Here is a 50,899-nt window from a genome sequence, read left to right as displayed (position 1 = left end):
ACCTGTCCGAAGGATCCATGGCGAAGCTCTACGAGACCAGCGATACTGACCCCGTCGCCGCCATCGAGAGCAGCGACACGTAGGCACCGAGGACCACCTCAAGCCCACCACCCCACGGGGCTCTGTCAGGTCGTCGAGCGACGGGCGACATCGTGGATCGCGGCGATCTGGCGCTCAGCGAGGCGCTGCGGGAGGTTCCGGACGTACTGGCTGATCCGGCGACGTGGAAGGACGACGACAGAACCGTCCGCCGGCTGGCCCTTGACCTTGAAGCCCTTCCGTGCCCCGATCACCGCGATCACGCCCAGCGCGGTCACGGGGAAGCCGACGTGCTCGGTGAGCAGGCGTCCTGCCCGCGTGGCCTCGTGCCGGCTGTTGCGGACGTACGGCACCCGCTGGCCGTTGACCATGAACGTGTCGCCGCCGACCCAGATGCTCGCGTTCGGGTGGTTCTTGGCGTTCACGGTGAGGACACCGCCAGGGCCGATCAGCAGGTGGTCGATGTCGGAGCCTCGATCGCCGACCCTGATCGCGTGCAGGACGCGCCACTCCGGACCGAGCTTGGCCAGCTGCGCCGCGACTGCCTGCTCCCCGTCGGCTCCGATCCACCAGGCGCGCTCATCGGTCTTCACGTCGAAGGCCCGCGCGAGGAAGTGCCGGAACCTGCCCTGCGCCTCGCGCGCGGGTCTGGGCCCCGCACGCGGCCAGTCGCCGCGAGGCCCTGCTCCGCCAGCTCAGGGCGCGTCTCGCCGCTGCCCGATGAGCGATGACCCGCTGATCTCTGCCCACACCTCGTCCAGGGACAGGCCCACGACCTCGGCGACCGCCGCGACGGTCGAGCAGGCCGGCGTCGACGAGACGCCCTTCGGACGCGGGCCGTTCGGCCAGCCTCGGAGCCCTGGGTGCTGGCGGACACCGACGACGGGGCGGAGATCCTGACCCTGCCGACGACACCCGACGCATGACCGCTCGCCCCGACGCGCCCAGGGCTTGCCCAGCGTCGGACGCGACCGGAAGGACACCCCGTGGACGGTCGCGCGGGACCGACGGGCTCAGGCCTCGCGCCTGGCCAGCTCCTGGACCGCGACCTTCCAGGCCTCGACGACGGCCGAGGTGCCGGCCCGGGGCCGCAGGATCCCGGCCAGGTGGGAGCCGGTGAGCAGGTCGATGGTGAACTGCACGAGCATCGGGGCACGGGGGTGGTCGTCGCCGGCCAGGCGGGTGACGCTGCGGTGCACGGTGCCGTAGATGCGCTCCTGGAGCGGGAGCAGCGCCTGGCGCAGGTCGGGGTCGGTGCGGGCGGCGACCCACAGCTCGAGCGCGACGGCGAAGGGCGGCTGCCGCAGCTCGTCCCAGACGAGGTCGACCATCTCGCCCCAGCTGGCGGCCGCCGAGCCGGCGTCGGGGCCGGGGGCGGTCAGCACCCGCAGCCGGCGCTCGACGACGTCCTCGACGACGCCGGCCATCAGCGAGCCGCGGGTCGGGAAGTGGTGCAGCAGGGTGCCGCGGGCGACGCCCGCGCGCTGCTGGACCTCCCCGACGGTGGTCGCGCCGTAGCCGCGCTCCAGCAGGCTCGCGTAGGCGGCTTCGAGCAGCTTGGCCCGGGTCGCCGCGGAGCGCTCCTGCTGGGTGCGGCGGACGGTCGACATGGCGGCGACCCTACCGTCGCGCAGCCGCGGCACGCCGCGCCTCGGACTTGCCTGGACCGGGCCGGGACTGCATCCTTGACGCAAAACAGTCCGATCAGACGGAAAGTTGGTCCCGGTGCCGCCCTCCTCGCGTTCCCAACGCCTCCTCAGCAGCGCCCGCACCCTGGCGCCGGTCCTCGCGCAGACCGCGCGGATCACCCTCGAGGACCTCGCGTCGCGGGTCCGGCCCGGCGCCGCACAGCCCGGCCCCGAGGCCACCGTGGACGTCCCGGCGCCCGACGGCATCGAGGCGTACGCACGGCAGGTGCACGCGGTGCGCACCGTCGCGGCGCCCCCGGCGGACGTCGTCGCCCTGGTGACCGACCTGGACCGGGCCCACGAGTGGCTGACCCTGCACCTGTCCTGGCGCGGCGAGCGGCCGGCTCGGATGGCCGTGGGCGAGGAGTTCGTCCAGCAGATCTCGCTGATGGACATCCCCGCCCAGGCCCGCTGGCGCGTCGAGCGCGCCGACGAGAGCGGCTTCGAGCTGCGCGGCACCGGGCCGATGGGGATCACGGTGGGACTGTGGTGCTCGGTCGTGGCGACCGGCGCGGGTGCCGCCGTACGCCTGGACGGCGCCCTGGACGGGCCGCCGGTGCGCGGCCCGGTCGGCCTGACCGCGGTGCGCAGCGTCGAGACCGCGCTGGCCGACTCCCTCGACGTCCTGGCCGGGCTCCTCGACGGCGGCACGGGCCGCGCCCGGTTCGCCGACGAGCCGGTGCTCCACGAGCGCACCGGGACCCTGCTCGATCCCGCCACCCCGGTCGTCATCGGCGTGGGCCAGGTCGTGCAGCGGAGCCCGCGGCTCGACCGTCCCACCGAGCCGGCCGTGCTGGCCGAGCAGGCGCTGCGGGCGGCCGCCGCGGACGCCGCGGGCGCCGGAGCGGTCGCGGACCTGCTCGCCCGCGCCGACCTCGTCTACGCCGTGCCGACCGCCTCGTGGACCTACGCCGACCAGGCCGGCCTGGTGGCCGAGCTCGTCGGAGCCGCGGAGGCCGGGACCGTGCAGACCTCGCCCTACGGCGGGGACGGCGCCCAGCTCGCCCTCAACGACGCCGCGCAGCAGGTCGTCGACAAGGCCGCCCACCTCGTCCTGATCAGCGGCGCCGAGGCCGGGGCGACAGTGGCCGCCCTCCAGGCGCAGGGGCGCGAGCCGGAGTGGACCCGACAGTCGCCCGAGGCCGCACCCGACCGGGTGATCGGCGTGGACCGGCCGGCGAACAACGAGGCCGAGACCAGCGTGGGCCTGGGCGCCCCCATCTACGTCTACGCGCTGCTCGAGTCCGCGCTGCGCGGTGAGTCCGGGGCCAGCGCCGAGGACCACCAGGCCCAGATCGCCGACCTGTGGTCGCGGCACAGCGCCATCGCCTCCGGCAACCCCTACGCGTGGGACCCGACCGAGCGCAGCGCTGCCGAGATCGGCGTCCCCGGCCCCACGAACCGGGCGGTGTCCGACCCGTACACCAAGCTGATGTGCGCCAACCTCCAGGTCGACCTCGCGGCGGGTGTGATCGTGGCCAGCGTCGCCGCCGCACACGCCCTCGGCGTTCCCCAGGACCGCTGGGTCTTCCTGCACGCCGGCGCCTCGGCCACCGACGAGTGGTTCGTCTCCGAGCGCGCCGACCTGACCCGCTCCCCCGCGATCGAGGCCGCCGGCGCCGCTGCGCTGTCCCATGCCGGCATCGGCGTGCAGGACCTGGGTCCGGTCGACCTCTACTCCTGCTTCCCCGCCGCGGTCCAGCTCGGCGCCCGGGCGCTCGGGCTGCCCTGGCAGGACCCGGCCCGACCGCTCAGCGTGACCGGTGGCCTCACCTCCGCCGGCGGCCCCGGCAACAACTACGGCCTGCACGCCGTCTCCACCCTGGTCCCGCTGCTGCGCGCCGCGCCCGAGCAGTACGGCCTGTCCAGCTCACTGGGCTGGTACGCGACCAAGCACGCGCTGGGCGTCTACTCCGCGACCCCGCCCGCGCAGCCGTTCGCACACCTCAGGCCCGCCTTCGAACGGCCCGCCCCACGCCCGGTCCGCACGGACCTCGACGGCTCGGCCGTCGTCGAGGCGGTGACGATCTCCCACGACCGCGACGGCCGGGTCGAGGGCGCCGTGGTCGCGGCGATCACGCCGGCCGGCGAGCGCGTCCTGCTGCGCCGCGAGGACCCCGCCGACGTCGCCGCCCTCACCGCGGCCGACCCGCTGCGGCGCACCGTGCGCGTCGACGGCGACCGGCTGGTGCTCGAGGGCGACCGGCAGCCGCTGCCGGCCGCGCCCGAGGCCCCGGTGCTGACCCGGCGCGACCACGACGAGGTCTGGGTGATCACGCTGAACCGGCCCCAGGCGCGCAACGCCATCGACCGGCTCACCGCCCAGCTGCTCGAGCGCGCCGTCGACGACGCCGAGGCCGACGACAGCATCCGGGCGATCGTGCTGACCGGAGCCGGCGACACCTTCTGCGCCGGCATGGACCTGGCCGGCGCCCACCGAGGCGAGGTCCCGGTCACCGACCGCCGCGGGCCGTTGGGGCTCACCGCCGAGCCGCCCACGAAGCCGACGATCGCGGCCGTGGAGGGCCCGGCGCTCGCCGGCGGGTTCGAGCTGGCGTTGTGCGCCGACCTGATCATCGCCGCCGAGGACGCCAGCTTCGGCCTGCCCGAGGTCAAGCGCGGCCTGCTCGCAGCGGCTGGCGGGTTGTGGCGCACGGCCACCCGGCTGCCGCGCGCCGTGGCCCTCGAGCTGGCGCTGATCGGCGACCCGGTGCCGGCGCGTCGCCTGGCCGAGCTGGGCCTGGTCAACACCGTAGTCCCCCAGGGCGAGACGCTGACCACGGCGCTGGAGGTCGCGCGTCGCATCGCGGCCAACGCGCCGCTCTCGGTCCGCGTCGGCAAGCACGTCGTCGAGGTCGCCCCGACCTGGAGCCCCGAGGAGGCCTTCGTCCGCCAGAGCGAGCTGGCCAGCCCGGTCCTGCTCTCCGACGACGCCCGCGAGGGGGTCGCCGCCTTCGCCGAGAAGCGCGCTCCCCGCTGGACCGGCCGCTGAGACGCCTGCCCGCGCAGGCACCTCCCCCACCCCGACGTACCCATCACCCGAACGGACAGGAACCGCCATGGACCTCTGGAACACCCCCGAACGGCAGGCGCTGCGTGAGACGGTGACCCGCTTCACCGAGCGCGAGATCGTCCCCCACCTCCCGCAGTGGGAGGACGAGGGCCAGCTGCCGCGCAGCCTCAGCAAGGCCGCCGCGGCCGCCGGCATCCTCGGCGTCGGGTTCGCCGAGGAGGTCGGCGGCGAGGGCGGCGACGCCATCGACACCGCGGTGGTCACCGAGGCGATCATCGAGGCCGGCGGCAGCGCCGGCGTCATCGCCTCGCTGTTCACGCACGGCATCGCCGTGCCGCACATCATCGACAGCGGCAACCCCGACCTGATCGACCGCTTCGTGCGGCCGACGCTGGCCGGTGAGCTGATCGGCTCGCTCGGCGTCACGGAGCCCGACGGCGGCAGCGACGTCGCGAACATCACCACCCGGGCGGTCCGCGACGGCGACCACTACGTGGTCAACGGCGCCAAGACCTTCATCACCTCCGCGGTGCGCGGCGACTTCGTCACCACCGCCGTGCGCACCGGCGAGCCCGGCTTCGGCGGCATCAGCCTGCTGGTCGTGGAGAAGGGCACGCCCGGGTTCGAGGTCGCCCGGCCGCTGCGCAAGATGGGCTGGCACTGCTCCGACACCGCCGAGCTGAGCTTCACCGACGTCCGGGTCCCGGTGGCGAACCTGGTCGGCGAGGAGAACGGCGGCTTCGTGCTGCTGATGCAGCAGTTCGTCAACGAGCGCCTCGGCCTGGCGCTGCAGGGCTACGCCACCGCCCAGCGCGCGCTCGACCTCGCCGTGCGCTACGCCAAGGAGCGCGAGACCTTCGGCAAGCCGCTGGCCAGCCGCCAGGTGATCCGGCACAAGCTCGTCGAGATGCACCGGCGCACCTCGGCCGCCCGCACCGTCACCCGCGCCGCCATCGAGAAGTCCCTGGCGCGCTCGGTCACGGACCCCGACGTCATCCTCGACGCCCTCATGGCCAAGAACACCGCGGTCGAGACCGTCGAGTGGGTCGTCAGCGAGGCCGTCCAGATCCACGGCGGCGCCGGCTACATGCGCGACTCCGAGATCGACCGCCACTACCGCGACGCCCGGATCATCGGCATCGGCGGCGGCGCCACCGAGGTCCTGACCGACCTCGCCGCCAAGCTCCTCGGCTACTGAGGCCCCGGCCGGGGCTCAGCCCGTCAGCCCGTCGCGGACAGCGTGCCCCGGTCGCCCCAGTCGTCGAGCTGGGCCGGCGAGGTCGGCCGCACGAGGGTGTGCAGGTAGCCGGGTCGGCCGCCACCCGCGAGCGTCGAGCAGTCGAAGTCGAGGGACATCAGCGGACTCACCGACGACTGCCAGCCGAGCTCGGCCGCCTGCTCCTCGAGGTCGTGGCAGTCGACGTCGTCCGCCACCACCAGGGCACCCGTGACCGAAGCCCCGTCGGTGACCTGCTCGGGCTGGTACGTCGCCGTCGTCACCGCGACGACACCAGGCACCCGGCCGAGCGCCGTGACCAGGACGGCGATCTCGTCGACGCACCGCGTGGCGGCACAGGAGCGCACCGCGGCCTCCCGCTCGGCCAGCCGGTCGTTGAGGCGGTCGACCGGTCGGTCGGAGCAGCCCGACGCCAGGGCAGGGACCGCGACCAGCGCGGCCAGCCGGATCGCCGTCCTCCCGCGGACCGTCACGGGGTGCGGGCGATCGTGTAGGTGCTGGTCGTCGTCGTCCCGTCGCTGCCCACGAACCCATCCTGGCGCAGCTGCTGCAGGGTCTCGACGAGGGAGGGGTCGGTGGAGTCGTCGACCAGGCCCGCTCCGACGGCGTAGGTGTCCAGGGCGTGGTTGCCGCCGACGCTGCCGGTCGGGTGGTCGAAGCGCACCGTCGTCCGGTTCGGCTGGTCCGGGTTGTCCTCGCCGTCGGTCAGCGGAACGAGGTCGCCGGTGTTCTCCAGCGACAGGGCCTGGATGCTGTCGGGCAGGTGCGAGACCTGGGCGGTCGGCGCGCCGGCGGTGACGACGTGCTGGACGTTGAACCGGTCGGTGAACTCCGGGTTGCCGGCCAGCTGGACGGCGGTCATGCCACCTTGGGAGTGACCGACGAGCGCGACCGGTGCGCCCGGCGGGATGCCGGCCGACTCCATCGCCTCGCGGATCCCGCGGGCGTAGGCCGTCTCCTCCCCGCCGACCAGCTGCAGGTTGGCGAGGGTGTCGCGCACAGCGGCGCCGCCGACGCCGAAGTCGTCGGTGCCGGGCAGGTTCACGATGTAGCGCACCCCGTTCTCGTCCTCGATCCGGACGATGTCGATCTCCCCGTCGGCCCCGGAGTTGGTCTTGTCGAGGTTGCGGATCAGCTCCTCGATCGAGCCGGGCGCCGCGAGCGAGCGAGCCTCCTCGCCGGCGGCCCCGCCCTCGGTGACGCTCACGTCGGTGTCCTCGAACAGGGCCGCGAGGTCACCGGCGATGTCGTTGGTCGTCGGGTGCAGCGGGTCGAGGCCCAGCTGGGCGAGCAGCGCGTCGCGGACCACCGGCGGCAGGTTGTCGAGCAGCCCGTCGACCAGGCCGCCGCCCCCGTTGAGGAGGTGCTGGACGACCTCCGGATGCTCTTCGAGGAGGGCGATCAGCTGCTCCTGGGACATCGTCGCCAGCTCGTCGCGGTTCAGGTACGCCAGCAGCGCGAGCCCCGGACTCGTGGCGAGCGTCAGGGCGCCGAGGAGCAGCACCGAGGGCCCGAGCGCGCCGATGGTGCGGCCGACCAGGTAGTCGAGGAGCTCGACCGCCTGCCGCTGCAGGTCGTCGACGCCGCGCAGGATCACGACGTTGGCCTGCATCGCGAGCGCGTCGAGCTCGAGGTCCACCGCCTCGAACGCCAGCCCACCCGGCCCGATCGTCGCCTTGAGCACCGCCGCCTCGGCGGTCGTGAAGGTGAGCGGCGACAGGACGGACGACTCGACGAGGTCGCCGTCGGCCGCGATCCCCTTGTCGTCCCACGCCCACGACCGCAGGCCGTCACCGGTGTCGTCGAAGAGGCGCGCGAGCGTCTCGATGTCCTCGTAGCGCGCCTCGATGCCGCCGGCACCGCCGGTGACCGAGACGATGCCGCCGCCGTCGTCACCCACGCTCGCGCCCCCAGACCCGCGCCAGCACCGGGCCTACGGCCCGCGCCAGGTCCCGGGGTACGACGGCCCGCGCCCGGGCGACCGGGAAGCCGGCCACCTGGTCGGGGTCGAGCGCGAACCACTGCGCCCCGAGCCGCATCCACACGACCGCGCCGGCCGCGCCGCCGATCTCCTCGGCCCGCGGCCCCGCCACGACGACACGCAGCCGGGCGGTGAGCCGCTCGCGGACCGTGTCCAGCAGGGCGTGGGCCGCGCCGGCGTCGTACGCCTCGCCGTCGGGGCCGGTCACCGCGCCGGGGAAGCGCTCGACCAGGCCGGCCAGCAGGTCCTCGCGGTGGCGGGCGGCACCGACGCCGGTCGCCGCCATCAGCTCGACCGGCAGGGTGAAGCGCTCCGGCGGCTCCGGCTCGCCGGCACGCGGTGGCGGCCCGTCGGGCAGCCGGACGAGGTGGGCCAGCAGCTCCGGCAGGGCCGCCGGGGTGGTCCAGGCGAGCTCGAAGAGCGCCCCGGACACGGTGGCGAGCGAGACCACCGTCTCGCCGCGCACGCCCACCCAGGCCCGGGCCTGCCGGGGCGCGCGGGGGCCGAGCCGGAGCCCGAGCCGCACCTCGAGCAGCACCTCGGCACCGGCCAGCACGCCCAGCGCCGTGGACATCGCGGCCCGGACGGCCGCGCGGTCCGGGTCGGCCGCCGCGACCTGCTCGCGCGCGGCCTGCTCGCCGAGGAGCACCGCGAGCTGGTCGGCCGGCGACGGCTCCGGCGAGAGCCGTGCGATCCACGCCGGCCGCTCCTCGCCCGCCGCGCCCACCCCGGACACGTCGAACGGCAGCCGGTGCCCGCCGGCCCGCGCGAGCGCCACCAGCTCAGCCAGCTCGACCCGGAACCTCCCCGGTACGACGACGCCGCGGTCCTGCGCCGCGGCCGGTCCCAGCACGACGGTCGGCATCAGACCCGGATCCCCAGCTGGTCGGGCACGTCGAGCCATGCCTTGTCCCCCGGGGGCGGTACGGCGTACTGCGCCAGCCGGACGTCCTGCGGGTCGGGCTCCTCGCCGCCGCCGGTGAGGAGGTTCCCGAGGGCGCGCACGCCGTCCTTGACGCCCTCGACGATGGCGTGCCCGGCGGCGCGGAGGCGGTCGACCGCGCCCTCGACGAGGCTCGTGACCGTCCGCTCGATCGAGGCGATCAGCGCCTTGAGGTCGTCGACCTCGTCGGCGTGGGCGCGCAGCTTGTCGGCGGCGTCCTCGTAGTCGGCGGCGATCGTGCGCAGGCTGGCGGCCCGGTCGCGGGCCTGGGCGCGCATCCGCTCCCCGCTGACCGACCACCAGTGCGCGGTCTCGGCGGACCCGCTGAGCCGGTCGGCCGTGGCGCGCAGGTCGCTCGCGCGCTCGTCCATGTCGCCGGCCAGCCGGCGGATGACCGTGGTGTCTCCGTACATGGGCACCTCCTCGCGGCGAACTGTGCCCCTGGCCGCGGGCGGGGAAACCGCTCCGCCTGCTTGGATGCAGTCATGCAGGTCCCGCTCCCCGCCGCCCGGCGGCTCACCCGTCACGTCGTGCGGCCCGTGCTCGGCACCCGCCTCTCACCGGCCCGGCAGCGACAGGTGATCGAGGCGTTGATGAGGTTCCCGGTGCTGCCGAAGGGGACCATGGTCGAGCACACCGTCCTCGGCGGCGTCCCCGCGGACCGGGTCGTGACCGCGACGAGCGACCCCGACCACGCCCTGCTCTACCTCCATGGCGGCGCCTACCTCGTCGGCTCGCCGCTCACCCACCGCGCGGCCGCGGCCCACCTCGCCCACGCCACCGGCGCGGTCGCGCACGTGCTCGACTACCGGCTCGCGCCCGAGCACCCCTACCCGGCCGCCGTCGACGACGCGCTCGCCGCCTACCGCGCGCTGCTCGACAGCGGCATCGCGCCCGAGCGGATCGTGGTGGCCGGCGACTCCGCGGGCGGCGGCCTGGCGCTCGCCCTGGCGCTGCGGGCCCGCGCGGTCGGCGTACCCCTCCCGGCGGGGCTGGGCCTGATCTCGCCGTGGGTCGACGCCCGGCTCGGTGGCCTCGCGGAGCGGGTCGACGACCCGCTGCTGACCCGGGGCTGGCTCGAGCTCGGGGCGCAGTCGTACGCCGGCGGCCATCTCGACCACCCCGAGGTCTCGCCACTCCTCGCCGATCCGGCCGACCTGGCGGGCCTGCCGCCCCTGTTCGTGCACGCGGCGAGCGACGAGCTGTTCGTCGACGACGTCGAGCGGTTCGTGGCCGCGGCGCGGGCGGCGGGCGTGCCGGTCACCTACCGGCGGCTCGAGGGGCACTGGCACGTCACGCACCTGTACGCCGGGATGGTCCGCGAGGCGACCGACGCGGTCCGCGAGCTGGGCGGGTGGCTGCGCTCGGCCCTGCCGAACGGCGCGGACGGGTCCTAGCGGCCGGTCCAGCGCGGCTCGCGCCGCTCGAAGAACGCGCCGATCCCCTCGGCGACGTCGGCGGACGCCAGCAGCCTCTCGTGCGCGGCGTGGCTGGCCGCCCAGCTGGCGGTCTCGTCGCCGTTGATCTCGTCGTGCGCGAGGGCGAGCGCGGCGCGGACCGCGAGCGGCGCGTTGCCGCTGATCGTCGCGGCCAGGCCGAGCGCGACGTCGAGCGTCGTCCCGGGCTCGACGAGGCGGTTCACGAAGCCGAGCCGCTCGGCACGCTCGGCGCCGATCGGCTCACCGGTCAGCAGCATCTCGCGCGCGACGTTGGCCGGCAGCACCCTCGGCGCACGGAAGACGCCGCCGAAGTCGGGCATCAGGCCGCGCTTGACCTCGGGGAACCCGAAGGTCGCGGTCCGGGAGGCGACCACGAGGTCGCAGCACAGCACCAGCTCGAGGCCGCCGCCGAGCGCGTAGCCCTCGACCGCGGCCACCAGCGGCTTGGGACGGCGGCGCGCCATGATCCCGGCGATGCCGCCGCGCTCGGTCGGCTCCCCCGGCCCCTCGGCGAGGTCGGCGCCCGCCGAGAAGACCGACGGGCCGCCCGTCAGCACGCCGCACCACAGGTCGTCGTCGTCCTCGAGCAGGTTGAGCGCCTCGTCGAGGCCGCGGGTCACCGCGCCGTTGATGGCGTTGCGCTTGGCGGGCCGGTCGAGCCCGATCACGAGGGTGCGCTCGACGCGGATGGTCTGGACGGCGGGGGCGGCATCGGGAGCGCGGTCACTCATGCACGACAATCTAGGGATGACGATGGAGATGTTCATCCACGACGAGATCCCGACCGACGAGGTCGAGCGTCGCGAGAAGGCCGTCTCCGACCTCGCCGACGCCGTGCGCGAGCTGGTCGACGCGACCATCCGCAGCACCGTCGCGGACGAGGAGCTGGCCGCCGTGCAGGCCGAGGTCGAGGGCTTGGCCGCGCGGCTGCGGGCGTCCCAGCTGCCCGGCGCCGCCGGCGTCCGCTACAACTCCGAGGGCCGCAGCTGGAACTGGGGCAACGCGGTGGTCGGGCGCGGCAACGCGGTCGCGCCGCCGGTCGACATCGTCCACGACGGGTTCGGCAACGCCCACGCCGAGATGACCCTGGGTGCCGCCTACGAGGGGCCGCCCGGCATGGTCCACGGCGGCGTGTCCGCGCTGATGCTCGACCAGATCATGGGCGAGACCGCGAGCGGCTTCCGGCGGCTCACGATGACCGGCACCCTCACCCTGCGCTACCGGCGGCCGCTGCCGCTCGGCCCGGTCCGGATGGAGGCTCGGATCGCCCGCGAGGAGGGCCGCAAGATCACGGTCGAGGCGCGGATCGCCGTACCCGGCCAGGACGCGGCCGTGGAGGCGACCGGCCTCTTCCTCATCCCCAGCTGGGCACCGCTCGACGAGACCGATCAGGGCTGGTCGCGCTCCGCCGAGGGCTGAGTCGGCGACAGCCCGCTCAGGCCCCCGGTCGGTCGACCCGGTCGACCAGCCGCTGCGGCGCCTGCAGGCAGAACGAGTCGGTGAGCAGCTCGCCGAGCTCGACCCAGTCGGTGTCGTCGTCGACGAGCATCCCGACCACGTTGGCGCCCCACTCGCCCTTGAAGTACGGCGCTCCGAGGTGCTGGAAGGCCATCACCTCCTCCGGCTCGGCGCGGAAGGTGATCCGGAACAGCTGGTCCTCGCCGCCGAAGACGTGCGCGACCGTGGTCGTCGTCCCGGCCACGCGCCAGCGCACCCCGACCCAGGCCTCCTCCTCGTGGCACTCCGGCAGGCGGGCGAAGATCGCGCGCAGCTCGGCGAGGTAGGCGCCGGGGACGTCGGGGCGGGTCGGGCGAGGCACGCAAGGAATGTCCCACACCCCGCCGACAGCATCACGCCCTGAGCTCGCCGACGTCCTCCGCGTCGCCCTGGAAGTAGCTGTCGAGCAGCCACTGCGCCCGCCGCCCGCCCCACCGGGCGAGCCGGTCGGGCCCGCCGGGCAGCCGCTTGAGCACCCGGTAGCGCAGCGTGTTGAGGCCGACCAGGTAGGCGTGCGCCCACGGTGGCCGCATCGGCAGGCCGAGCTCGCGCATGCTCTCGGGACCGAGGAAGACGGTCAGCATCGAGAGCAGGCGCTCGCGCTCGTAGCGGGCGCGCAGCGGCTGCAGCGGTGCCGGCCAGCCGGGGTAGCGCCGCAGCGCCTGTGCCTCGACCACGGCCTGCGCCAGCTGGGGGCCGGCCTCGGTGAGCGGCCCCTGGGCCAGCAGCACGTGGTAGTCGATCCGATGCCGCTCCCACTCGTCGTCGACGAGGAAGTCGGGGTGCACGCCCATCAGCCAGCCGACGTACTTCCACAGGTGCATGAGCGCCCGGGACTCCGAGTTCGAGACGGGGACGCCGAGCGCGCGCGAGCCGATGATGAGCACGCCGTCGAACAGCCCGAGGGTCGAGGCCTGGTCGGCCTGGTTGATCGGGAGGCCCCACTGCGCGGTGTCCCAGCTGTCCTCGAAGGCGTGGTTGACCAGCGCGTGCATGAGCCGGACGTGGACGGTGAGCCGCCAGCCCTCGCCCGGCGCCTGCCCGTCGCGCGGCGCCGCGAGCGATCCGGGGTCGGTGAGGCTGGCGCCCCACTTCTGGGTCTCGGCGAGGCGGCGCAGGGTCTGCTCCCCCGTCAGGCCCCCGGTGGCGACGAGCAGGTCGGTGGGGCCGCCGAACCGGTAGCCGCCGACCAGGGAGAGCTGGAGCAGCACGTCCTGGGCGTTCTGCCCGAGCCGCCGGAAGACCCTGGCCCCCTCCTCGACGAGGTCGCGGTCCAGCCAGTCGGGGTCCTGCTCGAGCTCGGCGAAGAAGGCGACGAGCGCCGGCGGGGCGTCGGGTACGGCGGCCAGGCCGCCCTCGAGCGCCCGGCGGAACTGGTCCATCCGGACCCGCCCCGGAGCGTCCCCTCGCAACCGGATCGCGTCCGCGAGGCGGGCGCCGAGCTCGTCGCGCTCGAACATGGCCCGCCCGATCCGCTCGAGCAGCGCCTCGTCGGTGTGGCGCACCCGGCCCACCACCTTGAGCGGGCGGCCGAGGCGCCGGTTCCGCTCCCCGCCGGCGCGGAACCGGGTCGGGTAGGGATGCTCGCGGGAGTCGTCGGCCACCGGGGCCACGTCGGTGCTCATGGCTCCATCGTGACGCGAGTCATTGCTCGCATTCAACTCGCAAATGCCCGTCCCGCGCTCGCCGACGTCGACCTGCGCCCGGACGCGCCGCGCGAGGCCCGACGCCCGGGCGGACCGCCGGAGCGCTTACCATCCTCGTCGTGCGCAAGGCCCCGCAGCAGGCCCGGTCCCGGGAGATGGTGGAGCGACTCGTGACGGCCGGTCGGAGGGTCCTCGTCGAGCGCGGGTACGACGCGTTCAGCACCAACCGGGTCGCGACCGTCGCGGGGGTGAGCCCCGGCTCGCTCTACCAGTACTTCCCCGACAAGGCCGCGATCCTCGAGGTCGTCATCGACCGGTACTGGGAGGAGGTGGCCGACCGGGTCGCCGCCTCGCTCGCCGACCGGATCGGCGAGTTCGGCCCGGGCATGGTCCGCGCGACCACCGACGCGCTGCTCACCGCGCTGGAGGCCGACCGCGAGCTGCTCCGGGTCGTCGCCGAGGAGCTGCCCGTCCAGCGCAACCGCGAGCGCCGGGCCGCGCTCGAGCGCCGGGTCCGCGAGCTGATGACGACCTACCTCGCCGCGCGGCCCGACAGCAGCCACCGGCCGAACCCGGCCGTCGCGTCCTGGGTCGTCGTGCTTGCGATCGAGAACCTCGCGATGCGCTGGGTGCTCGACCAACCGGAGGTGGTCACCCGCGACCAGCTGCTCGACGAGGTCCTCGCCCTGGTCGGCGGCTACCTGCTGGCGTGAGCGGCCCGCGCGGCGCGGACCGTCACTCGCCCTGCGCGGACCCCGGGTCCGTGCCGTTGACGCCGTCGTCGGCGCTGTCGTCGCCGACCGGCGCGTCGCCGTACACGCCGGCGTCCTTGGCCTGGGCCGCGGTCCGCAAGCTGCGGGTCAGGGCGTAGCCGATCACCGCCACGGCGACGATCAGCAGCAGGAAGATCCAGAACGCCGTCCAGCCGGCCACGATGTTGGTGTCCTGGTCGACCGGCTTGTCCTTCGCGGCGAGGACGGAGACGGCGGTGGCGACGGCGGCGTGCATGCGGCCAGTCTCTCAGGCGCCCGGAGTGACCCCGGCGAAGAGGTCGTCCTCCGGGGTCGCGGACGGGACGTGGCTCACGACGAGCTCGTAGTCCTCGGTCGGCCAGACGTCCTGCTGCAGCTCGCGCGGGATCGCGAACCAGAAGCCGTCGGGGTCGATCTGGGTGGCGTGGGCGAGCAGCGCCTGGTCGCGGACACCGAAGAAGTCGGCGCACGGGACCCGGGTGGTGATCCGGGCGTCCCAGTCGGGCTCCGGCTTCCACTCCTTGAGCCGCTCCTCCCACGGCGACTCGAGTCCGTGCTCGACCATCGCGTCGTGCAGCGCCTGCATCCGCGGGCGGTTGAACGAGTGGTGGTAGTAGAGCTTCAGCGGCTGCCAGGGCTCCCCCGCGTCGGGGAAGCGCTCCGGGTCGCCGGCCGCCTCGAACGCCGCGACGCTCACCTCGTGGCAGCGGATGTGGTCGGGGTGCGGATAGCCGCCACGCTCGTCGTACGTCGTCACGACGTGGGGCCGGAACTCGCGGATCTGCCGCACCAGCCGCTCGGCGGCCTCCTCCAGCGGCACCAGGCCGAAGCAGCCCTCGGGCAGCGGCGGCTTCGGGTCGCCGTCGGGCCAGCCGGAGTCGATGAAGCCCAGCCAGGTCTGGGTGATCCCGAGGATGTCGCGGGCCCGCTCCATCTCCTGGCGGCGCACCTCGGTGATGTTCTCGAGGATCTCGGGGCGGTCCATCTTCGGGTTGAGGATGGAGCCACGCTCACCGCCCGTGCAGGTGACGACCCGGACGTCCGCGCCGTGGGCGGCGTACATCGCCGTCGACGCGGCGCCCTTGCTCGACTCGTCGTCGGGGTGGGCGTGGACGTGCATCAACCGCAGCCCGGAGCGGTCAGGGGCAGGCGCATGCGTGGGCATGCGCACCATCGTAGGGATGCTCGGCTTTCTTCTGGCCGATGGGACTATGGATCGGTGAGCACCAGCCCCGAGCCCGTGACGCCGTCCCTGGCCCAGCGCTACGGCGCGCCGTCCCGCAGTCGCCGCGCGGCGGTCGCGACCGGCACCGTCGCCGTCGCGGTCCTCTTCCTCGGCTGGCTGCTGTGGGCGATGCTCTTCCACGCCGACCCGGCGGTGTCCTCGGAGGAGATCGGGCATGAGATCGTCGACGACCACACCGCGACCATCCGGGTCCGGGTGACCTACGGCGACGGTCCGGTCGACGCGACCTGCGTGGCCCGCGCGATCTCCCACGACAAGGCGGTCGTCGGCGAGCAGAGCTTCACCCCCGGCCGCGACGACGAGGCCGTCCAAGTGGTCACCGTGCGCACCGAGCGCCGGGCCACCACCGTCGAGTGGATCGGCTGCAAGACCTCGGGGCAGACGAGGTATCGGTAGAGTAGACGTTTCTGTATCCGGACGGGTACGCGAACGAGCAGTACAGGAGCACCCATGACGCAGACCGACCAGAGCGGCCAGAACACGATCTGGCTGACCCAGGACGCCTACGACAAGCTGCAGGCAGAGCTGGAGCACCTGCAGGGCCCGCGCCGCGCCGAGATCGTGGCCGAGATCAGTGCTGCGCGCGACGAGGGCGACCTGAAGGAGAACGGCGGCTACCACGCCGCCCGCGAGGAGCAGGGCAAGAACGAGGCCCGCATCCTCCAGCTCAAGGACATGCTCCGCCGTGCCGAGGTCGGCGAGACGCCTCCCGACGACGGCGTCGTCGAGCCGGGCATGGTCGTGACCTACAAGTTCGAGGGCGATGACGACGACGAGGCGGAGTCGTTCCTCCTCGGCGCGCGCGAGATCGACCCCGAGGGCCTGACCGTCTACTCGCCGCAGTCCCCGCTGGGGCAGGCCATCAACGGCCGCAGCAAGGGCGACACGGTGAGCTACGAGGTCAACGGCAAGCAGCAGACCGTGATCATCCTCGACGCGAAGCCCTACGCCGGCTGACCGGTCGTTCCCTCCGGACCGCCGGCCTCCTCCTCGGGAGCCGGCGGTTCGGCCATTTCGGCCATCTCGGCCAGGTGCAGGACGACGGCGTTCGCCGCCGCGGCCAGGGGTACGGCGACCAGGGCGCCCGCGATCCCCGCGACGAGCACCCCGCAGGCGATCGCCAGGATCACGCCGAGCGGGTGCAGCGAGACCCAGCGCCCGAGCAGGAAGGGCTGCAGCACGTGGCCCTCGAGCTGCTGCACGCCGATCACCACGGCGAGCATGAGCAGCGCGGTGACCGGGCCCTGGTCGACGAGCGCGACCAGGATCGCGACGCTGCCGGCGATCGTGGCACCGATCATCGGGACGAAGGAGCCCAGGAAGACCAGCACCCCGATCGCCAGCACGAACGGCACGTTGAGGATCGCGGCCCCGACGGCGATGCCGGTGGCGTCCACCAGCGCGACCACCACGGTGGCGCGGACGAACTGGACCAGGGACAGCCAGGCCACCCGGCCCGAGCTGTCGACCCGCTCACGAGCCGCGCGCGGGGCGAGCCGCACCACCCACGACCAGATCCGGTCTCCGTCGGCGAGGAAGAAGTAGGTCGCGAACAGCGCGATGAAGAAGCCTGCGACCACGTGGCCGAGTGCGGCGCCGACCTCGGTGACCTGGGTGATCACCGTGCCGTTCTTGGACCGCTCGCTGATCAGGTCCTGCGCGCTCTTGATGTAGTCGTTGATCTGCGAGTCGCTCGCGTTGAGCGGGCCGTCCTTGAGCCAGTCCCGGATCTCCTGCAGGCCCTGGACGGTCGAGTCCGCGAGGTCGGTGGCGCCCGCGGCGACCTGCTGTCCGGCGAAGCTCAGCAGCGCGCCGACGACCGCGAACCCGGCGATCACCACCAGCAGGGCGGACAGACCGCGCGGCAGGCCGGCCCGGTTCACGCCCTGCACGAACGGAGCCGCCAGCGCGCTGATGAGCAGGGCGACCGCGAGCGGCACGGTCACCACCGCGAAGTACCCGACCAGCCACAGCAGCAGGTAGCCGGCACCGGCGATCAGCAGCAGGCGCCACGCCCAGCCCGCGGCCAGGTCGAGGCCGTACGGGACCTGCGCCGGGCGCAGGTTGGACGGGCCCGTCGAGAACGAGGGCGGCTCGTGCCGTCGTTCGTCGCGCTCCTCACGCAGCAGCGCCCACTGGTGGGCGAAGCGGCGGAACAGCCGCTCCTCCCGCGTGCCCTCGTCGGGGCCGAGCGGCGGCTCGCCCTCCTCCGCCTCCTCGACCACGCTGTCCTCGGCAGCCGCGGTGGTCGGGTCCTCGGGCTCGGTCGGGCCGTCGCTGGTCACCCGGTCAGGCTAGACGACCGGCTCAGAGCGTCGAGGCGAGCGCGCGGTCGAGATCGGCGAGCTGGTCCTCGGAAGTCTCGATGCCGACGCTGAGCCGGACCAGGTCGGCCGGGACCTCGAGGTCGGTGCCCGCGACGCTGGCGTGGGTCATCCGGCCGGGGTGCTCGATCAGGGACTCGACGCCACCGAGCGACTCGCCCAGCGTGAAGACCTTCGTGGCCGCGCAGATCGCGAGCGCCTGCTCCTCGCCGCCCGTGACGCGGAAGGAGACCATGCCGCCGTACCGCTTCATCTGGCGGCCGGCCACCGCGTGCCCGGGGTGGTCGGCGAGGCCGGGGTAGATCACCTGGCGGACGGCCGGGTGCTTCGAGAGGAAGTCGGCGACCTTCTCGGCGTTGTCGCAGTGGCGCTCCATGCGCAGGGCGAGGGTCTTGAGACCACGCAGCACCAGCCACGAGTCGAACGGGCCGGCGACGCCGCCGATGGAGTTCTGGTGGAAGCCGATCCGCTCGGCGAGCGTGTCGTCGTCGACGACCAGCGCGCCACCGACGACGTCGGAGTGGCCGCCGGCGTACTTGGTCGTCGAGTGGACGACCACGTCGGCGCCGAGGGACAGCGGCTGCTGGAGGTACGACGACGCGAAGGTGTTGTCGACGACGAGCAGCGCGCCCGCGTCGTGGGCCACCGCGGCGAGCGCCTCGATGTCACCGATCGACAGCATCGGGTTGGTCGGCGTCTCCACCCAGACCATCCGGGTGACGCCGGGCCTGATCGCCGCGCGCACCGCGTCGACGTCGGTCACCGGCGCCGGGCTGTGCTCGACGCCCCACACGGTGGCGACCTTGTCGAAGAGCCGGAAGGTGCCGCCGTAGGCGTCGTTGGGCAGGACCACGTGGTCGCCCGGCTTGCACAGCGCCCGGATCAGCGTGTCCTCGGCCGCCAGGCCGGACGCGAAGGCGTAGCCGTGCGCGCCGCCCTCGAGCGCCGCCAGGGTCGACTCCAGCGCGGTGCGCGTGGGGTTGGCCGAGCGGCTGTACTCGTAGCCGCCCCGCAGCCCGCCCACGCCGTCCTGGGCGTAGGTCGAGGTCGCGTAGATGGGCGGGATCACCGCGCCGGTGGTCGGGTCGGGCGTGTAGCCGGCGTGGATGGCCCGGGTCTCGAAGCCGGCGCCGTCGAGGTGCTCGTCGATGTGGTTGTCGCTCACCGCTCGAGCCTACTCAGCGGGCGGGGCGGCGTGACCAAAGCGAGCAGTTGCTCGTTTCTCGCGTGTGACCGTCCTCACTCGACTCCTCGCCGCCGTCGTCCTGCCCTGCCTGCTCGCCGTCGGGGCGCTGACCGCTCCTCCGGCCTGGGCCACCAGTGCCACCAACGCCACCAGCGCCACCGGGTACGAAGGCGACCCCGATCCCCTGCGCGGGCTGCTCCTCCCGCCGCTGGACGCCGTGGTGGCCCTGCTCGCGCCGCTGCCGGTCCCGGCGACGCCGTACACCGGCGACGTCTGCGTCGACGGCGCCGACGCCTGCATCGACGACGTGGTGACGCGGATGGAGACCCGGCTCGCGGGACTCGCGAGCAGCTGCTCGCACAGCGCGATCTTCTCGCTGGCCTACCTGCGGGTGACCGAGAACGTCCGCGACGCCGTGCGCAGCGGCTACTTCGCGGACCGGGCGTGGTTGAACCGGGTCGACGCGGTCTTCGCCGAGATGTACTTCGACACCACCAGCAGGTGGGCTTCCGGCGACCGGGCCGGGATCCCGGCCGCGTGGCGGATCGCGCTGCAGGCCGAGGACGACCGCGCGATGAGCGGGCTGGGCAACTTCCTGCTCGCGATGAACGCCCACATCAACAGCGACTTCCCGCACGTGCTCGCGACCGTGGGCCTCACCGGGCCCGACGGCAGCCACAAGGCCGACCACAACCGCTACAACAACCGCCTCGACAGCCTCTACGCCCCGGTGTTCGCCGAGGAGGCCGCACGCTTCGACCCGACCTTCGACGACATCGACGCCGGCAGCGTCGAGGAGGCGGTCGCCGGCGTGATCATGCGCGGCTGGCGGGAGATGGTGTGGCGCAACGCGGAGGCGCTGGTGCTGGCGAGGACGCCGGCCGCGAAGCGGCTCGTGGAGAAGGAGATCGAGGTCTACTCGGCGCTCCAGGCCCAGCTGATCCGCACCTTCTTCGTCGCGAGGCCGGGCAAGCGCGACAGCTGGTGCGCGACCCACGGTGTCGGCTGATCCCTCTTGCGCGGCGGGAGACAATGGACCCATGTTCTCCCGCCGCAAGACCGAGCTGGTCGACCCCGCCGAGGCACTGCCCGGCCGCTCCACCCCGGCGTTCCCCCTCCCCGCGCAGCACGAGGTCCTCGACGCTCCCCTCGTCACCGACGACGTCCCCGACGGCCTGGAGGTCGCGATCTTCGGCCTCGGCTGCTTCTGGGGCGCCGAGGAGATCTACTGGCAGGTTCCGGGCGTGTGGTCGACCTCGGTCGGGTACGCCGGCGGGGTCAGCCCGAACCCGACGTACGAGGAGGTCTGCAGCGGTCGCACCGGCCACACCGAGGCCGTGCGGATCGCCTTCGACCCCGAGCAGGTCTCCTACGCCGACCTGGTCAAGCAGTTCTTCGTCGTCCACGACCCCACCCAGGGCATGCGCCAGGGCAACGACGTCGGCACCCAGTACCGCTCCGCGATCTACTACACGACGCCCGAGCAGGAGCAGACCGCCCGGGAGCTGACCAAGGTCTACGGCGACGAGATCGCCCGCCGTGGCTACGGCGAGATCACCACCGAGATCGAGCCCGCGGGCGCCTACTACTACGCCGAGCCGCACCATCAGCAGTATCTCCACAAGGTGCCGAACGGCTACCGCTGCCACGCCAACACCGGCATCGCCTTCCCGGAGACCGCCTGACCCGTTCGGGCCATGGTCAGGACCGGCCGGCGGTGCGATGGTCGGAGGATGGCCGAGGACCCGGTGACGAGCAACCCGGACCACTACACGGTGGTCTTCGAGAACGACCGCGTGCGGGTGCTGGAGTACCGCGACGAACCGGGCGAGCGCACCACGCCGCACGCCCACCCCGACAGCGTCATGTACACGCTGTCGTCGTTCCGCCGCCGCCTGGTCGCGGGCGACCAGCAGCGCGAGGTGGAGATGACGGCCGGGACCGTCGGGTGGCTGCCGGCCCAGGAGCACCACGGGGAGAACATCGGGGACACGCCGACCCACGTGCTGTTCGTCGAGCTCAAGGAGACCGCTGCGCGCAGCGCCGCGGACACCCTCGGCCCCGCCGCGCCGTGACGCGGCAACGGTCCGGACGGGCCATGCCTGTTGAGCAGGCGTACTCACGCCCGGCGCCCCGCGCCGCCGCGAGGCTGGTCGCATGACCAAGACGACGTACGCCTTCTACCTCCAGTCCGCCATCTCCTTCGCCGCCGCCCTGCTGTTCATGGTCGGCGGCATCTACTTCCTGCCGGTCGACGGCTGGATCCGCGCGTTCTTGTGCCTCGGCGCGCTGTTCCTCGTGAACTCCTCCTTCGCGCTCGCCAAGTGCGTTCGTGACCAGCAGGAGACGCGGGCGAACGAGATCCGGGTCGACGCCTACCGCTGAGACCGGTTGCCCCATGCCTGACAATGGGGCCATGGCTGACCTTCCCCGGAAGGCCGCGGCGCGCACCGCGCGGCTCGCGGCACTTCCCCTCGGGTACGCCGGCCGCACGGCGCTCGGTTTCGGCAAGCGCCTGGGCGGCGCGGCTCCCGAAGCGGTGATGAGCGAGATCCAGCAACGGACGGCGGAGCAGCTGTTCCGGACCCTGGGCGAGCTCAAGGGCGGCGCGATGAAGTTCGGGCAGGCGCTGAGCGTGCTCGAGTCGGCGCTGCCGGAGGAGATGGCGGCGCCGTACCGCGACCAGCTCACCCGCCTGCAGGACTCCGCTCCCCCGATGCCCACGCAGACGGTGCGCGACATCCTCGCCGAGGACCTCGGCGCGGACTGGAAGCAGCGCCTGGTCTGGCTCGACGGGGCGCCGACGGCGGCCGCGAGCATCGGCCAGGTCCACGAGGGGCGGTGGTACGACGGCCGCCGGGTCGCGGTGAAGGTGCAGTACCCCAACGCCGGCGAGGCGCTGATGGCCGACCTGCGCACGCTGGCCCGGGCGGCGCGGGCGATCGGGCCACTCATCCCGGGCGTGGACATGAAGCCGCTCGTCGAGGAGGTCCAGGCCCGGGCCCGCGAGGAGCTCGACTACGACCTCGAGGCCGAGGCGCAGCGGGAGTTCGCGAAGGCGTTCCGCGACGACCCGGACATCGTCGTACCCGACGTCGTCGCGGTCGGGCCCCGCGTCCTGGTCACCGAGTGGCTCGACTCGGCGGGCTCGCTGGCGTCCGTGATCGCCGACGGCACGCCTGCCGAGCGCGACCACTACGGGGAGATCTTCACGCGCTTCCTGTTCTCCGGGCCGGCCCGCACCGGCCTGCTGCACGCCGACCCGCACCCCGGCAACTTCCGGGTGATCCCCGGCGACGACGGCGCGCCCGGGCGGATCGGGGTGCTCGACTACGGCGCCGTGGCACGGCTCCCCCAGCGCGGCCTGCCCGAGCCGATGGGACGGCTGATCACGCTGTGCGCGGCCCGGGACGGCGACGGGCTGATCACCCAGCTGCGTGCGGAGGGCTTCCTCAAGGACCGGATCCGGATCGAGCCCGAGCTGCTCATGGACTACCTCGCGCCGTTCGTCGAGCCGACGCTGGTCGAGCGGTTCCGGTTCAGCCGGGAGTGGATGCGCGAGCAGTTCCAGCGGATCAACAACCCCAAGGACCCGGCGTACACCGTGAGCATCAAGCTCAACCTGCCGCCGTCGTACGTCCTCATCCACCGCACCTGGCTCGGCGGCCTCGGCGTGCTGAGCCAGCTCGAGGCCGAGGCGCCGTTCCGCGCGATCATGCAGGAGTTCCTGCCGGGCTTCACCCCGGCCGGTTAGGGCGCGGCGTCGGTGAGGCAGTAGGCCCGGCCGTTCGGGTCGGCGAGCACCGTCCAGTGCTGGTGCTGGGCGAGCACCCGCGAGCCGAGCTCGAGGTGTCGCTCGGTCTCCGCGGCGCGGTCGGTGGTCCCCCAGTCGAGGTGGGCGCGCACCTCGCCGGTGTCGTCGGCGCCGAGCCGCTGCAGCATCAGCCGCAACGGCTGCCCGGCCGGCGGGAACAGGAAGGTGAAGTCCTCGGTGACGCTCGAGGGTCGCTGCTCCCAACGCGTCACGGCATGCCAGAACGCCAGCTCCCGGTCGTAGGCCGCGCGTGGCACGTCGATCGCCACCTGGACCACCCGCGACGCGGATCCGTGCGCGTGCACCGTGGCCGCGGGAACCCGGGACGCGGCGTGGTCGACGAGGCAGAACACGAAGCCGGCGGGCGAGGCCATCACGACGTACCCGCGATCGGCGACGATCGTCGCGCCGGCCACCCGTGCGGCGTCCGCCGCCGCCAGCGGGTCGGTGACGTGCAGGTCGAGGTGGATCCGGTCGGCGCCGGCGTGGCGGCGTTGCACCTTGAGGTACGGGCCGCCGTCGGGCGGCAGCAGCGAGGCGAACTCGTCGTGGGCGCCACGGGGCGGCGAGACGGCGTACCCGGTCGCCTCCTGCCAGAAGCCCACGGTCTCCTGGTGGTGCTCCGGCGCGCTGTCGAGGAAGGCGGTGATCCAGAACGGGTGCATCGGCGCTCAGCCGCCCACCGGGGCGCAGTCGTGGCCACAGCCGTCGGGCGGCAGCGGGCCGTCGGCGTGGGCGGCAGGCCGGTGCAGGACCGCGGCGGTGGCGGTGACGACGACGTCCTCGCCGTCGACGGTGGCGCTCCCGTCGACGAGGAGGGTGTAGCCGTGGCGCTCCCGCGGCCAGAACACCACCGTCACCGTGGGGTTCTCGGCCAGGTTGCGCAGCGTCCCCCTGCCCGGACCGGCGATCCGCAGGCTGCCGTCGCCGGCGGCGACCGGGTCGACGGTGACGACCTTCACCTGCGGCGAGGACGTGGTCAGCAGGTAGCCGCTGTCGAAGTCGGCCAGGGCCTGGCGCAGGTCCGCGGGATCCACCGGGATGCTCATGGGCTCAGGTTATGCGTCACCAGAGCCCGAGCACACCGCCACCGATGCGCACGACGAACGCACTCACCACCGCGATGAAGAACAGCCGCACGAACCGGGAGCCGCGGGCCACTGCGGTGCGCGCCCCGAGGTACCCGCCGACCAGGTTGCAGGCGCCCATCATCAAGCCGACGTCCCACAGCACCGCACCCTGCGGCACGAAGAGCAGCAGCGCGCCGAGGTTGGTCGCGAGGTTCGCGAGCTTGGCCTTGGCCGAGGCCTGGAGGAAGTCGTAGCCCAGCAGGCCGACGAGGGCGAACACGAAGAAGCTGCCCGTGCCCGGGCCGAGGATCCCGTCGTAGAAGCCGATCACGAACCCGACCCCCATCGCGGCGACCAGATGGCGGTGGCCGGCGAAGCGGAGCGCGGTCTGCTCGCCGAGCTCGGGGCGGAGCAGGACGTAGCCGCCGACCACCACCAGCGCCACGAGCACGATCGGCTCGAACGCCTCGCGCGGGATGTGCGAGGCCAGCAGGGCGCCGGAGAAGGCGCCGGTCAGTGCGAGCGCCATCAGGGGAAGCGCGGTGCGCAGGTCCGGGCCGATCCGGCGGTAGTAGGTCAGCGAGCTGGCCGCCGTCCCGCACACCGAGGCGATCTTGTTGGTGGCGAGGACCTGGACCGGGCTCGCGCCCGGCAGACCGAGCAGGATCGCCGGGAGCTGGACCAGTCCCCCGCCGCCGACCACGGCGTCCACGAAGCCGGCCGTCAGGGCAGCCAGCGCGAGCAGTGCGATGACGGTCAGGCCGAGGTCCCCCACGCAGCGGACTCTACGAGGACCAGGCGAGGCCGACCTTCGGGCGGTCGTCGTACTCCGTTGCGACCTTCCGCGAGGTCTCGACGCACTCCGACCCGAGGTCGACCTGGACCTGGGCCGGATCGATCCGGAGGTGCAGCACCAGCTCGCCCTTGGTGGCGTTGAGCGCCACCTGGTTGTCCGGGTCGTCCACCGTCCAGCCGTCGGCCTCGAGCAGGCCGACGGCCGTGGCCGTCGCCTTCTCCTGCGTCAGCTCGCCGGAGGAGCCGAAGCGCACGAAGTCGTTCAGCACGACCCCGCCCGGCGCCAGGTCGTCACCGCAGGTGGTGAAGGAGCGAGTGCCCTCGGCGCCGGTCAGCACGAGCGCGTCCGCGAGCTCGTGCAGGACACCGGCGCGGGCGTCGTCCGCCGCGGCGACGACATCGTCGACCGCGGTTCGGCCGACCGCGGCGGGAGTCGGCGCCTCGTCGTCGCAGCCGCTCAGGGCGGCGGCAGACAGGAGGGCAAGGGGCAGTGCGAGTGCGTTCCCGAGAAGGCGCATGCTCACAGCATCCCACCGAGCTTCGAGTGCTCCCAGGTCCACGCGGCGGCATCGGCGATTCCCTCCGCGGCGGTCGCGCTGCCGGCTGCGACCAGCAGCTCGGGCAGGGTGAGGTGCGAGCCGCCGGGTGCGCCGCGGGGCGGTTGCTCGCTGACCTCGTCGTCGGCGCCGGCGACCACGTGGGCGAGGTTCGCGAGCGAGGTGCCGGTGAAGTACGACGTGTGGTTGTGGAGCAGCTCCTCGGCCCGCAGGGCGCCGTCCCCGGTCTCGAACCGGGTGCCTCCGAAGGCGGTGTCGGCCGGGTCGTGGCCCAGCGCACCGAGACCACCGCGGTCGCCGCCGCCGAGCAGGGACACCGGGTCGTGGTCCTTGCTGCCGACCCAGACGTCGGCCTCGGTGAGCTCACCGGCGGTGTCGGCCGGGACGCCAGGACTGCCGAGCAGGACGGCGTCGTCGACCGGGACACCGTCGGCCAGCGCGTGGCCCACGGCAGTGGAGCCGTAGCTGTGACCGATCGCGGTCAGGTGGGCGGGCGGGCCCTGGTCGGAGCCGCGGACGCCGTCCACGAAGTCCGAGAAGCGCTCCCCGCCCGCCTCGGCCTTGCCGGTGAGGGCGACGCCGTCGAAGTCGGCCTGCCCGAGCGGGTCGAGCGGGTTGAGCGGGTTGCCGCTCGGGGCGTCGTAGTCGGCCCAGTAGACGGTCGCGACGCTGCCTCGCTCCTCCTCGAGCGCTGCGAGGTGGAGGTCGTAGGTCTTGTCGAGGTTGCTCCCGACGCTGGAGGTGTCGGTCGTCAGGCCGGGCACGTTGACCGAGACGTGGTCGGCGGTGTCCGGGTCGCCGAAGCCGACCGCGACACCGCCGTCGCCGGAGTGCAGGTCGGGGGTGAAGGCGAGCAGCGTGGTGAGGTGGGCGCCGGTGTCGTCGGTCTGGTCCGCGTACTCGTCGAGGGCGTCGTCCACGGACCTCGCATTGTCGAGCGCCCGCTCCTGCTTCCCGGTGAGCTGTCCGTCCTCGTCCCGCTGCCGGTAGAAGTCGAGATCGCGGGCGAGCTCACCGCGGTTGGCCTCGTCGCGGTCGGCCATCGGCACCCCTGCGGTGTTGCCGACCAGCCCGGGGTGCTCGGTGGTGAGCGCCTCCTGCTCGGCGCGGCGCAGCCCGCGCCACCAGGCGGCCAGCGCGACCGGGTCGCCCCGGAGGCGGCGCAGCTGCCGCGTGAGATCGCCGGTGCGGGGCCGGGAGGGATCGGCTGCCGCCGCCTGGCCCTCCGCGACGCTGTCGAGGCCCTGGAGGGCGGCGACGACGTCGTCCTCGGCCTGATCCCGGGCGGCCTTCCAGCCCTCGATCCGGTCCCGCAACGCGGTGGCCCGGCCGTGGAGGACGTCGGCACGCGCCCGAAGCTCGGACAGCCGGCTGTCGTCGGTCGCGGCGGCCACCTCGGTGGCCAGCTCCTCGATCCGTTCGTTGACCTCGGCGCGGTCGGCGTTGATCCGGGTGAGTCGCACGAACAGCCGGCTGAGCCGGGCGGCGAACCGGTCCGCGGCGGTGACCGCCATGTCGAGCGCAGCCTCGGCGGCCTCGAGACGGGCGGCCACCTGGGTCGCAGCGTGGTCGTGCGCGACGGCGGTGTCGCCCTGCCAGGCAGGAGCGGCGACCGAGGCGGCGCGGCCCTGGACGTTCTTGACGGCGATGGCGGCCGCACGCAGGTCGGTGGCCAGGTCCTGGGCACCCGTGGGCGTCGAGGTCAGCGGGGGGCAGGGCGGCACCTGGGCGGGGACGTAGACGAGGGTCACGGCCAGCTCACCTCCCCCACGGCGGCGTCGCGCTCGGTCCACGGGAGCAGGGCACGCAGCCGCTCCGCCTGGGCCCGGTCGACGAGGACGAGGAGTCGTCGGAAGAAGACGAACTCGTCGGCGTACCCCTGGGCCTGCCGGGCGACCACCTTGAGCTCGTCGACCCACGGGTCGGCGAAGGCGGTGACCGCCGCGGCGACGGCGTCGGAGAGGTCGGAGGTCGAGACCTTGGCGAGGCGGCGCCAGGCGCCGTCGAGCTCGTCGGCAGCCTCGTCCCAGCGGTCGCGGGCGGCCTTGAGGACGGCGTACGGGACATCGAGGGTGATCGTCATGCAGGTCCGGCTGCCCGAGGTCCACGGGCGGGAAACGACGGGTTCCGGTTGTCCACAGGGACCCCGGGATCCCCGCTCAGGACGAGGTTCTCAGCCCACCCAGAACCCGCGCGAACCGAACCAGTCGCCGTAGGTCCCCGGCCCGGACCCGCCTCGACCGCCCGCGCCGCCGCGGCGCGAGCCGAGGTACGACCCGACGACCGCGGCGCCCAGGTCGCCGGCCTCGGGGGCGATCACGGACCCGTCGACGCGCCGGGCCATCGACTCGACGAACCGGGCCAGGCCGGGGTCCTCGCCGAGCCGGAAGAAGGTCGTCTGCGCGCCGATCCGGCGGGCGTTGTCGAGCTCGCGGACGGCGAGCGCGATGGTCATCGGGTGCGGCGGGTAGGAGAAGAACACCTCGCCGCTGGACTCCAGGTGGGAGGTCGGCTCGCCGTCGGTGACGATGAGCAGCACCGGCTGGGCGTTCGGGTGCTTGCGGAAGTGCCGGTTGGCCAGCAGCAGGGCGTGGTGGAGGTTGGTGCCCTTGGCCCAGCGCGCATCGAGGGCGGTGAGCTCCTCGATCCGCATGGTCTGGGCGTGCCGGCCGAAGCCGATCAGCTCCAGGGAGTCGCCGCGGAAGCGCGAGCCGATGAGGGTGTGCAGCGCCAGCGCGGTCTGCTTCATCGGCACCCAGCGCCCGTCCATCGCCATCGAGAACGACGTGTCGACGCACAGCGCCACCGCCGCCTGGGTGCGGGCCTCGGTCTCGGCGACCTCGACGTCGTCGATCGAGAGCCGGGGGCCGCCGGGGTCGGAGGTGCGGCGCAGCACGCCGTTGAGCATCGTGCGCGGGATGTCCCACGGCTCGGTGTCGCCGAACTCCCACGCCCGGGTGGCGCCGGAGAGGTCACCGGCGGCGCCGGCCTGGCGCAGGTCGCGCTGGCCCTGCCGGCCCGACATCTTCTGGGCCACGTCGCGCAGCAGCGCCTTGCCGAGCTGGCGCATCGCCTTGGGGGTCAGCCGCAGCTCGCCGTCGAAGCCGCGCTCCATCGCGCCCGACTGACGCAGCGCCTTCTCGAGCTCCTGGAGCTTGCGGGCGTCGACGGCGGCCTCGGTGCCGAGCTGGCGGGCCAGCTTGTCGAGGTCGACGTCGTCGAGGCGGGCTCCGCCGTACCCCTGGGCCAGCTGGTCGGCCAGCGCGTCGAGGTCGGCGAGGTCCTGGAGCACGCCGGTGCCGTCACCGAGGCCGAGGCCCTGGTCGCCGTCGCCGAACCGCTCCGAGCCGCCCCAGTCCTCGCCGGGGCGCAGCGACATCAGGTTCGCGTCGAGCCGGTCGAGCTGGTCCATCAGCGCCGGCGAGCCGAACGCCTGCGCGGAGAGCTGCATCAGCTCGGCGCGCTGCTCGGCGCTCATCGAGTTCAGCATCCGCTGCGCGGCGGCCGAGCGCTGGGCGAGGGCGTCGAGGAGCTCGTCGATGTCCTGCGGGTTCTCGGGGAAGTGCTGGCCGTGCTTGGCCATGAACTCCTCGAAGTCCTGCTGCGTGTCGGCTCCGGCCGCGTGCTTCTCGAGCAGCTCGTTGAGGTCGCCGAGCATCTCGTTGATCGCCTGCCGGTCCTCGTCGGTGGCGTTCTCGAGCGCCTGCTTCATGCCGGCGAAGCGCTGGTCGAGGAGCTCGCGGCCGAGCAGGTCCTTGATCTGCTCGAAGGCCTCCCGCGCCTCGCGGGACTGCCAGTCGTAGTCGCCGAGCTCGGTGACCGCTGCCGCCGGCGAGTCGGGCAGGTTCTCCAGCCGCATCTCGCGGAAGGCCCGGTCGCCGTCGTCCATCATCGCGTCGCGGGCCAGCTGCTTGCGCTCCTCGAGGACCGCCTTCTCGAGCAGCTCGCGCACCTCGTTGAGCGTGCCGTCCAGGTTGTGGCGCTGCAGCAGGTCACGGCGGCGCTCCGCCACCCGCCGGGCGAGGTCGTCGAGGCCTCGGAAAGACTCGGTTCCTGAGCTTGTCGAAGGGCCGCCTCGGCGCAGGAACTCCCGCATCGCCCGGTCCGGGCTGTAGCCGGCCATCACGTCCTGGCCGATGGCGTCGAGCGCCTCGGCGATGTCGATCGGCGGGGCGAGCGGGTCGCCGCCGTCGTACCTGCGGTAGCGACTCATCGGAGCACCCGTTGGACGTCGGCACCGGCGCGCAGCGCGCGCGGGATCTCGGCCACCTCGTCGACCACCTCGAGCAGCAGCTGCACTGTCTCCGAGGGAGCGGTGGTGTCGAGGGCGATGTCGTAGCTGATGCCAGTCGAGGTCCACACCTCGTCGAAGCCGCCGTCGGCGGTGACCGCGACCCCGTGCACCGGGACCTCGAGCCGCCGGGCCTCGCGGTAGGTGTCGTTGAGCACGCACAGCGCCACGGCGAGATGGAGCACCTGCGCGCCGTTGGTCGCGGGCCCGGCGAGCACGCCTTCCTCCGTCCAGGCGTGCGGGAGCACGACACCGTCGCCGTCGCCCTCCCAGCTGCGGAGGGTGCCGGAGGAGACCCGCACTCCGAACGGGGAGGGATCAGCCATAGACCGTCTCCACGCCGGCCTCGCCGAGCTGGACGTCCTTGCCGATCTTCCGGGCGAGGAAGAGGCCTTCGAGGGCGAGCTCGATCGCGGCGGCCCGCTCGCCGTCGGTGCGGCCGCCGCCCGCACCGTTCACGCGTTCGCAGACCTGGTCGTAGAGGTCGGACTCGCCCAGCACCGGCAGGCCGGACAGCAGGTCGCGGGCGGTGACCTGGCCGCCGGTGACGACGGTGGCGCCGTCCTCGATGGCCTCCACGAGCAGCGCGAAGTCGAGGCCGCGGAACCTCTCCCGCACCGTCTCGGCGGTCGCCGTCCGGAGCAGGTGGGTGAGGATCTCGGCCTCACGGCCCTCCTCCCCGGACTCGAACTCGATCTTGCCGCCGAGCACGTCGACCGCGGTCTCGAGGTCGACGACCCGGGCGACGGCCCGGTCCTCGCCCTGGATGGTCGCGCGGCGCAGGGCCGCGGCGGCGATGGTCTCGGCACCGGCGATCGCGAACCGGGCGGAGACGCCGGAGCGCTGGTCGACGGCGCTGGACTCGCGCAGGTTGCGGGTGAACCGGGCCAGGATCTCGACCAGGAAGTCCGGGACGTCGACCCGGTCGGGCAGGAGGTCGGCCTCCTGCCGGATCACGGCGATCTCGGCGTCGAGCGCCTTCGGGTAGTGAGTGCGGATCTCGGCGCCGAAGCGGTCCTTGAGCGGGGTGATGATCCGGCCACGGTTGGTGTAGTCCTCCGGGTTCGCGGAGGCGACCACGAACACGTCGAGCGGCAACCGCAGGACGTAGCCGCGGATCTGGATGTCGCGCTCCTCCATCACGTTGAGCATCGCGACCTGGATCCGCTCCGCGAGGTCCGGCAGCTCGTTGATCGCCACGATCCCCCGGTGGGAACGGGGGATCAGGCCGAAGTGGATGGTCTCCGGGTCGCCCAACGAGCGGCCCTCGGCCACCTTCATCGGGTCGACGTCGCCGATCAGGTCGGCGACGCTCGTGTCGGGCGTGGCCAGCTTCTCGGCGTACCGCTCCTCACGATGACGCCAGGAGATCCGCAGGTCGTCGCCGTACGTCGCCACGGCGGCCTTCGAGGTGACGGTGACCGGCTCGTAGGGGTGCTCGCCGAGCTCGGAGCCCGAGATCACCGGGGACCACTCGTCGAGGAGCCCGACCAGGGTGCGCAGCAGCCGGGTCTTGCCCTGGCCGCGCTCGCCGAGGAGGACGACGTCGTGGCCGGCGATGATCGCCCGCTCCAGCTGCGGGATGACGGTGTCCTCGAACCCGTGCAGACCGGGCCAGGGGTCCTCCCCCGCCGCAAGCCGGGCGAGCAGGTTGTCGCGCAGCTCGGCCCGCAGCGACTTGTGCTGGTGGCCGGAGGCGCGCAGGGCGCCGAGCGTGTCCAGGGCGGGCACGGGCGTGGGAACCGTGGTCGTCACGCCCACCACGCTACTGCGCCGCGCAACGTCCGCGCCGACGTGAGGGTTCTCACCTGTGCGGCGTTCCGCCGCCGGCCGGGCCCGGACCTCACTAGGTTCGCCGAATCAATCTCCACAAGAAGGATCGACCATGACTGACACCTTCGTCGACACGCCCGCCGAGCCCGGCGGCCGGCTCCAGCTGCTGGCCGCGATCCTCCTCGGCCTCGCGGCCACGATGACCGCCCTGTCGGCGTACCAGGCCGCACTCCTGGACGGCGAGGCCCTGCAGGGCTACTCGGTCTCCAACAGCCAGCTGAGCGACGCCAACTACTTCTACAACCAGGGCAACCAGACGCTGGCCTCCGACCAGCAGCTGTTCGTGCAGTACGCGACCGCGACCCAGCAGGAGGACGCGGACCTCAGCGAGTACCTCAAGACCCTGATGCGCCCGGAGCTCAGCGAGGCGATCGACTGGTGGACCTCCTCGGAGGAGGCCGTGACGCCGTTCGACGAGGACGCCGCGAACCCCTACGTCGTCAACGACTTCGCCGAGGCCGAGGCCCTCGACAAGAAGTCCAAGGCGACCTTCAAGGAGGCGTCCGCGGCCGACGACCAGGGCGACCAGTTCGAGCTGGCGGCCGTCCTCTTCGCGCTCACCTTGTTCTTCGGCGGTATCGCCACGCTGTTCGCGCGCCGCAGCGTCTCGCTCGGGCTCCTCGGCATCGCGACTCTTGCGCTCGTGACTGGCGCCGTCCAGCTGGCGATGGCCTTCGCGGCCTGATCCGGACGCCTTACGCTGCCCGGATGACCATCGTCCTGGGAGTGCTCTGCGGGGCACTCCTGGGCGTGGTCGTGCTGTTCGCCCGCGACCGGGCCCGACTGCTCGAGCGTCTCTCCGACGCCGACACCCACATCGCCCAGCTCGAGTCGGACCTGGACGCGGCGCTGCGTCCGCCCCCGCCGGCGAACACGGCCGAGCGCGCCGTACGACGGGTGATCCGGACCGCCTCGAAGGTCCGCTCCCACGGCATCACGGGCCTGATCCAGAGCACGGTCGGCGAGCTGCAGACCTGGGCGAGCGACGCCGAGCGCGCCGACATCCTCAACATGGCCGCCTCGGACGGCACGGTCACCCTGTTCTTCTCCGACATCGAGGACTCGACGCCGCTCAACGACCGGCTGGGCGACACCACCTGGGTCAAGGTGCTGGCCGCGCACGACCGGGTGCTGCGCAACCGGATCGAGAGGTACCGCGGCCAGGTCGTCAAGACCGCGGGCGACGGGTTCATGGTCGCCTTCCGCGACACCGAGGCCGCCTGCCGCGCCGCGCTCGGCATCCAGCGCGACCTGCCACGCGACCTGACCCTGCGCCGCCACGGTCCGATCCTGGTCCGCATCGGCATCCACACCGGCCAGGTCGTGGCCCGCGACGGCGACTACTTCGGCCGCAACGTCGCCATGGCCGCTCGGGTCGCCGACCTCGCCCACGGCGGCGAGATCCTCGCCAGCGACGCCGTCCGCGAAGCGCTGGACGACGACACCGCCCTCACCCTGGTCGAACGCGACACCGTCGAGCTGAAGGGCCTCACCGGCGAGCACGTGGTCTGGCAGATCCTCCCGCCGGCGAGCTGAGCGAGCAGAGCTCGTCGAGTAGGAGCGAGCGCCAGCGAGCGACGTATCGAGACGCCTCACCGAGCGTCTCGATACGCCCACGCCCTCGTTCCTCGGGCGTGGGCTACTCGACGAGCTTCGGGCTCAGACGGACAGGATCACCGAGGAGCCGTGGCCGAACAGGCCCTGGTTGGCGGTGATGCCGACCTTGGCGCCCTCGACCTGCCGGCCCTCGGCGCGGCCCTGCAGCTGCCAGGTGAGCTCGCAGACCTGAGCGATCGCCTGGGCGGGCACAGCCTCACCGAAGCAGGCCAGTCCACCCGAGGGGTTGACCGGGATCCGGCCACCGATCGTGGTGTCCCCGGCGCGGAGCAGCGCCTCGGCCTCCCCGCGCTTGCACAGCTGCAGGTCCTCGATCCAGTCCAGCTCGAGCGCGGTCGACAGGTCGTAGACCTCGGCCACGTCGACGTCGGAGGGGTCGATCCCCGCCTCCTCGTACGCCGCCTGGCCGATCGCCTCCTTGAACGTCCGCTCCGGCACCCCGGTCAGGGCCGAGGAGTCGGTGGACAGCAGCGGCATGTCGATGACCGTGTTGGGGAAGGTCGGCGTGACCGTGGAGACCGCGGCGACCGTCACCGGCGCCGCGATGCCGTGCCTCCTCGCGTACTCCGCGCTGACCAGGACGACCGCGGCGGCACCGTCGGAGGTCGCACAGATGTCGAGCAGGTGCAGCGGGTCGGAGACCATGGGCGAGGCGAGGACCTCCGCGACCGACGACTCCTTGCGGAAGCGCGCGTTGGGATTGCCCAGGCCGTGCTTGGCGTTCTTGACCTTGACCTGCGCGAAGTCCTCCGACGTGGCGCCGTACAGGTCCATCCGGCGGCGCGCGTAGAGCGCGAAGTACGCCGGGTTGGTCATCCCGAGCAGGCGGAACCGCAGCCAGTCGGGGTCGTTCCACCGCTCCCCCGCGTTGGGGGCCAAGAACCCCTTCGGGGTGGTGTCGGCGCCCACGACCAGGGCGACCTCGCTCATCCCGGCCAGGATCCGCGCCCGTGCGGTGTCGATGGCCTGGGCGCCGGTCGCGCACGCGGCGTACGACGTCGCGATCCGCGCGCCGTTCCAGCCCAGCGCCTGGGCGAACGTCGAACCGGCGACGTAGCCGGCGTACCCGTTGCGGACCGTCTCGCCACCGACCACCAGGTCGACGTCGGCCCAGGCGATGCCGGCGTCCTTGAGCGCCTCCCGGGCGGCATGCACGCCGTACTCGGTGAAGTTGCGGCCCCACTTGCCCCAGGGGTGCATGCCCGCACCCGCGATCACAACGCTCATGCGACAGGCCTCCAGCGGTAGATGGTGCGCTCCCCGGTCTCGTCGACGTTGAGGGTCTCGACGACCAGCTCGACCTCGGTGCCAACCAACAAGTCGCGCACCCCGAAGCCGTCGGCGACCTGGCCGAGCACGACGATGCCCTCGGGCAGCTCGACCGCGGCCAGCGCGAACGGCTGGAACGGGTCGGTCGGCGCGATGTACGGCGCCGGGGGCTGGTACTGGGCGTCCGTGTAGGACCACACCGTGCCGGTGCGCGAGAGCTCGACCGCGTCGTACTCGGTGCCGTCGCAGGCGGGGTTGCGGCAGTAGAAGGCGGCAGCGCCGGCGTCGCTGGACACCGGCGGGAACACCACGTTGCTGCACGCCGTGCAGCGGGAGGCGAGGAGTCGGGGCTCGTCGCCGGTGGTGAACCAGCCCTCGATGACGGGGGTGGCGGTCATGGAAGCTCCCTGAACTAGAACGTGTTCCTATTCTAGGGGAGCGGGGGCCGGTCGGTCCGGAAGTCCCGGCCACCGGAACCCGGGACTACTCGCCGGGGTCGGGGCTGCCGGCCGGTGCCGGGGCCGGCTTCTCGCACTTGACCGTGTCGGCAGGCGTGTAGACGGTGTGGAACTTCTCGGTGTGGTCGACGGCGGAGTCGCCGTGCTTGCGGAAGGTGCGGGTGACGTCGACCTGGAAGCCGGACCACCCGGTGTTGGGCTCGCAGTCGGGCGTGGTCAGGGTGCGGACCTTCGGCGGGACCTGGGCGTAGCGCGCCGACGTCGACGAGTCGATGTCCCACTTCTTCGTGGACCACATCTGCACGGTCACCTTGCCCTGGCGCGACCAGGTGCTGGGGACCACCCAGGCGTGGATGAGCACGCCGTACTCGGTGTCGTTCTGGAAACGCAGGTCGACCGTCGGCCAGGCGACCGTGGCCTCGCGGCCGACCGGGTAGCGGTCGATGTAGAACGAGTGCGGCTTGTGCTGGATGTCCTTGAGGCCGGCGAAGAACATGGCGTTGAAGGTCGTCGTCGCCATCTGCGAGACGCCGCCGCCGAGGTCCTTCTTCAAGATGCCGTTGCTGATGATGTAGCCCTCGGTGAAGCCGTTCTCCGCAGTGCGCTCGCCGACGATGCCGTTGAGCGAGAACTCCTCGCCGGGCTTGAGGAGGGTGCCGTCGATCAGCTCGGCGGCGCGGCCGATGTTGGTGTTGCGGTAGTCGGCGTGCGGGTAGTACGTCGAGAACTCCGAGACCTTCTCGACGATCTTGAGCTCCTCGGCGTCCTTGGTGGTGAACGCCGCGTCGGTGACCTGCGCGGTCACCGGAGCCGTGCGCGAGCCTTCGGGCTGGGTCAGCAGGCCGAGGAAGACCTGGGCGGCCTCGCCGGAGTCGAAGGTGACGCCGGGCTTGGCCGGGACGATCTTCGGCTTGCCCTTCTTCGAGATCTTCACGGTCGCGTCGACCGGAGCCCCGCTGGCGGTCGCGCCCTTGACCAGCTCGGTCAGCGTCGCCGCATCCACCGACGGGACGAGCTCGCCGTTCTCGGGCTTCATCGACAGCACGGGCGCGAACTTCGCGGGCGTGAGCTTGACGTCGTTCTCACCGAACTGCAGGGTCACCGCGTTCGCCATCGCCGGGTTGGCGAAGGAGTCGAGCGCCTCCGCCACGTCGGCGGCGTCGATCTCGGGCTGCGCCGGGGCGACCTCGAGCTCCACGGAGGTCTCGCCGGACAGGAACGCGTCGGTGATCGCGGCGCGGGCCTTGTCGCGGTCGACGGCCTGGCCGGCCTGCGGCTGGGTGGTCTGCACGCCGTCGGCGGTGAAGGTGACCGTGCCGTCCCGGGGCGGGGTGCCGAGGCCCTCGGAGAGCTCGGTCAGCTTCTCGTCGAGCAGCTCCTCGTCGACGTCGACGACCGCGTCGACCTTGCCGCCCCCGGTGAAGTAGTCCCACTGACGGGCCGGGCTCCACGAGTCGCCGGCCCCGGCGGCGTCGACGGACGCCTCGAGGTCGATCGCCAGACCGATGTCGCCGGGCTGGACCTCGGCGTCGTTGACCTTGCCGGTCGCGCCCTGGCGTCCGACGCTGACGGTGATCGGCGCGTCCGCGCGCGGGCCGAAGGTGCGGTCGAGCTCCTCGATCGCGGCGGCCCGGGTCAGCCCACCGACGTCGACACCGGAGATCGTCGTACCGGTGGGCACCTTGTCGCCCGCCACGGCGTGCGCGGCGGCGTACCCACCCCCGGCGAGCAGGACGAGCAGCACGATGACGACGACGACCACCTTGCCGCCGGGGCGCTCGGACTTGCCGCCCGCGCCGCCACTCGTGTCAGAGTCCCAGAACGTCACCGCGACATCCTAAGGAGGGGTCGCTCACCCGTCCGCATTCCCAGGGGTACGGCGCGGGAGCAGCCCCACGAACCCGGAACCGAGCACCACGGCGCCGGTCGCGAGCAGCAGGTAGCCGGAGGCGTCGCTGGCGATGAGGTAGTCCCCTTCCGACCGCTGGACCGACGCGACGCCGAGCACCGCCGTCCAGCCGAGGGAGAACGCCCACCGGCGCCACCAGCCGCCCGGCAGGGCCACCAGGGTCGCCGCCGTCGCGGCGATGCCGAGCCCGAGACCCCAGCCGTAGCCGTGCAGCACGACCGTGGCAAGGCCCACGACGGCACCGAGGACCAGACAGGCGAGCGCGATGAGGATCCGCACTAGGCAGTGCCGGGGATGCCGGCGAACAGGTCGGTCTCCCAGCCCGTCTCGGGATCGACCGGACCGGGGGCGCCCTTGACCAGCCGGTACTGCTCGCGCCCGAACGCCTGGGCGCCCTGGTTGTTCGACAGCGCGAAGAACGGCCCGTCCGTCGTGATCTGGGTGGCGTGCGCGCGCAGTGCGTCGAGCTTCTGCTCGACGTGGTCGCTGGCGTCGACCTCGCAGGAGATGTCCTCGTCGGGGCGGAACATCGGCGGCAGGTCACCGTCGGGGTCCATGCCCTCGAAGGTCGTGGTGTCACCGGCCTCGCGGATCCGGCGCAGGCCCTCGCGGATCCTGCTCTCGGAGATGGCGCCCCAGTAGATCTTCGCGATCTCCCACGCCTCCCCCAGGTCACGGCGGTACGACGGCGCCGCGGCCAACTGGGCGGCGTACATCGCGACCCGGTGGGCCTGGATGTGGTCCGGGTGGCCGTAACCGCCGAACTCGTCGTACGCGACCAGCACCTGGGGGCGCACCTCGCGGATCACCGCGACCAGGTGCGTGGCGGCCTCGGTGAGGTCGGCGTGCCAGAACGCGTTGGCGTGGATGTCGTCGGCGGCAACGGCGTGGCCGTCCTCGTGCCACTTCATGCCGGAGTCGCGGTAGGTGCCGAACCCGCCCAGGAACCGGTGGTCGGTGACGCCGAGCGCCTTCATCGCCGCGTCGAGCTCACCGCGGCGGTGCTCGCCGAGCCGGTCCTCCTTGTCGGCGGCCAGGTGCTCCAGCTCGGGAACGAGGATCTCGCCCATCTCGCCGGCGGTGCAGGTGACCAGCGTGACGCCGCGCCCCTCCGCGACGTACTTCGCCATGGTGGCGCCCTGGCCGATCGACTCGTCGTCGGGGTGGGCGTGCACGAGGAGCAGCCGGTGGGCGGCAGTTGCGGTCATGAGGACGAGCGTAATGATGGGCCCCATGCGGATCCCCGGGCGCCTGTCGCTGGTGTTGGTGCTGCTGGGCTCGTCCGGGTCCGGCTGTGCACTGCTCGACGGAAGCTCGCGGCTCGAGGAGGCACTGGAGTACCTCCCCGCCGACGCCACCACCGTCACCTTCGCCGACCACCCGACCGACCCCACCGACGACTGGCCCGCCTTCCTCACCGACGCCGGCATCGACGCGGACGACCTCGAGTGGGAGGCCACGGGCACCCGTAACGGCCGGCTCGCCCGCGTCTGGAAGACGACCGACGACCTCGACTTCGACACGGTCGCCGCCGACCTCGTCGACACGGGCCACCCGCGCTCAGGAGCGGACGACCGGCCGGTGTTCACCACCGACACCGCGTCCTTCGCGCTGGTGCCCGACGAGCACCTGGTCGTGTCCGGCGACGACCTCGCCACCCTCCTCGACGTCGTCACCGACGACACCGACTCGCTCGCCGACGCCGGCAGCTTCGCCGACCTCCTCGACCACTCCGGGGACCAGGACGGACTGGAGTACGCCGCCCTCACGCTCGCCGTCGCCTCCGGGGGCGGCTGCGACCTCGCCGCGGCGGCACTGTTCGTGCCCGGCGACGCCCCGGTCCGGGCGGTGCTCCTGCCCGAGGAGGGTGAGCCGCAGGTCGAGGAGGACTTCGCCGACCGCGCGACCGCGATCGAGGCGTTCGCTCAGCGGACCGATCCGTTCGGCTGTCCTACTCCGGGCGCTTGACCCGCTTCGGCGCGTCCGGCAGCGGCAGCACGAACCCCGCCTTGGTGGGCGGCTCGGTCGCCGCGTCCGGGTCATCGTCGTCGTAGTCCAACCAGCCGTCGTACGTCTCGACGAGCATCTCGAGCTGGATCTCCGGCGCATCGGTGACGACGGCCCACGGGTGGTCCTCGTCGTCGTCCTCACCGGCGAGGCGCTCACGCACCACCTCCGCCGCGAAGCCGCCGCGGACCAGCGCCAGCGCGGCCGACCGCGCGTCGTCCTCGTCGAAGAAGATGCCCCGCATGGGGCCCATCCTCCCAGATCCGGACGCGCGGATGCCCCCGCGGAGGTGATGCTCCGCGGCGTCGGTGGTTGAGGCCTGCCCGAGTGGTTGAGGCGCGACGAGCGCCAGCGAGGAGCCTGCCCGGTGGTTGAGGCGCGACGAGCGCCAGCGAGGAGCCTGCCCGGTGGTTGAGGCGCGACGAGCGCCAGCGAGGAGCCTGCCCGGTGGTTGAGGCGCGACGAGCGCCAGCGAGGAGCCTCGAAACCACCGGACCCACGGCGCGAACTGTGCCCCGGCGGGTTCCAGCAGCACGGCCAGAGGTTTCGAGGCTCGCTGGCGCTAGCACCTCAACCACCGGCGGAACCTTCCAGCAGCACGGCCAGAGGTTTCGAGGCTCGCTGGCGCTCGCACCTCAACCACCGCCGGTGCCGCTGGCGCTCGCACCTCAACCACCGGCGGCAGGTCCCGGCAGCACGGCCAGAGGTTGCGAGGCTCGGCCGCGGGCGGCCTCGCACCTCAACCATCGGCATGGCTCAACCACCGGCAGGGCTCGGCTACCGTGGCGGCCGTGCCCGGACTGCACCTGACCCGCACCGCCGAGAACAGCGACGAGATCGACGCGCTGGTCGCGGCGCTGGCCGACGACGGGGGCGGCCGAGTGGGGATGGCGGGGATGGCGCCGGACCTGCCGCTGCGGCTGCGGCGGACCTTCGCGCCGCTCCCCCGGTTGTTGGGGCGCAAGGTGAGCCAGGCGTGGACGTGGGAGGCGGCGGATCGGCGGGATCCCAACTGGTACCCGCAGGGCATCACGACCTCGGCGCGAACCGGGTTCCGCGAGCAGCACGGGCACGACGTGCTCGTGACGTCGTGGTACGCCCGGCAGTCCGGCGGGTCGCGGATCAGCGTCGTCGACCTCGAGCGCCGCAGGTACGGCCACGTGCTGCTGGTGATGCCGACGCTGACCGACGGCAGGGCCGGCTTCAAGCCGCTGAAGGTGCACGCCGGCGGCATCGTGTGGCACGGCGACCACCTTCATGTCGCGGCGACCGGGGCCGGGATACACAGCGCCCACGTCGGTGACGTGCTGCGCGTCCCGGCCGGGTCGTCGTACCCCGCCTTCGGGCACCGCTACGTGCTGCCGGTCCGCTTCACCCAGCGCAGTGGTCAGGACGACGGCGTGGAACGGCTGCGCTACTCGTTCCTGACGCTGGACCGCAGCCAGGACACACCGACGCTCGTCGTCGGCGAGTACGGCTCCCCCACCCAGACGCGGCGGATGGCGCGCTTCCTGCTCGACCCGGAGAGCGGCCTGCCCCGCCACGAGCACGACGGCCGCTCGGTCCCCGAGGTCGACGACCGCGGCGTCGTACGGATGCAGGGCGTGGCCGCCGTCGACGGCACCTACTACGTCACCCGCTCCCGCGGCCCGCTCAAGCCCGGGTCGGTGTACGTCGGCCGGCCGGGTGCGTTCCGTGAGCACCGCTGGGCGACGCCACCGGGGCCCGAGGACCTGGTCTGGTGGCCGGAGACGGGCTGCGTGTGGTCGGTCAGCGAGCACCCGCGCAGACGATGGGTGTTCGGGATGCGGCGCCAGGACCTGCCGGCCTAGGAGCGGCCCATCTCCTCGCGCAGCGCGCCGAGGAAGGCGTCGACGTCGTCCTCGGTGGTGTCGTAGGAGCACATCCAGCGCACGTCGCCGGCGGCCTCGTCCCAGAAGTAGAAGCGGTGCCGCTCCATCAGCCGGCGGCTGACGTCGTGGGGCAGGCGGGCGAAGACGCCGTTGGCCTGCACCGGGTAGAGGACCTCGACGCCGTCGATCTCGCGGACACCGGCGGCGAGCCGCTGCGCCATGGCGTTGGCGTGACCGGCGAGGCGCAGCCACAGCCCGTCGGCGAGCAGCGCCTCGAACTGCACGGAGACGAAGCGCATCTTGCTGGCCAGCTGCATCGACAGCTTGCGCAGGTGCTTGAGGTGGCTGACCCCGGCGGGGTTCAGGATGACGACGGCCTCCCCCGCGAGCGCGCCGTTCTTGGTCGCGCCGAAGGAGAGCACGTCGACACCGGCGTCGGAGGTGAAGGACCGCAGCGGTACGTCGAGCGCGGCGGCCGCGTTGGCGAGCCGGGCGCCGTCGAGGTGCAGGCGCATGCCCAACCCGTGCGCGTGCTCGGCGAGCGCGCGCACCTCGTCGGGCGTGTAGAGCGTGCCGAGCTCGGTGGACTGGGTGATCGAGACGACCTGCGGCATCGCGCGGTGCTCGTCGTCGAACCCCCACGCCTGCTGGTCGACCAGCTCGGGGGTGAGCTTGCCGTCGGGCGTCGCGACGGCGTGCAGCTTGAGGCCACCCATCCGCTCGGGTGCCCCGCCCTCGTCGACGTTGATGTGCGCGCTCTGGGCGCAGATCACGGCGCCCCACCGGTCGGTGAGCGCCTGCAGGCCGACGACGTTGGCACCGGTGCCGTTGAACACCGGGAACGCCTCGACACCGTCGCCGAACAGGCCGGTCATGATCGCCTGGAGGTGCTCGGTGTAGGCGTCCTCGCCGTACGACACCTGGTGGCCGCCGTTGGCGAGCGCGATCGCGGCCAGCACCTCCGGGTGCACGCCGGCGTAGTTGTCGCTGGCGAACTGACGGGCCTCGGGGTCGTGCCGGCGCCGGGCCGCGGTCGTGGCAGCGGTCGGTCCGGTGGTCAGGGTTGCGGCGTCAGCCACAGTCGCTCTCCGTTCAGCTCGGCGCTCGGCCGGTCCCACAGGCCGGCGATCGTCAGGGCCAGGTCGTCGACGTGGGTGAAGCCGTCGAACGCGGCGTCCGGACGGGCGGCGCGCATCGTGTCGTCGAGCAGGGCCTTGACCACCAGGATCGTAGCGGCGGCGTCCCCGCCGGAGCGGCCGAACGCGTGGGCCAGCGCCAGGGTCCAGGCCTCGGCGGCGGCCTTCGCGGCGGCGTACGCCGCATTGCCGGCGGTCGGCTTCCCAGCACCGGACGCGCTGACGACCACGAACCGGCCGCCCGTGGCGGTGAGCGCCTCCTGGGCGGCGAGCGAGGTGTGCTGCAGGGTGCGGACCAGGAGCGGCTCGAGCACCGCCCAATGCTCGAGCGCCTCGGCACTCAGCCCCTTGCCGCCGCGCCACCCGCCGACGAGGTGCACGACCCCGTCGAGGCGGCCGTGCCGGGCGACGACGTCGTCGATCCAGGCCCGGGTCGCGGCGGCGTCGAGCAGGTCGACGACCCGGCCCTCGACCACGCGGTCCGCCCCCGCTCCGGCGACGGACTCGTCGAGACGGTCCTGGCTGGCGTCCGCGGCGGCGACGACGGCGCCGGCCGCCGCGAGCCGGCGGACGGCGGCACGACCGGCCGGACCGCCCGCGCCGGCGACGGCGACGACACGGCCCTCGAGCGTGCCGCTCATGCCGCGGCGGTGATGCCGCGGGTCTCCGCGATCACGTTCTTCAGCTTCTTGGCCAGGGCCTCGAAGAACATGCTCAGCGGGAACTCGTCGGGCAGCACGTCGTCGACGAGCTCGCGCGGCTGCTTGGCGAGGTCGAGCGCCTCGGCGCCGCGGGCCCACTTGGAGGCCGGGTGGGGCGCGAGGTAGCGGCTGACCAGCGCATAGGCGGCCTGCCAGTGCACGAGCTTGGGGCGGTCGATGCCGTCGCGGTAGAGCTGCTCGATCTCGGCGCACAGCGCGTTGGTGACCTGCGGGGCGAGGTCCCAGTCGATGCGCAGCTTGTTGTCGGTCCAGCGCAGCGCGTCGTGCTGGTGGAGGTAGGCGAAGAGCAGCTGGCCGCCGAGGCCGTCGTAGTTGCGGCTGCGCTCGCCGGTCACGGGGAAGCGGAACATCCGGTCGAGCAGGATCGCGTGCTGCGCGTCCTTCGCCACCGCGTTGCCCTCGGCCTCGAGCTCGACGGCCGCCTTGAACGCGGTCAGGTCGCAGCGCAGCTCCTCCAGGCCGTACATCCAGAACGGCTGGCGCTGCTTGATCATGAACGGGTCGAACGGCAGGTCGCCGTGGCTGTGCGCGCGGTCGTGGATCATGTCCCACAGCACGAACGCGTCCTGGCTGCGCTGCTGGTCGTCCAGCAGGCCGCGGACTTCGTCGGGCAGCTCGACGCCGAGCAGGTCGACGGCGGCGGTGCCGACGCGGCGGAAGCGGGCGGCCTCCCGGTCGCAGAAGATCGCGCCCCAGCTGAACCGGTCCGGCACCTCGCGCACCGCGACGGTCTCAGGGAAGAGCACCGCCGAGTTGGTGTCGTACCCGCTGGTGAAGTCCTCGAAGGTGATGCCGCAGAACAGCGGGTTGTCGTAGCGCGTGGCCTCGAGGTCGGCCAGCCACGCGGGCCAGACCATCCGGAAGACGACGGCCTCGAGGTTGCGGTTCGGGTTGCCGTTCTGGGTGTACATCGGGAAGACGACGAGGTGCTGGCGACCGTCGACGCGCTCACGCGCGGGCTCGAACGCCAGCAGCGAGTCGAGGAAGTCCGGTACGCCGAAGCCCGCGTCGGACCAGCGGCGCAGGTCCGCGACGAGGGCGCGGTGGTAGGCAGCGTCGTGCGGCAGGAGCGGCGAGAGCGCCGCGACGGCGTCGGCGACCCGGGCGACCGCGGCGGCGGCCGTCTCACGAGCCGGCGCTCCCTCGGCCTCGAGGTCGATGGAGCCGTCGGCGAGCTGCCAGGTGCGGATCTGCTCGACGGCGGCCTTCAGCGCCGGCCAGGCCGGATCCGCCACGACAGCGTCACCGCGGGTCTCGATGCGGTCAGCGAGAGAGAGAACGTCCGTCATGTGACCCATTCAACCGGAAATCTTCCTGTTCGATCAACCTGACAACGCGACTCTTTGCCTGATCGTCACCTCTGGGCCGCCTGTCGTCCGGCCACAAACGCCGCCACGCAGCGGCGGACCTGGTCGTCGGTGTGGGCGGCGGACAGCTGGACCCGGATCCGCGCCTCCCCCCGCGGGACGACCGGGAAGCTGAACGCGGTGACGTAGACGCCGTGCTTCTGCATCTCGTCGGCGACCCGGGCGGTGAGCGCGGCGTCGCCGAACATCACCGGCACGATCGGGTGCTCGCCGGGCAGCAGGTCGAACCCCTCCACGGTCATCAGCTCGCGGAACAGCGCGGCGTTGGCCCGCAGCCGCTCCCGCAGCTCGCCCGAGCCCTCGACGAGGTCGAGCGCACGCAGGGTGCCGGCGACGATCGCCGGGGCGAGAGTGTTGGAGAAGAGGTAGGGACGCGAGCGCTGGCGCAGCAGCGCGACGATCTCGCGGTGCGAGGAGACGTAGCCGCCCGAGGCGCCTCCCAGGGCCTTGCCGAAGGTTCCGGTATAGATGTCGACCCGGTCGGCCACGCCGCACAGCTCGGGCGTGCCGCGACCGCCGGCGCCGATGAAGCCGACCGCGTGGGAGTCGTCGACGAGCACGAGGGCGTCGTACCGGTCGGCGAGGTCGCAGATCTCGCGCAGCGGCGCGAAGTAGCCGTCCATCGAGAAGACGCCGTCGGTGACGACGACCCGGAAGCGGGCGTCGGCGGCGGCCTGCAGCTGCGTCTCGAGGTCGGCCATGTCGCGGTTGGCGTAACGCAGCCGGCGGGCCTTGGACAGCCGGATGCCGTCGATGATCGAGGCGTGGTTGAGGGCGTCGGAGATGATCGCGTCCTCGGGCCCGAAGAGGGTCTCGAAGACGCCGCCGTTGGCGTCGAAGCACGACGAGTAGAGGATCGTGTCCTCGGTGCCGAGGAAGTCGGACAGCCGGCGCTCGAGCTCGAGGTGCTGCTCCTGGGTGCCGCAGATGAAACGCACGCTGGCCATGCCGTAGCCCCACTCGTCGAGCGCGTCGCGCGCCGCCTCGAGCAGCCGCGGGTCGTCGGCGAGACCCAGGTAGTTGTTGGCGCAGAAGTTGAGGACCTCGGCGCCGTCGGCGACGATCTCGGCCTTCTGCGGGCCGCGGATGCCGCGCTCGTGCTTGGTCAGCCCGGCCCGCTCGATCTCGTCGAGCTCGGCGATGAGGTGGTTCCTGAATGCTCCGTACATCACAGCTCCGTCCAGTCCAGCACGACCTTGCCGACCCCGGCGGACGCCGCGATCTCGAAACCCCGCTCCCACGCGCGCGCGGGCAGGCGCTCGGAGATGACCGACCCGATCGCCGTACGCAGGGTGCTGCTCGACTGCAGCATCGCGCCCATGGCGTTCCAGGTCTCGAACATCTCGCGGCCGTAGATCCCCTTGAGGGTCAGCATGTGCGTGACGACCTTCCCCCAGTCGATCGCGAACGGCGCGCTCGGCAGCCCGAGCATCGCGATCCGCCCGCCGTGGTTCATGTTGTCGATCATCTGCGGCAGCGCCGACGGGGCACCGCTCATCTCGAAGCCGACGTCGAAGCCCTCGCGCATGTGCAGCGTGCGCTGGACGTCGCCCACCGAGCCGCTCGACACGTCGACGACGGCGTCCGCACCCATCGCCGCGGCCAGCTCGAGCCGGGCGGGGCTGACGTCGGTACCGACGACGTACCGGGCGCCCACGTGGCGGGCGATCGCGATCGCCATCAGCCCGATCGGTCCGCAGCCGGTGACCAGCACGTCCTCGCCGACGAGCGGGAACGCGAGGGCGGTGTGCACCGCGTTGCCGAGCGGGTCGAAGATCGCGCCGAGGTCGGGGTCGACGTCGGGGTGGTGCACCCAGACGTTGCTGGCCGGGAGGCTGAGGTACTCCGCGAACGCGCCGTCGCGCTGCACGCCGAGGCCGATGGTCCGGATGCACATCTGACGACGACCCGCACGGCAGTTGCGGCAGGTGCCGCAGACGATGTGGCCCTCGCCGGAGACCCGGTCGCCGACCGCGACGTCGGTGACGAGCGGACCGACCTCGACCACCTCGCCGTAGAACTCGTGGCCCGGCGTGAGCGGTGCCGAGACCGCGCCGGCCGCCCACTCGTCCCAGCGCAGGATGTGCAGGTCCGTGCCGCAGATGCCGGTGCGCAGCACGCGGATGATCACGTCGGCCGCACCGCAGGTCGGGTCCGGGCGGTCGACGAGCTCGAGCCCAGGACCCGCCGCGGCCTTGTAGAGCGCCTTCATAGCTCCATTGGAGCGCCGCGCGACCATGCAGAGCAACGGGCAGTTCCTGCACCGTCCCTTAAGGAATCACTTCACCGTAGGCTGGCCGACGTGGAGATCCACCAGCTCACGATCCTGCGCGAGCTCGGCGCGCTCGGCAGCGTCACCGCCGTGGCCGAGGCGCTCCACGTCTCGCCGTCGGCGGTGTCACAGCACCTCGCCGCGCTGCAGCGGCAGTTCGGCACGCCGCTGACCCGCCGCGAGGGACGCGTGCTGACCCTGACCGATGCCGGCCGGGCCCTCGCCCGGGCCGGCGCCGACGTCATCGACGCGTTGGCGGCCGCACGGGGCGCGGTCGAGGAGTTCGAGGGCTCCTCGGGCGGCACGGTCACGCTGAGCAGCTTCCACAGCGCGGGCCAGGCCGTGTTCGGCCCGCTGCTGCGCGAGCTGGCCAGCCACGCCGACGCCCCCGACCTGCGGCTGACCGACGAGGACGTCGCGCAACGCGACTTCCCCGCGCTGACCGCGCAGTACGACCTCGTCCTCGCCCACCGGATGGAGCACAGCCCGCCCTGGCCGAGCGCCGACCTGCACGTCGTCACCCTCGCCCGCGAGCCGCTCGACGTGGCCCTCCCGGCCGACCACCCGCTGGCCGCACGCGACCGACTGCGCCCGCGCGACGTCGTCGGCGAGCGCTGGGTGACCAGCCGGGTCGGCTACTCCCCCGACGACGTCCTCAGCGCCGTCTCCGCGCTCACCCGCCGCCACGCCGACGTCGTCCACCGGGTCAACGACTACGGCGCCGTCGCCGCCCTCGTCGCCGCCGGCTCCGGGATCGGCCTGCTGCCCCGCTACACCGCCAGCCACCCCTACGCCGACGTCGTCCTGCGTCCGCTGCACGGGCTCAGCACGAGCCGCACGATCGACGTACTGGCCCGGCCGGAGACGCTGCGCCGACGATCGGCGCAACAGGTCGTGCAGGCCCTGCGCCGGGTCATGGAGCGGCTCGTCGCGTCGCAGGGTTGACCACGGCCTGTGTTGAATGGCGCCATGAGCGAGCAGACCTGGCTGGCCCGGGCCGTCGAGCTGGCCACGTCCAACGTCGGGGACGGCGGCGGGCCGTTCGGCGCGGTGATCGTGCGCGACGGCACCATCGTGGCCGAGGGCCAGAACCGGGTCACCCGCGACCTCGACCCCACGGCCCACGCCGAGGTGCTGGCGATCCGCGCGGCCTGTACCGCGCTCGCGACCTTCGAGCTCACCGGCTGCACGCTGTACGCCTCGTGCGAGCCCTGCCCGCTGTGCGTCTCCGCGTCGCTGTGGGCCCGCCTCGACCGGGTGGTGTACGCCGCCGACCGCGACGACGCCGCGCGGGGCGGGTTCGACGACCGCGCGTTCTACGAGCTCTTCGACCGGCCGCGCGCGGAGTGGTCGATGGCCCTCACCCACGTCACCACGCCCGACGCTGCCGCACCCTTCGACGCCTGGCTGGCCAACGAGGCACGCACCGCCTACTGATCGTTGACCTTCCCCATCCTCACCGTTGAGCTTCCCCATCCTCACCGTTGAGCTTCCCCATCCTCCCCATCAAGCTTCCGCTCGGCTCCCAAGGGCGCGCGACGGCAACTCAACGGCGAGGATGCGACAACTCAAGTGCGAGCTTCCGGCAACTCAATGGTGAGGATGCGGCAACTCAACGGTGGGGATGCGGCAGGTCATCGGGGGGGCTAGTGACTCTCGGCGGTCGCGAGGGTGATGCCGAGGCCGACCATCATCACGCCGCCGGCCGCGCCGAGGGAGTCGAGCCGCTTCGGGTCCCGGGCGAACCAGTCCCGGGCGCGGGCGGCGACCAGCGCCCAGCAGCCGTCCGAGCACACGGCCATCGCACCGAAGAGCACGCCGAGGAGCAGCAGCTGCGGCGCCGCCGGCGCCCCGCCGTCGATGAACTGCGGCAAGAAGGCCACGAAGAACACGATCGTCTTCGGGTTGGTCGCCCCGACCACGAACCCGGTGCGCACCGACACGAGCCCCCTCGCCGGTGTGGTCGCCGTCCCGACCCCGACGGCCTCGAGGGCGGCGCGGGCGTCGGCGCGGTGCAGGACCGCGCGGACACCGAGGTAGATGACGTACGCCGCGCCGGCGAGCTTGAGCAGCGTGAACGCCGTCGCGGAGGCGGCCACCACCGCGCCCAGGCCGACGGCCACGAGCACGACCTGCGCGACCAGGCCGAGGGCGTTGCCCACCACCGAGAGGAGCGCGTCGCGGCGCCCGACGGTGAGCGCGCGGCCGATCGTGAACAGCAGGCTCGGCCCCGGGACCTGGATGAACAGGAACGAGGCGACCGCGAACGCGGCGAGCTGGCTGGTGGACGGCATGGCGGAAGTATCCGCCCCGGTGGTGCGATCGCGCGAACCGATTCCTCAGCTGGCCCGCCCAGGAGCCGATCGGCCGGGGGTGGAGGCGGAGCAGGAGCGGCGAGGGTGCCCCTCGTGGTGCGTGACCACGGCGGCAGAGCATGCCGAGGACGACCCGGGCACGTGGCTGCACGAGGGCCCGCGCTTCGGCCTGCTCCGGACCTGGTGGCTGGAGGGTGCGGCCGCCGAGCCGGCCTTCAGCGCCACCGTGGCCGACGAAGCGACGGGCTGCGGCGCCGAGCTGAGCGCCGACGACCTGCGGCAGCTGGCGACCGATGCGCTCGACGCCGCGATGTGGCTGGACCGGCAGGCCCGCAGCACCCCCTCCGAGCACGGCGTGTCGGTGGTCGAGCTGGTACGCCGGGCCCACGAGGGCTCGACGCGGTCAGCCTGAGAGGACAGCGAGCGCCAGCCGGCGAGCGGTCTCGAGCGCGGCGTCGTCGCCGAACAGCTGGCGGCGGGTGTTGGCGGCGACCAGGTAGGCGTCGATCCGGAAGGCGTCCTCGGCGGGCTCCGTGGAGCCGGAGGTGGTCAGCTCGCGCTCGAGCAGGTCGAGCCACTCGCGCTTGAGCGCGCGGACCGCGTCGGCGACCGGCCCGTCGCGGCGGCCGTACTCGGCCGAGGTGGCGGCGACGAAGCAGCCGCCCGGGAACACTCCCGCGCGCTGGTAGGCGACCCACGCGTCGAGCAGGGCCGCCAGCCGGACCCGCCCCGGATCGGCGCCCCAGACCGGGGCGATCACGGTGTCGACGTACACCTGGCGTGCCTCGGCGACCGCCGCCACCTGGATCGCCTCGCGGCAGCTGAACACCGTCAGGATGCCGCTCTTGCTCAGCCCGGTCGCGCTCGCCAGTGCCCCGACGGAGATCGAGTCCAGGCCGTGCGTGGTCGCGATGTCGGCCGCGCACCGCGCTGCCCGGCGTCGGGTCACGTCCCCCCGCGCCCGCCGTCCGTCGGTGCTGGCTGCCACGGGCACAACTATACGACCGACTGGACGTAAAGATGGATCGGGGCTAGCGTCCGAGGGCATGGACCAGCTCGAGGACTCGATCGGGATCGACGCCCCGCCCGCGGCGGTGTGGGCACTCGTCAGCGACGTACGCCGGATGGCCGAGTGGAGCCCGCAGGTCACCTCCACCCGGATCAAGGACGCCGCCGAGCCCGGCGAGGGCGTCGCCTTCACCAACCGCAACCAGCACGGCGAGCTGGCGTGGACGACGCACGCGCGGATCGTCCGGTTCGCGCCCGAGGAGGAGATCGCCTTCCGGGTCGAGGAGAACTGGGCCGTGTGGTCCTTCCACCTCGCCCCGGACGGAGCCGGCACCCGGCTCACCCAGCGGCGCGCCACCCCCGACGGCATCTCCGAGCTCTCCCGCGAGCTCACCGAGGGCTTCCTCGGCGGCATGGAGAGCTTCACCGCGTCGCTGCGCGACGGGATGCGTCAGACGCTGGTCGGGATCAAGGCGACCGCGGAGGCCTGAGCACCCGCGCCGCCCGCCGTACGTCGTCGGTGAGCGCCGCGAGCTCCGGGCTGTCGAGGCGCCACCGCTGCCAGAACAGCGGTACGACGACCGGCCGGGCGCCCGGCAGCCGGACCACCTCCTCGGCGGCCACGCTGTCGGCGAGCTGCGGGTCCAGGAGCATCCCCCAGCCGAGGCCGGCCCGGATCGCCTCGTGGAAGTCCGCCGTGCTGGGGACCCGGTGCACGACGGGCGGGCGACCCACGTCGTGGGTGGCGAGGAGGGCGTCTTGCAGGTGGTCCTTCTCGTCGTAGACGACCAGCGGCATCGCCGCCCAGTCGATGCCGCGGCCGCGGCGGTGCCGCTCGACCAGCCAGGGCGCTGCGGCGGGCGTGTACCGGATCCCGCCGAGGCGCTCGACGACACAGCCCTGCACGGGGTGCGGCTCGTCGGTGACCGCGGCCAGCACCTCCCCGCGCCGCAGCAGGTCGTCGGAGTAGGCCTGGTCCTCGACGTGCAGGCGCAGCGCGGTGCCCGGACGGCGCGCGACGGCGGCGAGCACCGGGCGGAACCAGGTCGCCAGGGAGTCGGCGTTGACCGCGACGGCGAGGTCGACGATCTCGTCGCCGCCGAGGCTGAGCGCGGCCTCGGCAGCGAGGAGGCGCAGCTGCCGGCCGAGTCGCACGAGCGGCTCCCCCGCCGGCGTCACGCTCGCGGGCGTCGTACGGCGGACGAGGACCTGGCCCGCGGCCCGTTCCAGCGCGCGCACCCGCTGGCTCACCGCGCTCGCGGTGACGTGGAGCCGGTGGGCGGCGGCCTCGAATGTGCCCTCCTCGGTGATGGCGACCAGGGTCTCCAGCTGGGCCGGGTCGAAGCGCATGGGAGCGATAGTAAGCATTGCTCATGTTCCTTAAGGAACATTCGCTGTTCTTCACTGCCGTCGCGCCCTACCGTCGACGACGTGCTCGCCCCTGCCCTCGCCGGCCTGCTGACCACGGCCTCCCTCATCGTCGCGATCGGCGCTCAGAACGCCTACGTCCTGCGGCAGGGCCTGCTCCGCTCCCACGTCGGCGTCGTGGTGCTCATCTGCGCGGCGTCCGACGCGATCCTCATCGCGGCGGGCATCGCCGGTGTCGGCGCCCTGG

Annotated in this window: 57 protein-coding genes (1 of these 57 cut by a window edge); 21 read left to right on the top strand and 36 right to left on the bottom strand. The window is 73.1% G+C overall.

The window, feature by feature from the left end; all coding sequences use genetic code 11:
- Positions 1-125 precede the first annotated feature (125 nt).
- On the bottom strand, positions 126-632 hold the full coding sequence (locus KU893_RS20785; RefSeq protein WP_218236316.1) for a nuclease-related domain-containing protein: 507 nt from the start codon (positions 630-632) through the stop codon (positions 126-128).
- Positions 633-1,052: 420 nt separating this feature from the next.
- On the bottom strand, positions 1,053-1,649 hold the full coding sequence (locus tag KU893_RS20780; RefSeq protein WP_218236314.1) for a TetR/AcrR family transcriptional regulator: 597 nt from the start codon (positions 1,647-1,649) through the stop codon (positions 1,053-1,055).
- 115 nt (positions 1,650-1,764) lie between these two features.
- Here KU893_RS20780 and KU893_RS20775 point away from each other — a divergent pair, with 115 nt between their 5' ends.
- Together KU893_RS20775 and KU893_RS20770 are read left to right on the top strand one after the other, a co-directional pair.
- Complete coding sequence (locus tag KU893_RS20775) at positions 1,765-4,719, top strand: type II toxin-antitoxin system Rv0910 family toxin (protein ID WP_257440809.1); 2,955 nt, start codon at positions 1,765-1,767, stop codon at positions 4,717-4,719.
- 67 nt (positions 4,720-4,786) lie between these two features.
- Positions 4,787-5,938, top strand: a complete 1,152-nt coding sequence (locus KU893_RS20770; protein WP_218236311.1) for an acyl-CoA dehydrogenase family protein — start codon at positions 4,787-4,789, stop codon at positions 5,936-5,938.
- A 23-nt stretch (positions 5,939-5,961) separates the two neighbouring features.
- On the opposite strand, the gene KU893_RS20765 is transcribed toward KU893_RS20770, so the two are convergent.
- The 4 genes from KU893_RS20765 to KU893_RS20750 are packed head-to-tail and all read right to left on the bottom strand — an operon-like array spanning position 5,962 to position 9,314.
- Positions 5,962-6,450: a hypothetical protein gene (locus tag KU893_RS20765; protein ID WP_218236309.1), complete on the bottom strand. Its 489-nt coding sequence runs from the start codon at positions 6,448-6,450 to the stop codon at positions 5,962-5,964.
- Complete coding sequence (locus KU893_RS20760; RefSeq protein WP_218236307.1) at positions 6,447-7,877, bottom strand: lipase family protein; 1,431 nt, start codon at positions 7,875-7,877, stop codon at positions 6,447-6,449. Before KU893_RS20760 ends, KU893_RS20765 begins: the two co-directional genes overlap by 4 nt.
- Positions 7,870-8,823 (bottom strand): hypothetical protein, encoded by a 954-nt coding sequence (locus tag KU893_RS20755; RefSeq protein ID WP_218236304.1) that lies wholly within the window; start codon positions 8,821-8,823, stop codon positions 7,870-7,872. The genes KU893_RS20760 and KU893_RS20755 overlap by 8 nt, the downstream gene beginning before the upstream one ends.
- On the bottom strand, positions 8,823-9,314 hold the full coding sequence (locus KU893_RS20750) for a hypothetical protein (RefSeq protein ID WP_218236302.1): 492 nt from the start codon (positions 9,312-9,314) through the stop codon (positions 8,823-8,825). The genes KU893_RS20755 and KU893_RS20750 overlap by 1 nt, the downstream gene beginning before the upstream one ends.
- 72 nt (positions 9,315-9,386) lie before the next feature.
- Here KU893_RS20750 and KU893_RS20745 point away from each other — a divergent pair, with 72 nt between their 5' ends.
- Positions 9,387-10,298 carry an alpha/beta hydrolase gene (locus tag KU893_RS20745; protein WP_218236300.1) on the top strand — a complete coding sequence of 304 codons (912 nt, stop codon included), beginning with the start codon at positions 9,387-9,389 and terminating at the stop codon, positions 10,296-10,298.
- Here the strand turns inward: KU893_RS20745 and KU893_RS20740 are convergent.
- Positions 10,295-11,071, bottom strand: a complete 777-nt coding sequence (locus KU893_RS20740; protein WP_218236297.1) for an enoyl-CoA hydratase-related protein — start codon at positions 11,069-11,071, stop codon at positions 10,295-10,297. The genes KU893_RS20745 and KU893_RS20740 overlap by 4 nt on opposite strands.
- Before the next feature lie 16 nt (positions 11,072-11,087).
- Here KU893_RS20740 and KU893_RS20735 point away from each other — a divergent pair, with 16 nt between their 5' ends.
- Complete coding sequence (locus tag KU893_RS20735; RefSeq protein WP_246592953.1) at positions 11,088-11,759, top strand: PaaI family thioesterase; 672 nt, start codon at positions 11,088-11,090, stop codon at positions 11,757-11,759.
- 16 nt (positions 11,760-11,775) lie between these two features.
- Here the strand turns inward: KU893_RS20735 and KU893_RS20730 are convergent, their stop codons facing one another.
- On the bottom strand, positions 11,776-12,159 hold the full coding sequence (locus KU893_RS20730; RefSeq protein ID WP_257440811.1) for an MmcQ/YjbR family DNA-binding protein: 384 nt from the start codon (positions 12,157-12,159) through the stop codon (positions 11,776-11,778).
- Positions 12,160-12,190: 31 nt separating this feature from the next.
- Entirely contained in the window at positions 12,191-13,462 is a 1,272-nt protein-coding gene (locus tag KU893_RS20725; protein WP_218236293.1) for an oxygenase MpaB family protein, read from the bottom strand.
- A gap of 140 nt (positions 13,463-13,602) precedes the next feature.
- Between KU893_RS20725 and KU893_RS20720 the strand changes: the two genes are divergently transcribed.
- On the top strand, positions 13,603-14,196 hold the full coding sequence (locus tag KU893_RS20720) for a TetR/AcrR family transcriptional regulator (RefSeq protein WP_218236291.1): 594 nt from the start codon (positions 13,603-13,605) through the stop codon (positions 14,194-14,196).
- 22 nt (positions 14,197-14,218) lie between these two features.
- On the opposite strand, the gene KU893_RS20715 is transcribed toward KU893_RS20720, so the two are convergent.
- On the bottom strand, positions 14,219-14,491 hold the full coding sequence (locus KU893_RS20715) for a hypothetical protein (RefSeq protein WP_218236289.1): 273 nt from the start codon (positions 14,489-14,491) through the stop codon (positions 14,219-14,221).
- A gap of 12 nt (positions 14,492-14,503) precedes the next feature.
- Positions 14,504-15,400: a mycothiol conjugate amidase Mca gene (gene mca / locus KU893_RS20710; protein ID WP_218236287.1), complete on the bottom strand. Its 897-nt coding sequence runs from the start codon at positions 15,398-15,400 to the stop codon at positions 14,504-14,506.
- Between the two features lie 54 nt (positions 15,401-15,454).
- Here mca and KU893_RS20705 point away from each other — a divergent pair, with 54 nt between their 5' ends.
- Both KU893_RS20705 and greA read left to right on the top strand, forming a co-directional pair.
- Positions 15,455-15,877, top strand: coding sequence for a DUF4307 domain-containing protein (locus KU893_RS20705; RefSeq protein ID WP_218236285.1), 423 nt, complete (start codon positions 15,455-15,457; stop codon positions 15,875-15,877).
- A gap of 54 nt (positions 15,878-15,931) precedes the next feature.
- The gene (greA, locus tag KU893_RS20700; protein ID WP_218236283.1) at positions 15,932-16,438 is read left to right on the top strand and encodes a transcription elongation factor GreA; all 507 of its coding nucleotides are present in this window, start codon (positions 15,932-15,934) and stop codon (positions 16,436-16,438) included.
- Here greA and KU893_RS20695 read toward each other — a convergent pair.
- A complete protein-coding gene (locus KU893_RS20695) occupies positions 16,426-17,766 on the bottom strand; it encodes an AI-2E family transporter (protein WP_257440812.1) in 1,341 nt (446 codons plus the stop codon). The two genes, greA and KU893_RS20695, sit on opposite strands and share 13 nt — an antisense overlap.
- Positions 17,767-17,788: 22 nt before the next feature.
- Positions 17,789-18,970, bottom strand: coding sequence for a cystathionine gamma-synthase (locus KU893_RS20690; protein ID WP_257440813.1), 1,182 nt, complete (start codon positions 18,968-18,970; stop codon positions 17,789-17,791).
- Between the two features lie 64 nt (positions 18,971-19,034).
- Between KU893_RS20690 and KU893_RS20685 the strand changes: the two genes are divergently transcribed.
- From KU893_RS20685 to KU893_RS20665, 5 genes are all read left to right on the top strand, one after another.
- The gene (locus tag KU893_RS20685) at positions 19,035-20,000 is read left to right on the top strand and encodes a DUF5995 family protein (protein ID WP_218236281.1); all 966 of its coding nucleotides are present in this window, start codon (positions 19,035-19,037) and stop codon (positions 19,998-20,000) included.
- 31 nt (positions 20,001-20,031) lie between these two features.
- Positions 20,032-20,676 carry a peptide-methionine (S)-S-oxide reductase MsrA gene (msrA, locus tag KU893_RS20680; RefSeq protein ID WP_218236279.1) on the top strand — a complete coding sequence of 215 codons (645 nt, stop codon included), beginning with the start codon at positions 20,032-20,034 and terminating at the stop codon, positions 20,674-20,676.
- A gap of 48 nt (positions 20,677-20,724) precedes the next feature.
- Positions 20,725-21,066 (top strand): cupin domain-containing protein, encoded by a 342-nt coding sequence (locus KU893_RS20675; RefSeq protein WP_218236277.1) that lies wholly within the window; start codon positions 20,725-20,727, stop codon positions 21,064-21,066.
- Positions 21,067-21,148: 82 nt separating this feature from the next.
- On the top strand, positions 21,149-21,376 hold the full coding sequence (locus tag KU893_RS20670) for a YiaA/YiaB family inner membrane protein (protein ID WP_218236275.1): 228 nt from the start codon (positions 21,149-21,151) through the stop codon (positions 21,374-21,376).
- 31 nt (positions 21,377-21,407) lie between these two features.
- Entirely contained in the window at positions 21,408-22,745 is a 1,338-nt protein-coding gene (locus KU893_RS20665; RefSeq protein WP_218236272.1) for an ABC1 kinase family protein, read from the top strand.
- Here the strand turns inward: KU893_RS20665 and KU893_RS20660 are convergent.
- The 9 genes from KU893_RS20660 to KU893_RS20620 all read right to left on the bottom strand — a co-directional run bounded on the left by KU893_RS20660 (position 22,742) and on the right by KU893_RS20620 (position 31,273).
- On the bottom strand, positions 22,742-23,470 hold the full coding sequence (locus KU893_RS20660; protein WP_218236270.1) for a VOC family protein: 729 nt from the start codon (positions 23,468-23,470) through the stop codon (positions 22,742-22,744). The two genes, KU893_RS20665 and KU893_RS20660, sit on opposite strands and share 4 nt — an antisense overlap.
- Positions 23,471-23,476: 6 nt before the next feature.
- Entirely contained in the window at positions 23,477-23,854 is a 378-nt protein-coding gene (locus KU893_RS20655) for a pyridoxamine 5'-phosphate oxidase family protein (RefSeq protein ID WP_218236268.1), read from the bottom strand.
- Between the two features lie 16 nt (positions 23,855-23,870).
- Complete coding sequence (locus KU893_RS20650) at positions 23,871-24,650, bottom strand: TSUP family transporter (RefSeq protein WP_218236266.1); 780 nt, start codon at positions 24,648-24,650, stop codon at positions 23,871-23,873.
- A gap of 10 nt (positions 24,651-24,660) precedes the next feature.
- Positions 24,661-25,188, bottom strand: coding sequence for a hypothetical protein (locus KU893_RS20645; RefSeq protein WP_218236264.1), 528 nt, complete (start codon positions 25,186-25,188; stop codon positions 24,661-24,663).
- Between the two features lie 2 nt (positions 25,189-25,190).
- The gene (locus KU893_RS23740; protein WP_218236263.1) at positions 25,191-26,978 is read right to left on the bottom strand and encodes an alpha/beta hydrolase; all 1,788 of its coding nucleotides are present in this window, start codon (positions 26,976-26,978) and stop codon (positions 25,191-25,193) included.
- Positions 26,975-27,310: a hypothetical protein gene (locus tag KU893_RS20635; RefSeq protein WP_218236262.1), complete on the bottom strand. Its 336-nt coding sequence runs from the start codon at positions 27,308-27,310 to the stop codon at positions 26,975-26,977. The genes KU893_RS23740 and KU893_RS20635 overlap by 4 nt, the downstream gene beginning before the upstream one ends.
- Positions 27,311-27,400: 90 nt before the next feature.
- The gene (locus tag KU893_RS20630) at positions 27,401-29,440 is read right to left on the bottom strand and encodes a vWA domain-containing protein (protein ID WP_218236261.1); all 2,040 of its coding nucleotides are present in this window, start codon (positions 29,438-29,440) and stop codon (positions 27,401-27,403) included.
- A complete protein-coding gene (locus KU893_RS20625; RefSeq protein ID WP_218236260.1) occupies positions 29,437-29,844 on the bottom strand; it encodes an OsmC family protein in 408 nt (135 codons plus the stop codon). The genes KU893_RS20630 and KU893_RS20625 overlap by 4 nt, the downstream gene beginning before the upstream one ends.
- Positions 29,837-31,273, bottom strand: a complete 1,437-nt coding sequence (locus KU893_RS20620; RefSeq protein ID WP_257440815.1) for a MoxR family ATPase — start codon at positions 31,271-31,273, stop codon at positions 29,837-29,839. Before KU893_RS20620 ends, KU893_RS20625 begins: the two co-directional genes overlap by 8 nt.
- 130 nt (positions 31,274-31,403) lie before the next feature.
- On the opposite strand from KU893_RS20620, the gene KU893_RS20615 reads away from it, so the two are divergent.
- Positions 31,404-32,036 carry a hypothetical protein gene (locus KU893_RS20615; RefSeq protein WP_218236259.1) on the top strand — a complete coding sequence of 211 codons (633 nt, stop codon included), beginning with the start codon at positions 31,404-31,406 and terminating at the stop codon, positions 32,034-32,036.
- Between the two features lie 23 nt (positions 32,037-32,059).
- Positions 32,060-32,887, top strand: a complete 828-nt coding sequence (locus tag KU893_RS20610) for an adenylate/guanylate cyclase domain-containing protein (RefSeq protein WP_218236258.1) — start codon at positions 32,060-32,062, stop codon at positions 32,885-32,887.
- Positions 32,888-33,010: 123 nt separating this feature from the next.
- On the opposite strand, the gene KU893_RS20605 is transcribed toward KU893_RS20610, so the two are convergent.
- The 5 genes from KU893_RS20605 to mshB form a co-directional block, all read right to left on the bottom strand.
- Positions 33,011-34,195, bottom strand: coding sequence for a lipid-transfer protein (locus KU893_RS20605; RefSeq protein WP_246592951.1), 1,185 nt, complete (start codon positions 34,193-34,195; stop codon positions 33,011-33,013).
- Positions 34,192-34,635, bottom strand: a complete 444-nt coding sequence (locus KU893_RS20600) for a Zn-ribbon domain-containing OB-fold protein (RefSeq protein WP_218236257.1) — start codon at positions 34,633-34,635, stop codon at positions 34,192-34,194. Before KU893_RS20600 ends, KU893_RS20605 begins: the two co-directional genes overlap by 4 nt.
- An 85-nt stretch (positions 34,636-34,720) precedes the next feature.
- Positions 34,721-36,523 (bottom strand): VanW family protein, encoded by a 1,803-nt coding sequence (locus KU893_RS20595; protein WP_218236256.1) that lies wholly within the window; start codon positions 36,521-36,523, stop codon positions 34,721-34,723.
- A 24-nt stretch (positions 36,524-36,547) separates the two neighbouring features.
- Entirely contained in the window at positions 36,548-36,883 is a 336-nt protein-coding gene (locus KU893_RS20590; protein WP_218236255.1) for a hypothetical protein, read from the bottom strand.
- Positions 36,883-37,812 carry an N-acetyl-1-D-myo-inositol-2-amino-2-deoxy-alpha-D-glucopyranoside deacetylase gene (mshB, locus tag KU893_RS20585; protein WP_218236254.1) on the bottom strand — a complete coding sequence of 310 codons (930 nt, stop codon included), beginning with the start codon at positions 37,810-37,812 and terminating at the stop codon, positions 36,883-36,885. The genes KU893_RS20590 and mshB overlap by 1 nt, the downstream gene beginning before the upstream one ends.
- Before the next feature lie 25 nt (positions 37,813-37,837).
- Between mshB and KU893_RS20580 the strand changes: the two genes are divergently transcribed.
- Entirely contained in the window at positions 37,838-38,572 is a 735-nt protein-coding gene (locus KU893_RS20580) for a hypothetical protein (protein ID WP_218236253.1), read from the top strand.
- Here the strand turns inward: KU893_RS20580 and KU893_RS20575 are convergent.
- The gene (locus tag KU893_RS20575) at positions 38,556-38,855 is read right to left on the bottom strand and encodes a hypothetical protein (protein WP_246592950.1); all 300 of its coding nucleotides are present in this window, start codon (positions 38,853-38,855) and stop codon (positions 38,556-38,558) included. The two genes, KU893_RS20580 and KU893_RS20575, sit on opposite strands and share 17 nt — an antisense overlap.
- Positions 38,856-39,402: 547 nt before the next feature.
- Between KU893_RS20575 and KU893_RS20570 the strand changes: the two genes are divergently transcribed.
- Positions 39,403-40,443, top strand: a complete 1,041-nt coding sequence (locus KU893_RS20570) for a hypothetical protein (protein WP_218236251.1) — start codon at positions 39,403-39,405, stop codon at positions 40,441-40,443.
- On the opposite strand, the gene KU893_RS20565 is transcribed toward KU893_RS20570, so the two are convergent.
- The 5 genes from KU893_RS20565 to tdh all read right to left on the bottom strand — a co-directional run bounded on the left by KU893_RS20565 (position 40,440) and on the right by tdh (position 45,901).
- Complete coding sequence (locus KU893_RS20565) at positions 40,440-41,543, bottom strand: threonine aldolase family protein (protein WP_257440817.1); 1,104 nt, start codon at positions 41,541-41,543, stop codon at positions 40,440-40,442. The two genes, KU893_RS20570 and KU893_RS20565, sit on opposite strands and share 4 nt — an antisense overlap.
- Positions 41,522-42,241: an SDR family NAD(P)-dependent oxidoreductase gene (locus KU893_RS20560; protein ID WP_218236250.1), complete on the bottom strand. Its 720-nt coding sequence runs from the start codon at positions 42,239-42,241 to the stop codon at positions 41,522-41,524. Before KU893_RS20560 ends, KU893_RS20565 begins: the two co-directional genes overlap by 22 nt.
- On the bottom strand, positions 42,238-43,611 hold the full coding sequence (locus tag KU893_RS20555; protein ID WP_218236249.1) for a DUF6421 family protein: 1,374 nt from the start codon (positions 43,609-43,611) through the stop codon (positions 42,238-42,240). Before KU893_RS20555 ends, KU893_RS20560 begins: the two co-directional genes overlap by 4 nt.
- A 65-nt stretch (positions 43,612-43,676) precedes the next feature.
- Entirely contained in the window at positions 43,677-44,858 is a 1,182-nt protein-coding gene (locus tag KU893_RS20550; RefSeq protein WP_218236248.1) for a glycine C-acetyltransferase, read from the bottom strand.
- Complete coding sequence (tdh, locus tag KU893_RS20545; protein WP_218236247.1) at positions 44,858-45,901, bottom strand: L-threonine 3-dehydrogenase; 1,044 nt, start codon at positions 45,899-45,901, stop codon at positions 44,858-44,860. Before tdh ends, KU893_RS20550 begins: the two co-directional genes overlap by 1 nt.
- A gap of 90 nt (positions 45,902-45,991) precedes the next feature.
- On the opposite strand from tdh, the gene KU893_RS20540 reads away from it, so the two are divergent.
- Complete coding sequence (locus KU893_RS20540) at positions 45,992-46,906, top strand: LysR family transcriptional regulator (RefSeq protein ID WP_218236246.1); 915 nt, start codon at positions 45,992-45,994, stop codon at positions 46,904-46,906.
- A 24-nt stretch (positions 46,907-46,930) separates the two neighbouring features.
- Positions 46,931-47,398 carry a nucleoside deaminase gene (locus tag KU893_RS20535; protein WP_218236245.1) on the top strand — a complete coding sequence of 156 codons (468 nt, stop codon included), beginning with the start codon at positions 46,931-46,933 and terminating at the stop codon, positions 47,396-47,398.
- Between the two features lie 209 nt (positions 47,399-47,607).
- Here KU893_RS20535 and KU893_RS20530 read toward each other — a convergent pair whose 3' ends face one another.
- Positions 47,608-48,255 (bottom strand): LysE family translocator, encoded by a 648-nt coding sequence (locus KU893_RS20530; RefSeq protein WP_218236244.1) that lies wholly within the window; start codon positions 48,253-48,255, stop codon positions 47,608-47,610.
- 121 nt (positions 48,256-48,376) lie between these two features.
- Between KU893_RS20530 and KU893_RS20525 the strand changes: the two genes are divergently transcribed.
- Positions 48,377-48,688 (top strand): hypothetical protein, encoded by a 312-nt coding sequence (locus KU893_RS20525; protein WP_218236243.1) that lies wholly within the window; start codon positions 48,377-48,379, stop codon positions 48,686-48,688.
- Here KU893_RS20525 and KU893_RS20520 read toward each other — a convergent pair.
- Positions 48,680-49,264 (bottom strand): TetR family transcriptional regulator C-terminal domain-containing protein, encoded by a 585-nt coding sequence (locus KU893_RS20520; protein WP_218236242.1) that lies wholly within the window; start codon positions 49,262-49,264, stop codon positions 48,680-48,682. The genes KU893_RS20525 and KU893_RS20520 overlap by 9 nt on opposite strands.
- A 58-nt stretch (positions 49,265-49,322) precedes the next feature.
- On the opposite strand from KU893_RS20520, the gene KU893_RS20515 reads away from it, so the two are divergent.
- Positions 49,323-49,775 carry an SRPBCC family protein gene (locus tag KU893_RS20515; RefSeq protein ID WP_218236241.1) on the top strand — a complete coding sequence of 151 codons (453 nt, stop codon included), beginning with the start codon at positions 49,323-49,325 and terminating at the stop codon, positions 49,773-49,775.
- On the opposite strand, the gene KU893_RS20510 is transcribed toward KU893_RS20515, so the two are convergent.
- Entirely contained in the window at positions 49,753-50,634 is an 882-nt protein-coding gene (locus KU893_RS20510; protein ID WP_218236240.1) for an ArgP/LysG family DNA-binding transcriptional regulator, read from the bottom strand. The two genes, KU893_RS20515 and KU893_RS20510, sit on opposite strands and share 23 nt — an antisense overlap.
- A gap of 81 nt (positions 50,635-50,715) precedes the next feature.
- On the opposite strand from KU893_RS20510, the gene KU893_RS20505 reads away from it, so the two are divergent.
- Positions 50,716-50,899, top strand: the 5' portion of a protein-coding gene (locus tag KU893_RS20505) for a LysE/ArgO family amino acid transporter (RefSeq protein ID WP_218236239.1). 440 nt of this gene lie beyond the right edge of the window; only the first 184 of its 624 coding nucleotides appear in the window; the start codon lies at positions 50,716-50,718; its stop codon lies beyond the right edge, outside the window.

Source organism: Nocardioides daeguensis (assembly GCF_019192965.1).
Classification (GTDB): domain Bacteria; phylum Actinomycetota; class Actinomycetes; order Propionibacteriales; family Nocardioidaceae; genus Nocardioides; species Nocardioides daeguensis.
This window is presented reverse-complemented; position numbering and strand designations above follow the sequence as displayed.

Excerpts from the sequence above, each read along its gene's own strand:
- KU893_RS20780 (WP_218236314.1), bottom strand. The coding sequence starts at position 1,649 with ATGTCGACCGTCCGCCGCACCCAGCAGGAGCGCTCCGCGGCGACCCGG.
- KU893_RS20770 (WP_218236311.1), top strand. The coding sequence starts at position 4,787 with ATGGACCTCTGGAACACCCCCGAACGGCAGGCGCTGCGTGAGACGGTG.
- KU893_RS20755 (WP_218236304.1), bottom strand. The coding sequence starts at position 8,823 with ATGCCGACCGTCGTGCTGGGACCGGCCGCGGCGCAGGACCGCGGCGTC.
- KU893_RS20750 (WP_218236302.1), bottom strand. The coding sequence starts at position 9,314 with ATGTACGGAGACACCACGGTCATCCGCCGGCTGGCCGGCGACATGGAC.
- KU893_RS20745 (WP_218236300.1), top strand. The coding sequence starts at position 9,387 with ATGCAGGTCCCGCTCCCCGCCGCCCGGCGGCTCACCCGTCACGTCGTG.
- KU893_RS20740 (WP_218236297.1), bottom strand. The coding sequence starts at position 11,071 with ATGAGTGACCGCGCTCCCGATGCCGCCCCCGCCGTCCAGACCATCCGC.
- KU893_RS20735 (WP_246592953.1), top strand. The coding sequence starts at position 11,088 with ATGACGATGGAGATGTTCATCCACGACGAGATCCCGACCGACGAGGTC.
- KU893_RS20725 (WP_218236293.1), bottom strand. The coding sequence starts at position 13,462 with ATGAGCACCGACGTGGCCCCGGTGGCCGACGACTCCCGCGAGCATCCC.
- KU893_RS20715 (WP_218236289.1), bottom strand. The coding sequence starts at position 14,491 with ATGCACGCCGCCGTCGCCACCGCCGTCTCCGTCCTCGCCGCGAAGGAC.
- mca (WP_218236287.1), bottom strand. The coding sequence starts at position 15,400 with ATGCCCACGCATGCGCCTGCCCCTGACCGCTCCGGGCTGCGGTTGATG.
- greA (WP_218236283.1), top strand. The coding sequence starts at position 15,932 with ATGACGCAGACCGACCAGAGCGGCCAGAACACGATCTGGCTGACCCAG.
- msrA (WP_218236279.1), top strand. The coding sequence starts at position 20,032 with ATGTTCTCCCGCCGCAAGACCGAGCTGGTCGACCCCGCCGAGGCACTG.
- KU893_RS20675 (WP_218236277.1), top strand. The coding sequence starts at position 20,725 with ATGGCCGAGGACCCGGTGACGAGCAACCCGGACCACTACACGGTGGTC.
- KU893_RS20670 (WP_218236275.1), top strand. The coding sequence starts at position 21,149 with ATGACCAAGACGACGTACGCCTTCTACCTCCAGTCCGCCATCTCCTTC.
- KU893_RS20665 (WP_218236272.1), top strand. The coding sequence starts at position 21,408 with ATGGCTGACCTTCCCCGGAAGGCCGCGGCGCGCACCGCGCGGCTCGCG.
- KU893_RS20660 (WP_218236270.1), bottom strand. The coding sequence starts at position 23,470 with ATGCACCCGTTCTGGATCACCGCCTTCCTCGACAGCGCGCCGGAGCAC.
- KU893_RS20655 (WP_218236268.1), bottom strand. The coding sequence starts at position 23,854 with ATGAGCATCCCGGTGGATCCCGCGGACCTGCGCCAGGCCCTGGCCGAC.
- KU893_RS20645 (WP_218236264.1), bottom strand. The coding sequence starts at position 25,188 with ATGCGCCTTCTCGGGAACGCACTCGCACTGCCCCTTGCCCTCCTGTCT.
- KU893_RS20635 (WP_218236262.1), bottom strand. The coding sequence starts at position 27,310 with ATGACGATCACCCTCGATGTCCCGTACGCCGTCCTCAAGGCCGCCCGC.
- KU893_RS20630 (WP_218236261.1), bottom strand. The coding sequence starts at position 29,440 with ATGAGTCGCTACCGCAGGTACGACGGCGGCGACCCGCTCGCCCCGCCG.
- KU893_RS20625 (WP_218236260.1), bottom strand. The coding sequence starts at position 29,844 with ATGGCTGATCCCTCCCCGTTCGGAGTGCGGGTCTCCTCCGGCACCCTC.
- KU893_RS20615 (WP_218236259.1), top strand. The coding sequence starts at position 31,404 with ATGACTGACACCTTCGTCGACACGCCCGCCGAGCCCGGCGGCCGGCTC.
- KU893_RS20610 (WP_218236258.1), top strand. The coding sequence starts at position 32,060 with ATGACCATCGTCCTGGGAGTGCTCTGCGGGGCACTCCTGGGCGTGGTC.
- KU893_RS20605 (WP_246592951.1), bottom strand. The coding sequence starts at position 34,195 with ATGAGCGTTGTGATCGCGGGTGCGGGCATGCACCCCTGGGGCAAGTGG.
- KU893_RS20600 (WP_218236257.1), bottom strand. The coding sequence starts at position 34,635 with ATGACCGCCACCCCCGTCATCGAGGGCTGGTTCACCACCGGCGACGAG.
- mshB (WP_218236254.1), bottom strand. The coding sequence starts at position 37,812 with ATGACCGCAACTGCCGCCCACCGGCTGCTCCTCGTGCACGCCCACCCC.
- KU893_RS20580 (WP_218236253.1), top strand. The coding sequence starts at position 37,838 with ATGCGGATCCCCGGGCGCCTGTCGCTGGTGTTGGTGCTGCTGGGCTCG.
- KU893_RS20575 (WP_246592950.1), bottom strand. The coding sequence starts at position 38,855 with ATGCGGGGCATCTTCTTCGACGAGGACGACGCGCGGTCGGCCGCGCTG.
- KU893_RS20560 (WP_218236250.1), bottom strand. The coding sequence starts at position 42,241 with ATGAGCGGCACGCTCGAGGGCCGTGTCGTCGCCGTCGCCGGCGCGGGC.
- KU893_RS20555 (WP_218236249.1), bottom strand. The coding sequence starts at position 43,611 with ATGACGGACGTTCTCTCTCTCGCTGACCGCATCGAGACCCGCGGTGAC.
- KU893_RS20550 (WP_218236248.1), bottom strand. The coding sequence starts at position 44,858 with ATGTACGGAGCATTCAGGAACCACCTCATCGCCGAGCTCGACGAGATC.
- tdh (WP_218236247.1), bottom strand. The coding sequence starts at position 45,901 with ATGAAGGCGCTCTACAAGGCCGCGGCGGGTCCTGGGCTCGAGCTCGTC.
- KU893_RS20535 (WP_218236245.1), top strand. The coding sequence starts at position 46,931 with ATGAGCGAGCAGACCTGGCTGGCCCGGGCCGTCGAGCTGGCCACGTCC.
- KU893_RS20530 (WP_218236244.1), bottom strand. The coding sequence starts at position 48,255 with ATGCCGTCCACCAGCCAGCTCGCCGCGTTCGCGGTCGCCTCGTTCCTG.
- KU893_RS20515 (WP_218236241.1), top strand. The coding sequence starts at position 49,323 with ATGGACCAGCTCGAGGACTCGATCGGGATCGACGCCCCGCCCGCGGCG.
- KU893_RS20510 (WP_218236240.1), bottom strand. The coding sequence starts at position 50,634 with ATGCGCTTCGACCCGGCCCAGCTGGAGACCCTGGTCGCCATCACCGAG.